General features: G+C 63.9%; 49 protein-coding genes, 1 tRNA gene and 2 pseudogenes (1 of these 52 cut by a window edge). 26 read left to right on the top strand and 26 right to left on the bottom strand.

The annotated features are described in order from the left end of the window. The 3 genes in view from QN413_RS03850 to QN413_RS03840 are tightly spaced (at most 1 nt apart) and all read left to right on the top strand, a layout consistent with a single transcriptional unit that may run on beyond the window. Window positions 1-781: the 3' portion of an ABC transporter substrate-binding protein gene (locus QN413_RS03850; RefSeq protein WP_323495334.1), read on the top strand. 149 nt of this gene lie to the left of the window's left edge; 781 of the gene's 930 nt are visible here — the last part of the coding sequence; the start codon falls outside the window, past its left edge; its stop codon occupies window positions 779-781. Window position 782: 1 nt separating this feature from the next. Then, a complete protein-coding gene (locus QN413_RS03845) occupies window positions 783-2,420 on the top strand; it encodes an amino acid ABC transporter permease/ATP-binding protein (protein WP_323495333.1) in 1,638 nt (545 codons plus the stop codon). Then, window positions 2,417-3,658: an acetamidase/formamidase family protein gene (locus QN413_RS03840; RefSeq protein WP_323495332.1), complete on the top strand. Its 1,242-nt coding sequence runs from the start codon at window positions 2,417-2,419 to the stop codon at window positions 3,656-3,658. Before QN413_RS03845 ends, QN413_RS03840 begins: the two co-directional genes overlap by 4 nt. On the opposite strand, the gene QN413_RS03835 is transcribed toward QN413_RS03840, so the two are convergent. Further along, a complete protein-coding gene (locus QN413_RS03835) occupies window positions 3,645-6,083 on the bottom strand; it encodes an acetamidase/formamidase family protein (RefSeq protein ID WP_323495331.1) in 2,439 nt (812 codons plus the stop codon). The genes QN413_RS03840 and QN413_RS03835 overlap by 14 nt on opposite strands. 118 nt (window positions 6,084-6,201) lie before the next feature. Here QN413_RS03835 and QN413_RS03830 point away from each other — a divergent pair, with 118 nt between their 5' ends. The 8 genes from QN413_RS03830 to QN413_RS03795 all read left to right on the top strand — a co-directional run bounded on the left by QN413_RS03830 (window position 6,202) and on the right by QN413_RS03795 (window position 17,666). Further along, on the top strand, window positions 6,202-6,624 hold the full coding sequence (locus QN413_RS03830; RefSeq protein WP_323495330.1) for a RidA family protein: 423 nt from the start codon (window positions 6,202-6,204) through the stop codon (window positions 6,622-6,624). Window positions 6,625-6,809: 185 nt separating this feature from the next. Beyond that, window positions 6,810-8,429 carry an acyl-CoA carboxylase subunit beta gene (locus tag QN413_RS03825; protein ID WP_323495329.1) on the top strand — a complete coding sequence of 540 codons (1,620 nt, stop codon included), beginning with the start codon at window positions 6,810-6,812 and terminating at the stop codon, window positions 8,427-8,429. A gap of 19 nt (window positions 8,430-8,448) precedes the next feature. After that, window positions 8,449-9,609, top strand: a complete 1,161-nt coding sequence (locus QN413_RS03820) for an acyl-CoA dehydrogenase family protein (RefSeq protein ID WP_323495328.1) — start codon at window positions 8,449-8,451, stop codon at window positions 9,607-9,609. A 45-nt stretch (window positions 9,610-9,654) separates the two neighbouring features. Then, window positions 9,655-11,670: an acetyl-CoA carboxylase biotin carboxylase subunit gene (locus QN413_RS03815; RefSeq protein WP_323495546.1), complete on the top strand. Its 2,016-nt coding sequence runs from the start codon at window positions 9,655-9,657 to the stop codon at window positions 11,668-11,670. A 74-nt stretch (window positions 11,671-11,744) separates the two neighbouring features. Then, window positions 11,745-12,548, top strand: coding sequence for an enoyl-CoA hydratase/isomerase family protein (locus QN413_RS03810; RefSeq protein WP_323495327.1), 804 nt, complete (start codon window positions 11,745-11,747; stop codon window positions 12,546-12,548). Beyond that, window positions 12,533-14,146: a long-chain fatty acid--CoA ligase gene (locus QN413_RS03805; protein ID WP_323495326.1), complete on the top strand. Its 1,614-nt coding sequence runs from the start codon at window positions 12,533-12,535 to the stop codon at window positions 14,144-14,146. Before QN413_RS03810 ends, QN413_RS03805 begins: the two co-directional genes overlap by 16 nt. 77 nt (window positions 14,147-14,223) lie before the next feature. Further along, a complete protein-coding gene (locus tag QN413_RS03800) occupies window positions 14,224-16,407 on the top strand; it encodes a 3-hydroxyacyl-CoA dehydrogenase NAD-binding domain-containing protein (RefSeq protein ID WP_323495325.1) in 2,184 nt (727 codons plus the stop codon). Window positions 16,408-16,439: 32 nt separating this feature from the next. Continuing rightward, window positions 16,440-17,666, top strand: coding sequence for a serine hydrolase domain-containing protein (locus tag QN413_RS03795; RefSeq protein WP_323495324.1), 1,227 nt, complete (start codon window positions 16,440-16,442; stop codon window positions 17,664-17,666). A gap of 12 nt (window positions 17,667-17,678) precedes the next feature. Here QN413_RS03795 and QN413_RS03790 read toward each other — a convergent pair whose 3' ends face one another. Beyond that, window positions 17,679-18,413 (bottom strand): GntR family transcriptional regulator, encoded by a 735-nt coding sequence (locus tag QN413_RS03790; RefSeq protein ID WP_323495323.1) that lies wholly within the window; start codon window positions 18,411-18,413, stop codon window positions 17,679-17,681. 322 nt (window positions 18,414-18,735) lie between these two features. Between QN413_RS03790 and chrA the strand changes: the two genes are divergently transcribed. The 4 genes from chrA (at window position 18,736) to QN413_RS03770 (ending at window position 23,451) form a co-directional block, all read left to right on the top strand. Continuing rightward, the gene (gene chrA, locus QN413_RS03785; protein ID WP_323495322.1) at window positions 18,736-20,085 is read left to right on the top strand and encodes a chromate efflux transporter; all 1,350 of its coding nucleotides are present in this window, start codon (window positions 18,736-18,738) and stop codon (window positions 20,083-20,085) included. Between the two features lie 125 nt (window positions 20,086-20,210). Next, window positions 20,211-21,266, top strand: a complete 1,056-nt coding sequence (locus QN413_RS03780) for a phosphotransferase (protein WP_323495321.1) — start codon at window positions 20,211-20,213, stop codon at window positions 21,264-21,266. A 72-nt stretch (window positions 21,267-21,338) separates the two neighbouring features. Then, window positions 21,339-22,541 (top strand): acyl-CoA dehydrogenase family protein, encoded by a 1,203-nt coding sequence (locus tag QN413_RS03775; protein ID WP_323495320.1) that lies wholly within the window; start codon window positions 21,339-21,341, stop codon window positions 22,539-22,541. Window positions 22,542-22,596: 55 nt separating this feature from the next. Beyond that, window positions 22,597-23,451, top strand: a complete 855-nt coding sequence (locus tag QN413_RS03770; protein ID WP_323495319.1) for an AraC family transcriptional regulator — start codon at window positions 22,597-22,599, stop codon at window positions 23,449-23,451. 26 nt (window positions 23,452-23,477) lie between these two features. Here QN413_RS03770 and QN413_RS03765 read toward each other — a convergent pair whose 3' ends face one another. Next, on the bottom strand, window positions 23,478-23,846 hold the full coding sequence (locus QN413_RS03765; protein ID WP_323495318.1) for a DUF4148 domain-containing protein: 369 nt from the start codon (window positions 23,844-23,846) through the stop codon (window positions 23,478-23,480). 193 nt (window positions 23,847-24,039) lie between these two features. On the opposite strand from QN413_RS03765, the pseudogene QN413_RS27305 reads away from it, so the two are divergent. Next, window positions 24,040-24,138 (top strand): annotated as a pseudogene (locus tag QN413_RS27305) (phenylacetic acid degradation protein); the annotation flags it as partial. Window positions 24,139-24,147: 9 nt separating this feature from the next. Here QN413_RS27305 and QN413_RS03760 read toward each other — a convergent pair. From QN413_RS03760 to QN413_RS03710, 11 genes are all read right to left on the bottom strand, one after another. After that, window positions 24,148-24,549 (bottom strand): HdeA/HdeB family chaperone, encoded by a 402-nt coding sequence (locus QN413_RS03760; RefSeq protein ID WP_323495317.1) that lies wholly within the window; start codon window positions 24,547-24,549, stop codon window positions 24,148-24,150. Between the two features lie 290 nt (window positions 24,550-24,839). After that, window positions 24,840-25,763 carry a ChbG/HpnK family deacetylase gene (locus tag QN413_RS03755; protein ID WP_323495316.1) on the bottom strand — a complete coding sequence of 308 codons (924 nt, stop codon included), beginning with the start codon at window positions 25,761-25,763 and terminating at the stop codon, window positions 24,840-24,842. After that, entirely contained in the window at window positions 25,760-27,382 is a 1,623-nt protein-coding gene (locus QN413_RS03750; protein WP_323495545.1) for a glycosyltransferase family 39 protein, read from the bottom strand. Before QN413_RS03750 ends, QN413_RS03755 begins: the two co-directional genes overlap by 4 nt. Continuing rightward, window positions 27,382-28,446, bottom strand: a complete 1,065-nt coding sequence (locus tag QN413_RS03745; protein WP_323495315.1) for a glycosyltransferase family 2 protein — start codon at window positions 28,444-28,446, stop codon at window positions 27,382-27,384. Before QN413_RS03745 ends, QN413_RS03750 begins: the two co-directional genes overlap by 1 nt. Continuing rightward, complete coding sequence (locus QN413_RS03740; RefSeq protein ID WP_323495314.1) at window positions 28,443-29,036, bottom strand: phosphatase PAP2 family protein; 594 nt, start codon at window positions 29,034-29,036, stop codon at window positions 28,443-28,445. Before QN413_RS03740 ends, QN413_RS03745 begins: the two co-directional genes overlap by 4 nt. An 83-nt stretch (window positions 29,037-29,119) precedes the next feature. After that, window positions 29,120-29,569: a hypothetical protein gene (locus QN413_RS03735; protein WP_323495313.1), complete on the bottom strand. Its 450-nt coding sequence runs from the start codon at window positions 29,567-29,569 to the stop codon at window positions 29,120-29,122. Between the two features lie 137 nt (window positions 29,570-29,706). After that, entirely contained in the window at window positions 29,707-30,408 is a 702-nt protein-coding gene (locus tag QN413_RS03730; protein WP_323495312.1) for a VIT family protein, read from the bottom strand. Continuing rightward, a complete protein-coding gene (locus QN413_RS03725) occupies window positions 30,405-30,974 on the bottom strand; it encodes a cytochrome b (RefSeq protein ID WP_323495311.1) in 570 nt (189 codons plus the stop codon). The genes QN413_RS03730 and QN413_RS03725 overlap by 4 nt, the downstream gene beginning before the upstream one ends. Beyond that, window positions 30,971-31,264 carry a hypothetical protein gene (locus QN413_RS03720; protein WP_323495310.1) on the bottom strand — a complete coding sequence of 98 codons (294 nt, stop codon included), beginning with the start codon at window positions 31,262-31,264 and terminating at the stop codon, window positions 30,971-30,973. The genes QN413_RS03725 and QN413_RS03720 overlap by 4 nt, the downstream gene beginning before the upstream one ends. A 61-nt stretch (window positions 31,265-31,325) precedes the next feature. Continuing rightward, the gene (locus tag QN413_RS03715) at window positions 31,326-32,126 is read right to left on the bottom strand and encodes an ABC transporter permease (RefSeq protein ID WP_323495309.1); all 801 of its coding nucleotides are present in this window, start codon (window positions 32,124-32,126) and stop codon (window positions 31,326-31,328) included. Further along, window positions 32,123-32,740: an ABC transporter ATP-binding protein gene (locus tag QN413_RS03710; protein ID WP_323495308.1), complete on the bottom strand. Its 618-nt coding sequence runs from the start codon at window positions 32,738-32,740 to the stop codon at window positions 32,123-32,125. Before QN413_RS03710 ends, QN413_RS03715 begins: the two co-directional genes overlap by 4 nt. A gap of 104 nt (window positions 32,741-32,844) precedes the next feature. Here QN413_RS03710 and QN413_RS03705 point away from each other — a divergent pair, with 104 nt between their 5' ends. Next, window positions 32,845-33,120, top strand: coding sequence for a phosphopantetheine-binding protein (locus QN413_RS03705; RefSeq protein WP_409053358.1), 276 nt, complete (start codon window positions 32,845-32,847; stop codon window positions 33,118-33,120). A gap of 43 nt (window positions 33,121-33,163) precedes the next feature. On the opposite strand, the gene QN413_RS03700 is transcribed toward QN413_RS03705, so the two are convergent. Next, window positions 33,164-33,931 carry a hypothetical protein gene (locus tag QN413_RS03700; protein WP_323495307.1) on the bottom strand — a complete coding sequence of 256 codons (768 nt, stop codon included), beginning with the start codon at window positions 33,929-33,931 and terminating at the stop codon, window positions 33,164-33,166. A gap of 437 nt (window positions 33,932-34,368) precedes the next feature. Here QN413_RS03700 and QN413_RS03695 point away from each other — a divergent pair, with 437 nt between their 5' ends. Genes QN413_RS03695 through QN413_RS03685 form a run of 3 tightly spaced genes read left to right on the top strand, consistent with a single transcriptional unit; the run spans window position 34,369 to window position 36,682 of the window. Continuing rightward, on the top strand, window positions 34,369-34,659 hold the full coding sequence (locus QN413_RS03695) for a hypothetical protein (protein ID WP_323495306.1): 291 nt from the start codon (window positions 34,369-34,371) through the stop codon (window positions 34,657-34,659). Between the two features lie 24 nt (window positions 34,660-34,683). After that, window positions 34,684-35,340 carry a response regulator gene (locus QN413_RS03690; protein WP_323495305.1) on the top strand — a complete coding sequence of 219 codons (657 nt, stop codon included), beginning with the start codon at window positions 34,684-34,686 and terminating at the stop codon, window positions 35,338-35,340. Between the two features lie 4 nt (window positions 35,341-35,344). After that, window positions 35,345-36,682, top strand: a complete 1,338-nt coding sequence (locus QN413_RS03685; protein WP_323495304.1) for an ATP-binding protein — start codon at window positions 35,345-35,347, stop codon at window positions 36,680-36,682. A gap of 15 nt (window positions 36,683-36,697) precedes the next feature. Here QN413_RS03685 and QN413_RS03680 read toward each other — a convergent pair whose 3' ends face one another. Beyond that, window positions 36,698-37,540, bottom strand: coding sequence for a hypothetical protein (locus QN413_RS03680; RefSeq protein WP_323495303.1), 843 nt, complete (start codon window positions 37,538-37,540; stop codon window positions 36,698-36,700). Window positions 37,541-37,792: 252 nt separating this feature from the next. Between QN413_RS03680 and QN413_RS03675 the strand changes: the two genes are divergently transcribed. From QN413_RS03675 to lplT, 5 genes are all read left to right on the top strand, one after another. Continuing rightward, the gene (locus tag QN413_RS03675) at window positions 37,793-38,710 is read left to right on the top strand and encodes an iron-containing redox enzyme family protein (RefSeq protein WP_323495302.1); all 918 of its coding nucleotides are present in this window, start codon (window positions 37,793-37,795) and stop codon (window positions 38,708-38,710) included. Window positions 38,711-38,730: 20 nt separating this feature from the next. Further along, complete coding sequence (locus QN413_RS03670; RefSeq protein WP_323495301.1) at window positions 38,731-39,672, top strand: class I SAM-dependent methyltransferase; 942 nt, start codon at window positions 38,731-38,733, stop codon at window positions 39,670-39,672. 278 nt (window positions 39,673-39,950) lie between these two features. Next, the gene (locus tag QN413_RS03665; protein WP_323495300.1) at window positions 39,951-40,778 is read left to right on the top strand and encodes a hypothetical protein; all 828 of its coding nucleotides are present in this window, start codon (window positions 39,951-39,953) and stop codon (window positions 40,776-40,778) included. Between the two features lie 7 nt (window positions 40,779-40,785). Further along, complete coding sequence (locus tag QN413_RS03660; protein ID WP_323495299.1) at window positions 40,786-41,562, top strand: GNAT family N-acetyltransferase; 777 nt, start codon at window positions 40,786-40,788, stop codon at window positions 41,560-41,562. Continuing rightward, window positions 41,559-42,728, top strand: a complete 1,170-nt coding sequence (lplT, locus tag QN413_RS03655) for a lysophospholipid transporter LplT (RefSeq protein ID WP_323495298.1) — start codon at window positions 41,559-41,561, stop codon at window positions 42,726-42,728. The genes QN413_RS03660 and lplT overlap by 4 nt, the downstream gene beginning before the upstream one ends. Window positions 42,729-42,943: 215 nt before the next feature. Here lplT and QN413_RS03650 read toward each other — a convergent pair. Beyond that, window positions 42,944-43,045: pseudogene (locus tag QN413_RS03650) on the bottom strand (transposase); the annotation flags it as partial. 624 nt (window positions 43,046-43,669) lie between these two features. Here QN413_RS03650 and QN413_RS03645 point away from each other — a divergent pair. Then, window positions 43,670-45,295, top strand: coding sequence for a molybdopterin-dependent oxidoreductase (locus QN413_RS03645; RefSeq protein ID WP_323495297.1), 1,626 nt, complete (start codon window positions 43,670-43,672; stop codon window positions 45,293-45,295). 294 nt (window positions 45,296-45,589) lie between these two features. On the opposite strand, the gene QN413_RS03640 is transcribed toward QN413_RS03645, so the two are convergent. The 9 genes from QN413_RS03640 to QN413_RS03600 form a co-directional block, all read right to left on the bottom strand. Further along, window positions 45,590-45,665, bottom strand: a tRNA-Thr gene (locus QN413_RS03640). An 11-nt stretch (window positions 45,666-45,676) separates the two neighbouring features. Then, window positions 45,677-46,693, bottom strand: coding sequence for a class 1 fructose-bisphosphatase (locus QN413_RS03635; protein WP_323495295.1), 1,017 nt, complete (start codon window positions 46,691-46,693; stop codon window positions 45,677-45,679). A gap of 33 nt (window positions 46,694-46,726) precedes the next feature. After that, window positions 46,727-49,429, bottom strand: coding sequence for an aminopeptidase N (gene pepN, locus QN413_RS03630; RefSeq protein ID WP_323495294.1), 2,703 nt, complete (start codon window positions 49,427-49,429; stop codon window positions 46,727-46,729). After that, window positions 49,416-50,111, bottom strand: coding sequence for an HAD family phosphatase (locus QN413_RS03625; protein ID WP_323495293.1), 696 nt, complete (start codon window positions 50,109-50,111; stop codon window positions 49,416-49,418). Before QN413_RS03625 ends, pepN begins: the two co-directional genes overlap by 14 nt. After that, window positions 50,111-51,215 (bottom strand): peptide chain release factor 2 gene (gene prfB, locus QN413_RS03620; protein WP_323495292.1). Its coding sequence is split into 2 segments (ribosomal slippage): window positions 50,111-51,133 and window positions 51,135-51,215, totalling 1,104 coding nucleotides; the frame shifts between segments, so codons are not numbered across the junction. The genes QN413_RS03625 and prfB overlap by 1 nt, the downstream gene beginning before the upstream one ends. Before the next feature lie 47 nt (window positions 51,216-51,262). Beyond that, complete coding sequence (locus QN413_RS03615; RefSeq protein ID WP_323495291.1) at window positions 51,263-52,495, bottom strand: hybrid sensor histidine kinase/response regulator; 1,233 nt, start codon at window positions 52,493-52,495, stop codon at window positions 51,263-51,265. Beyond that, entirely contained in the window at window positions 52,485-53,078 is a 594-nt protein-coding gene (locus tag QN413_RS03610; RefSeq protein ID WP_323495290.1) for a chemotaxis protein CheB, read from the bottom strand. Before QN413_RS03610 ends, QN413_RS03615 begins: the two co-directional genes overlap by 11 nt. Next, entirely contained in the window at window positions 53,075-53,941 is an 867-nt protein-coding gene (locus tag QN413_RS03605; RefSeq protein ID WP_323495289.1) for a protein-glutamate O-methyltransferase CheR, read from the bottom strand. Before QN413_RS03605 ends, QN413_RS03610 begins: the two co-directional genes overlap by 4 nt. After that, complete coding sequence (locus QN413_RS03600) at window positions 53,938-57,477, bottom strand: response regulator (protein ID WP_323495288.1); 3,540 nt, start codon at window positions 57,475-57,477, stop codon at window positions 53,938-53,940. The genes QN413_RS03605 and QN413_RS03600 overlap by 4 nt, the downstream gene beginning before the upstream one ends. Window positions 57,478-57,493: the final 16 nt, after the last annotated feature.

Raw genomic sequence — 57,493 nt, 5'->3', positions numbered from 1 at the left:
CGAATGCAGCGCGCTGCAAGCCAAGTACCCGCAGTTCAAGGGCAAGACACTGGTCAACGCGATCAATCCGCACACCCCTGGCTACGAGACCATAGACCCGAACAATCCGGACAAGTACATCGGCTTCGACATCGACCTGGGCGAGACGCTCGGCGCCTGCCTGGGCTTCAAGGTGACTTACAAGGCGGTGACGTTTGCGGCGCTGCTGACCACGCTGGAATCCGGCCAGGCCGACATCGTCATCTCCGACATCTACGCCACTGAAGAACGCGCCAAGGCGGCCGACTTCATCACCTACTCGAAGGTCTTCGACGGCGTGCTGGTGGCCAAGGGCAACCCGAAGAAGATCACCGGCATCAACGCCTCGATGTGCGGTGCGATTGCCGCCGAGAACACCGGCTACGTCGAAGTGCCGCTGATCCAGGCGCTGGCCCCCGCGTGCAAGGCGGCGGGCAAGCCCGAGCCGGAAATCCAGCTCTACGACAACAACCAGAACTGCATCCAGGCCATCCTGGCCGGCCGTGCCGACACCTACGTCAACGATGTCAACACGGTCGACAGCGCCGTCAAGGCCTATCCGGACAAGTTGGAAAAGGCGCTTGCGGTGTCGATTCCCTACTCGGTCGGCATTGCAGTGCCCAAGGGCAAGACGGACTTCCGTGATGCGGTGATGGCCGCGCTGGTGACCTTGCAGAAGGCCGGCATCCACACCGAGTTGCTGAAGAAGCACGGCATGCCCGTCGAAAACCTCGAGGCTCCGCGTCTGCTCGTGGCGAAGTGACATGGAGTTGTTCCTCCACTACCTCACCTTGCCCTACCTGATCCAGGGCATCGTTTTCACACTCGGGGCCACCGGCATCGGGCTGGCGGGCGGGGTGGTGGTGGGACTGCTGCTGGCGGCGATGCAACTCAGCCGCTTCAAGCCGCTGGCCGCGTTCGCGCGTGGCTATGCGGTGATCTTTCGCGGCACGCCGCTCATCCTGCAGTTCGTGTTCGTCTACGACGCGCTGCCGCATGTCGGCGTCAAGCTACCCGGACTGCTGGCCGCCGGGGTGGCGCTGGCGTTCAACGAGGCCACCTTCATCGCCGAGATGTTCCGCTCCGGCGTGCTCGGTGTGGACCGCGGCCAGGTGCTTGCCGGCCAGGCACTGGGGATGACGCCGCGCGTGCTGATGCGCCGCATCATCGCGCCGCAGGCCTTGCGCTCGATGATCCCCGCGATGGGCAACGAGGCGGTCAGTACGCTGAAGAACTCCTCGCTCGCCTCGATCATCGCGGTGCCCGAGTTGACGCTCCGCAGCACGCAGCTGGCGTCTTCGACCTTCGATTTCTTCTCGATCTTTTTTGCGTCCGGCCTGCTGTACCTCGGGTTGACCGGAGCGATCAGCCTGGTGCAGTTGGCGCTCGAATCGCGCTTCAATCTTGACCGCCCGGCGAGGTCGACGGGACTGGCGCGCTGGCTGCCACGGCGCCGCGTGGCACTACCGATAGCAAGCCAGTCGACCCTGGAGGACACCGGTGCGGCGTCGTTGGCTGAGCCCGAGAGCGAAATGCTCCCCACGCTGGTGGTGTCGACCACCGATCGTGCCGCCCGCGCCGCACGGCTGGCCGATGCGCCGGTCGCGTTGCGCATCAACGGCGTGTCCAAGGCGTACGGCCCGCAGGATGTGCTGAACGACCTGAGCCTCGACGTGCAGGCTGGCGAAGTGGTCGCGCTGCTGGGCCCGAGCGGCTCTGGCAAGAGCACGCTGCTGCGCTGCATCAACCACCTCGAAAGCTGGGACGCGGGCCAGATCCACGTCGACGGGCACCGCCTCGGCTACCGGCCCGACGGCCAACTCATGACCCCCAGCGACCTGGCCCGCGAACGTGCTCGCCTGGGCGTGGGCATGCTGTTTCAGCAGTTCAACCTGTTCGCACACCTGACGGCCCGTGAAAACGTGGCCGGCCCGCTGCGCTGGGTGCACGGCTGGACGGCCGAGGCCGCTGACCGACGTGCACTGGAACTGCTGAATCGGGTCGGCCTGGCGCACCGCGTCGAAGCGCTGCCGCGTCACCTGTCCGGCGGGCAGCAACAGCGCGTCGCCATCGCTCGGGCACTGGCACCGGGCCCGAGCGTGCTGCTGCTGGACGAACCGACCTCGGCGCTCGACCCCGAACTCGTCAACGAGGTGCTGGACGTGATCCGCCGCCTGGCCGTCGAGGAAGGGCTGACGATGATCATCTCGACCCATCAACTGCGCTTTGCCGCCGAGGTGGCCGACCGCGTGGTCTTCCTCGCCGGGGGCCGCGTCGTCGAAAGCGGCCCGGCGCTGGACGTTCTGCAGAACCCGCGCGCCCCGGCGCTCGCCCGTTTCCTTCGCGTGATGGCCGCCGACGTGCTGCCGTCCACCCCTTCGCCTGCCAACGACCCCACATGAAGCACCACACCCTGAGCGTCTCCCCCCAGACCGTCCACTGGGGCTATTTCAGCAAGGCCGTCGCGCCCTCGCTCGTTGTGAAGTCGGGGGACAGGGTCACCATCGAGACGCTGACCCACCATGCCAACGACGACTACGAGCGCATGGTCGCGGGCGACCCCGGCGCCGAATCGGTGTTCGCCTGGACGCGCGAGCACAAGGCCGTGTCCCGGCGCGGTGCCGGCCCGGTCACGGGGCCGTTCAAGCTCGGCGAGGGCGAAGGGCTGGGCGTGCACCTGCTGACGGGACCGGTGGTCATCGAGGGCGCCGAACCCGGCGACGTGCTGGAGGTGCGCATCCTCGACGTGCGCCCGCGGCCCAGCTGCAACCATTGCTACGCCGGCCGCTGTTTCGGCTCGAACGCGGCCGCGTCCTGGGGCTTCCATTACCGCGACCTGATCGAGGAGCCCAAGCCCCGCGAGGTCGTGACGATCTTCGAGCTGGACACCTCGGGCGAGCCCTTCGCCCGCGCGGTCTACAACTACGTGTGGACACCGCAAACCGATCCCGACGGCGTGGTGCACACCAACATCGACTATCCCGGCGTGCGCGTCGACCACACGCTGGTGCGCAAGCGCGAGAACATCCTGCGCAACGTCAAGGTGCCGGCTCGCCTGCACTTCGGCACGATGGGCCTGGCGCCGTCGGAGTCCGACTTCGTCAGCTCGATTCCGCCCAGCTACACCGGCGGCAACATCGACGACTGGCGCATCGGCAAGGGCGCGACCATGTACTACCCGGTGGCGGTTCCCGGCGCCTTCTTCTCGGTCGGCGATCCGCATGCGGCGCAGGGCGACAGCGAACTCGGCGGCACCGCCATCGAGACCTCGCTGACCGGCGACTTCGAGTTCATCCTGCACAAGAGCAACGAGTTGGGCGGTACGATCCTAGAGGGCCTGGACCACCCGCTGCTGGAGACCGACGAGCAGTGGTCGGTCTACGGCTTCACCTACCCGAACTACCTGGAGGCCCTGGGCCCCGACGCACAGACGCTGGTGGCCGGTCACTCGTCGCTGGACCCGGCCATGCGCGACGCCTTTCGCAAGTTGCGCCGCTTCCTGATGACGGTGCACCGGCTCAGCGAGGACGAGGCGATTGCCCTGTTGTCGGTCGCGGCGAACTTCGGCGTCACGCAGGTCGTGGATGCCAACTGGGGCATCCACGGGTCGATTCAGAAGAGCATCTTCAAGGACTGCTGAGCGGGCTGTTGACGGAGGGCGCAGCCTGCGCCCGCACGCGACCCGCGAACATCGATTTGCGGATCACCGCGTGCACGCCCCAGTTGCCGTCGACCACTTGCGTGACCCCGAAGTCGACCGCCACCGACATCAGCGAGATCGCCTCGTCCTCGGTCAGCCCCATCGCGGTCATCAGGAAGCGCCGGGTCTTGCGGAAAGCATCACGCATGGCCGGGTCGAGCGACGACTTTTCGTAGATCGCACTGCGTGCCTTGTCGCCGAACTCCTTCAAATAATCCGGGTGGCTGAAGCCGTGGATCACCCACTCGTCGGCCGTCTCGACCAGCGGATAGTCGATGTCGGCAAAGGGCTCGTCGCGCAGGTTCGCGGCCTTGTGCAGCACGATCTGGAAGACGCCCGTCAACGAGCATTCGATGGCCGTGCCGCATAACTCGCTGTCGCCCTGCGAGGCGTGCGGGTCACCCACCGATAGCAAGGCGCCGTCGACTCCCACCCGCAGGTACAAGGTTGCGCCCTTGGCGATGCGCCAGTTGTCCAGGTTGCCGCCGAAGCACGAGGGCGGGATCGAGTCGACCAGACCAGTCTCGGCAGGCGCCACGGCGATCACGCCGAAGTGCGGGCGCACGGGGATCGTCACGCCTTGCAGCACGCCGTGGTTTTCGACGATCGAGGCCCGGTCGATAGGGATGCCAGGGTAGTCGATGGTCGGGTGCAGCACGCCGTTCGGATCGCGCTGGGGGGTCCAGCGAAAGTTGTAGACCGCGTGAGCGCAGGGCTGGTCCTGACTGCAATCGACTTCGTAGATCGTCACCACCTCGCGCTGCTTCGGCTCCTCGATCAGGTCGTCGTAGTGAAAGCCCCACCATGCTGCGGCGTTGCTGCCGAAGGCGCGGCCCTCGTACCTGGCACTGGCCGCGAGGCGCGGCGCGAGATCGAGGATGCGCACCTCCAGCACGTCGCCCGGCTGCGCGTCCTTCACGAAAATGGGGCCGGTGCAGATGTGCACGCCAAAGCCCTCGCCACTGCCGCGACCGTAGATCGACGCGTCCGTCGGGCCCGCGCCGCGCCGATCCACGGCCTTGTGCTCGGCGGTCCAGTGGAAGACGCTTTCGGCCCCTGAATCGCCCTTGATCATGCGTTCGTGGTCGTCGTAGGCGTGCTGGGTCAGCGTCTCGATGGTGACGATGTCGCCGGACTCGATGCGCAGCACCGGCGGGATCGAGCGGCTGAAGTAGCCCCAGTGGATGGTCTGCGCGTTGGCCGGAAGGTGATGGTGGCGACCGGCGCCGATGCCGGTACTGATGACCGTGCTGATGGCATTGGTGGACGTCCCGTCGACGCAGGATGAGTCGACCGCGCGTCTCGCAGCAACCGTGTCGATGCCCGCACTGGATGCAACCGGGTCCGCCGCCGGCGTCTCGAAGTAGCCCGATGGCCAGCCGCGCTTGATGCGCTTGCGCAGCGACTGCTGGCTCACCTCGTTGGCCTGCTGTCGGTACTGTCGTGGCGACATGCCGTAGCGGTCGCGGAACGAATGGCTGAAATGCGCCGGATCGTTGAAGCCCCAGCGAAAGCAGATGTCCGAGATCGACAGGTGTCCGTACTGGCGATTGGCGAGGTCGGCGCGGCAGCGTTCGAGGCGGCTCTGGCGCAGGTAGGCGGTGAAGGTCTGGCCGAGGCCTTCGAACAGCTTTTGCACCAGCCGCTCGGACAGGTGCTCGTGGGCCGCCACACCGGCCACCGTGAGTGATGGATCGCTCAGGTTCGCATCGACGTACTGGCACAGCCGGCGCACCGTGGCAGCGCGCGTGCTGCTGATGGCGGACGAGGCCGGCAAGGCAAGGTCTCGCCGTGCCGCCATGCTGGTCGCGATGAATTCGGAAAGAGCGGACTCGACGGGCGCGATGTCGTCGTCATCCAGCGTGTCGAAGGCGTCGGCCAGCGCGGTCAGCGTGCCCGCGAACATGCGGCCCAGGCCCGCGCTGCCGCGAAGGTGCCCGAGCGCGAAAGCATGGTCACCGGGCAGCCGAGTTTTAAGGCTGGCGCCGGGCATCGACACCATGAACTGACGGAAGTTGGACCGAAAGTCCAGGTCGGCCTGCGCATGCGCCGGCCCGAAGACGATGTCACCCGGTGCCAGTTCGATGGTCTGCTGACCATGATGCAGCGCGGCATCGCCGCCCATGTGGAGCGCGAGCCAGACCGCATCGGCTCCCGCGCCCAAGCGTTGAATCGTCTGCGGTGAAGAAGTGATCCGCGCCATTTCGACACCGCGCGCCGTGCGCCGCGCGGTCAGCGTGCCGTAGAGCGGCGCCGCTGCAGGTGCCATTTCAGGCCGGAGGCTGTGCAACTGCAAAGCCTCGCGCCATGCATGAGGCCGCTGGTGCACCGGGTAAGAGTCGGTCGTGAATTTTTCCAAGCGCATGGCGGCGGTTTCCTGGTTGCCTGTCCATGTCGCGCAAGACACGTGCCACATGCCATTCCCCCGACTGGCACGCAACTGGCTTGCCACGCGGTCTGTCCAACTCACACCACTTTTTGCGATGACTCCGATCTTCCACATGATTGCCGGTGCGCCCGACCCGGTCGCACCCTTCAGCCACGCCGTCGAAGCCGATGGCTGGGTGTTCGTCACGGGGCAGATGCCCTTTGTCGACACCTCGCTCGATTCACCCTATCCCGACGGCATCGAGGCGCAAACACGCCAGGTGCTGGAGAACCTGCAGACCGTGCTGGCCGGTTGCGGCCTCGGCCTGGAGCACGCGGTGTCGGTGCGCATCTACCTCACCCACTTCGATGCCGACTACGCAGCCATGAACGCCGTCTACGCCGACCACTTCGCGAGTGGGCGGCGACCTGCCCGAACCTGTATCGGCGTGACGGGTCTGGCCAAGGGCGCGCGCGTCGAGATCGATCTCGTGGCGCGACGCCCAAGTGAGCCGGTCAAGGCGGGTCTCCCCGCGTAACCGGCCCTGAGCCACCGGCAGAACCAACCGCAGTCGCTGCCGCGCTGACCCAGGGAGCACGCGGTCTGGAGGCTCGTGCTTTGTCGAAAGACACCCCTACGCAGCCAGTTCGCGCAAGACCCGCCGCCCGCCATTGCCTAAGCTGCCGCATCAGCATCCTGCCGAACACCGGCCAGGCACTACACATGGCAATCATCGAGACCACCGTTTCTCCCGGCAGCGAAGCCTTCGAGGCCAACCGCAGCGGCATGCTGGCACTGCTGGAGCGCGTGCGCGGCTACGAGCGGCGCAGCATCGCCACCTCGGAAAAATCACGCGAGCGCTTTGAAAAGCGCGGCCAGTTGCTGCCGCGCGAGCGGCTGTCGCTGCTGCTCGACCCCGGCACGTCGTTCCTTGAAATCGGCTCGCTCGCGGGTCTCGGACTCGACAACGAAGACCTCGAAAAGAGCGTGCCGGGTGGTGGTGTGATCGGTGGCATCGGCTGGGTCTCGGGCGTGCGCGTGATGATCAACGCATCCGACTCCGGCATCGAGGCCGGCGCCCTGCAGCCGATGGGCATTCCCAAGCAGTTGCGCCTGCAGGAGCTCGCACTGGAAAACAAGCTGCCCTACGTGCAACTGGTGGAGAGCGCCGGTGCCAACCTCATGACCTACAAGGTGGAGGAGTTCATCACCGGCGGCAACCTGTTCCGCAACATCGCCCGCATCTCGGCGGCCGGCCTGCCGGTGGTGACGGTCACGCACGGCTCTTCGACGGCCGGTGGCGCCTACCAGACCGGCCTGTCGGATTACATCGTGATGGTGCGTGGCCGTTCGCGGGCCTTCCTGGCCGGCCCGCCGTTGCTGAAGGCCGCCACCGGCGAGGTCGCGACCGAAGAAGAACTCGGCGGCGCGCTGATGCACACGTCGATCTCCGGCCTCGGCGACTACCTGGCCGAAGACGACCGCGACGCCATCCGCATCGCCCGCGAGATCCTCGCCAACATCGACTGGAATCGCGACGCCGCCGCCGCCCCGGCGCGCGCCTTCAAGCCACCGCGCTACGACGCCGAATCCCTGCTCGGCATCATGCCGATGGACCATAAGCGACCGGTCGACATGAAGCAGGTCATCGCGCACATGGCCGACGATTCGGAGTTCCTGGAGTTCGGTGAAAACTACGGCGGCGCCACGGTCGTCGGCCACATCAAGATCGAAGGCATGCCGGTCGGCGTGGTCACCAACAACGGGCCGATCGACCCGGCTGGCGCCACCAAGGCCACGCACTTCATCCAGGCCTGCTGCCAGTCGAAGACGCCGCTCCTGTACCTGAACAACACGACCGGCTTCATGGTCGGCAAGGATTACGAGGAGGCCGGCATCATCAAGCACGGCTCCAAGATGATCCAGGCCGTGACCAACGCCACGGTGCCGCAGATCACCCTCTATTGCGGCGCCTCTTTCGGTGCCGGAAACTACGGCATGTGCGGCCGCGGCTTTCATCCACGCTTCTGTTTCTCGTGGCCCAACGCCAAGACCGCGGTGATGGGCGGTGAGCAGGCGGCGAAGACGATGGTCATCGTGACCGAGGCCGCGATGAAGCGCAAAGGCGAGGTCGACCAGGCCAAGCTCGATGCGATGGAAAAACGCATCGTCGAGCACTTCGACAGCCAGATGAGCGTGTTCACTACCAGCGCACGGCTGCTCGACGATGGCGTGATCGACCCGCGCGACACACGCGAAGTCTTGGCAAAAGTGCTGTCGATCTGCCGCGACGCCGAGGCACGTGAACCGCAGAAGATGCAGTTCTCGGTGGCACGTCCCTGAGAACACAACGGAGCCTTCCATGCAACTCACCCCTGAACACGACACCCTGCGCGACACGCTCAAGCGCTTCATCGACAAGGAGGTCAATCCTTACGTCGACGACTGGGAAAAAGCGGAGATCTTCCCGGCGCACCAGGTCTTCAAGCGGCTCGGCGAACTGGGTTTTCTGGGCCTGACCAAGCCCGTCGAAAACGGCGGCTCGGGTCTCGACTATTCGTATGGCGCGGTCATGGCCGAGACGCTCGCGCACATGAACTGCGGCGGCATCCCAATGGCCATCGGCGTGCAGACCGACATGGCGACGCCGGCCCTCGCGCACCGCGGCAGCAAGGAGCTACGCGACGAATTCCTCGCGCCGGCCATCAGTGGCGACTACGTGGCCTGCCTTGGCGTGTCGGAGGTCGGCAGCGGTTCCGACGTGGCCTCGGTCAAGACCACAGCCCGCAAGGTCGATGGCGACTACGTCATCAATGGCGGCAAGATGTGGACGACCAATGGCACGCAAGCCGACTTCTGCTGCGTGTTGGCCAACACCTCTGAAGGTTCGTCGCATCGCAACAAGTCGCTCATCGTGGTGCCGATGAAAACGAAAGGCGTGCAGGTTGCGCGCAAGCTCGAGAAGATGGGCATGCACTCGTCCGACACGGCGCAGATTCACTTCGACGATGTGCGCGTGCCGCAGCGCTATCGCATCGGCGAAGAGGGCATGGGGTTCATCTACCAGATGGAGCAGTTCCAGATCGAACGGCTGTGGGGCGCACTCAACAGCGCCGGCATGGCGCAGCGCGCTATCGACACCACCATTGCCTACACGCGCGACCGACAGGCCTTCGGCCGCTCCATCCTCGACAACCAGTGGGTGCACTACAAACTCGCCGAGTTGCAGACCGAGGTCGCGTGCCTGAAGGCCCTGTCCTGGCAAGGCGTCGAGGAGGTGGTGGCCGGTACCGATGCCACGCGCACCGCCACCATGGCCAAGCTCAAAGCGGGCCGCGTGATTCGCGAAGTAGCCGATGGTTGCCTGCAGTTCTGGGGCGGCATGGGCTACATGGACGAGAGCCCGATTTCGCGCATCTTCCGCGACGGCCGGCTGACCTCCATTGGCGGTGGTGCCGACGAAGTGATGCTTCAGATCCTCGCCAAATTCATGGGCACTTTTCCGCTCCCGAACGCCGCATAAATCGTCAGACGAACGCCCATGACCGCAACGAATTTCACGACCGCAATGTCTGCCTCATCGTCCTCCGTACAGTCGTTGACACCGTTCCGAAAACTACTCATCGCCAACCGCGGCGAGATCGCGCTGCGCATCATCCGCAGCGCCCACGCGCTCGGCTATCGGACGGTGGCGGTGTACTCGACGGCCGATGCCGATGCGCGCCACGTGCGCGAGGCCGACCAGGCAGTGTGCATCGGCGAGCCGTTGCCGGCCCTGTCCTATCTGCGCATCCCGGCCATCGTCGAGGCGGCGCGATTGAGTGGCGCCGATGCGGTGCATCCCGGCTATGGCTTCCTCGCCGAGAACGACCACTTCGCGCAGGCGTGCAAGGACGCGGGGTTGGTCTTCATCGGGCCTTCGGCCGAGGCCATCGTGTCGATGGGCAACAAGGCCGGCGCCAAGACCTTGATGATGGCGGCGGGCGTGCCGTGCATTCCGGGCTATCAGGGCGAAGACCAGAGCGAAGAGCGACTTGCCAAAGAGGCCGCGCGCATCGGCTTCCCGGTGATGATCAAGGCGACCGCCGGCGGTGGCGGTCGCGGCATGCGACTCGTGCCATCGGCCAAGGAATTCGGCGAGCTGCTGCGCAGCGCACGGTCCGAAGCGCAGAGCGCGTTCAGCGATCCGGAAGTGATTTTGGAGCGCGCCATCGTCGAACCGCGCCACATCGAGATTCAGGTGTTCGCCGACCGCTACGGCAATGCGATCCATCTGGGCGAGCGCGATTGTTCGGTGCAGCGCCGCCATCAAAAGCTGATCGAGGAGGCACCGTCTCCGGCAGTGAATGCCGACCTGCGGGCCCGCATGGGCGCCACAGCCGTGGCCGCTGTCAAGGCGATCCGCTACGAGGGCGCGGGCACCCTCGAATTTTTGCTCGACAGCGAGGGCAATTTCTATTTCATGGAAATGAACACGCGGCTGCAGGTCGAGCACCCGGTGACCGAAGCCATCACCGGGCTCGATCTGGTGGCAATGCAATTGCGCGTGGCAGCGGGGGAGCCATTGCCCATCACGCAGGAGCAAGTCACCTTCACCGGCCACGCGATCGAGGTGCGCCTGTGCGCCGAAGACGCAGACCAAGGCTTCATGCCGCAGAGCGGCACCATGGCGCTGTGGCACATGCCGACGCAGTTGCGCGTCGAGCATGCCATGCGCTCGGGCGCCGAAATCCCGCCTTACTACGACTCGATGATCGCCAAGCTCATCAGCCACGGCGACAACCGCGAGGCCGCGCGCCGCAAGCTGATGGCCGGGCTCGAAGACGCGGTCGCCTTGGGCGTGACGACCAACCAGGCTTTTTTGCAGCGGTGCCTCGGCCACGAGGTGTTTGCGGTCGGCGGCGCCACCACCGCCTTCATCACGCAGAACCAGGACGCGCTGCTGGCGCCGGATGTCGAACTGCAAGGGCGCGCGGCCGCCATCGCCGCCGTGTTGTTGTACGAGATGGCCGGCGACCGGCGTACCCGCGCCCCGGGCCGGCGCATGACGCACAGCCTGCCGATCTCGCTGCGCTTCGAGATTGGCGGCAAGCTGTCGACCGCGGGCGTCGTGCTCATTGGCCAGCGGCACTTCGACGTGACCATCGGCGCGCAGACCTTCGTCATCGAACTGAAAGAGGTCGCCGACAACGAAGCGCATTTCCTCTGCGATGGCCTGTTCGAAAGCGCGGCCTTCCATCGCGACGGCACGCTCTTGCTGCTGCACTACCGCGGCGTGCCCGTCCGCATCGAAGACAAGACGCGCGCAGCCTCCGCCAAGCAGGGCGATGCGGCGGGCGACGGCAAGTTGCGTGCATCGATGAACGGCCGGGTGGTCGCGGTGATGACGGCGGTGGGTGACATGGTCGAGGCCGGTCAGCCGATGGTCACGCTCGAGGCCATGAAGATGGAGCACATCCATGCCGCACCCATGACCGGCAAGGTGATCGCATTGCATGTGAAGACCGGCGACCAGGTGGCGGCGAGCCGCGTGGTGGTGGAGATCGAAGCAGTGGTGAAAGAACCTGCAGCCACGCCGGCCTGAAGATGCGAGGCCGCCAAGCCGCCAAGCCGCCAAGCCGCCAAGCGACGAACGAGATCGAAGGAGACAGACAAGCGATGACCGATACGACACTTGGAATCCAGCCCGCCGAACTGGCCGTACTGACCGAAAAGCGCGGCCACGCGATGTGGGTCACGATCAACCGGCCCGACAAGCGAAACGCCATCAACAAGGACGTGGTTGCGGGCATCCGCGACGGCTGGCGGCAGGCGCATGCCGACAAGGACGTGCGCGTCGTCGTGCTCACCGCAGCGGGCGAAAAGGCGTTTTGTGCCGGCGGCGATTTGCAGCCCGGCGAAGGCTTCTCGTTCGACCTGTCGCAGCCGAACATCGACTACGCCGACATGCTGCGCGAAGTGCAGAACTCGACCCTGCCCAGCATCGCGCGCATCAACGGCGTTTGCATGGCCGGCGGCATCGGCCTGCTGTGCATGACCGACATGGCGATTGCCGCCGACCATGTTCAGTTCGGCTTGCCCGAAGTCAAGATCGGCCTGTTCCCGATGCAGGTGCTGAGCCTGCTGCAAGCCATCGTGCCGCGCCGCACGGTGCGCGAGTGGTGTCTTGCCGGCGAGCCCTTCAGTGCCGCCGAGGCGAAGGAAGCAGGGCTGCTCAACCATGTCGTGCCCACGGCCGAGCTCGATGCCAAGACGCAGTGGTTGATCGACCGGCTCGTCAGCAAATCGCCGACCGCTTTGCGCCGCGGCAAGTACGCCATGCGCGCGTTGTCGTCGATGTCCTTCGACGAAGGCATCGCGTTCACCGAAAGCCAGATCGCGCTGCTCGCCATGACCGAAGACGCGAAAGAAGGCCTGGCCTCGTTCAACGAAAAGAGAAGGCCGGTATGGACCGGACGCTGACCACCGCGACCACCGCAAAGACCGCCGATGCGGCCACCGCCGGCAGCGCTCACGCGGTCGGCCTGGCCGAATGGCTCACCCGCCGTGCCGCGCGCGCACCGCACAAGCCCGCGCTGACCTGCAACGGCATTACTTGGAATTACGGCGAGCTGATCGATCGCATCGAGCGCATGTCGGCGGTTCTGGCGGCCGGTGGCGTGACGCCCGGCGCACGAGTCGGCTACCTCGGCCTCAACGATCCGATGTTCGTCGTCGTGCTGTTCGCGACCGCGCGCATCGGCGCGATCTGCGTACCGCTCAACTTCAGGCTCAGCGGTCAAGAACTCGCTTTCATCATCGGCGACGCCGGCGTCCACACGCTGGTCGTCGGTGAAGAGCACATCGCGGTGATCGACGCGGTGCGCAGCGACCTCGCTTGTCATCGCTTCATCCATCGCGGTGGAGGTGTACCGGGGTGGGAGTCTGCCGATGCGCTGATGGCGGAGGCTCGTGCCGAGCGGTCGTTGCCCGTGGCCGTTCCGGTGCGGGCCGACGACGTCGCCGTGATCATGTACACCTCCGGCACCACCGGCCACCCCAAGGGCGCGATGCTCACGCACGGGAACTTCTGGGCCAACAACCTCAACGAGATGTTCCTGTGGGACATGGTGTCGACCGACGTCACGCTCAACTTCGCGCCCATGTTCCACGTCGGCGGTTTGCTGTGCGGCAGCATGGCGACGCTTTTGGCGGGCGGCCACCTGGTGCTGCAACGCGCCTTCGACGCAGAGGCGGTGCTGCATGCGGTTGCGGCGCACCGCATCACGGTGAGCTTCGCGGTGCCGGCGATGCTGCTCTTCATCAGCCAGCACGCGGCTTTCGAGGCGGCGGACCTCTCGTCGCTGCGATTGATCGCGGTCGGTGGTGCGCCGATGCCCGAGCCGTTGTTGCGTTTGTACGGCGCTCGCAACATCCCGGTGCACCAGGGCTATGGCATGACCGAGACCGCATCGATGATCACCTTCCTGCATCCCGACAGATCTTCAGACAAGCTCGGCTCCAGCGGCACGCCGCCGCTCATGACCGAGATCAAGCTGATCGATGCGTCGGGTGAGCCGGTGACTGCCCCCGGCGCCACCGGCGAGATCTGCGTGCGCGGCGCCAACGTCATGCCCGGCTACTGGAACCGGCCCGAGGCCACCGAGGCGAGCTTCACGCCCGATGGCTGGTTTCGCAGTGGCGACATCGGCTACCGCGACGCCGAAGGCTTTCTCTACGTCTGCGATCGCATCAAGGACATGGTCATCAGCGGCGGCGAGAACATCTATCCGGCCGAAGTCGAGAGCGTGCTGTACGACCACCCGGACATCGCCGAGGTCGCCGTCATCGGTGCCCCCGACGCGCGCTGGGGTGAGCGCGTGGTGGCGGTGGTGGCACCGCGCCCTGGCAAGTCGATCACGCTGGAAGGGCTGCACGCCTTTGCCGAAGGCAAGCTCGCGCGCTACAAGCTGCCGAAAGAGTTGCGCATCGTCGACGCGTTGCCGCGCAACTCGACCGGCAAGGTGCTGAAGGCCACGCTTCGCGTGCACAACGTCGCAACTGCGACCGGGAGTCCATGAACATGGACGCAAGCACCGCGAAATCGCGTTTGCTAACCTCTTCAAGCGCTTTTCCGGCGCGCTCTAGGTGATTTCCAATGATTGAAAACGTGAACTCGATGGCCGATTCCGGCACGCTGGTGTACCTGGTCCGCCACGGCGACATCGCCGTGCTGCGCATCGCCAACCCGCCCGTCAACGCGCTGTCGTCCGAAGTGGTCGCCGGCCTGGCCGCTGCCGTCGACGCGTTCGAGGCCGACCGTTCCTATGCCGCGCTGCTGGTGCATTGCGAAGGCCGCACCTTCGTCGCAGGCGGCGACATCACGTCCTTCGACGACCCTGACTTTTCGGCGGCGCTCTACAACGGCACGCTCGGCCGCATCGAGGCGCTCGACCGTCCGGTCGCTGCCGTGCTGCACGGCACCGTGCTGGGCGGTGGCCTGGAACTCGCGCTGGCATGCCACTACCGCGTGGCTGTTCCTGCGACGAAGCTCGGCCTGCCCGAAGTCAAGCTCGGCATCCTCCCCGGCTCGCTCGGCACGCAGCGCCTGCCGCGCGCCGCCGGCATCGAACTGGCGCTCGACCTCATCTCCAGCGGCCGCAGCATCGACACGGCCACGGCGCTGAAGGCCGGCATCGTCGACGAGGTGCATGAAGGCAAGCCGCTGGACGTCGGGCTCGCGTACGCGCAAGCGCTGGTCGCCCGGGACGCCGCGCCGCGTCGGCTCAGTGCGGAGGTCGCATCCACCGCCGACCTGCCCGCCGACTTCTTCGACAAGGCACTGGCCGACGCCGTCAGCCGCAAGGCGTTCTATCCCTCGGCCCGCAACATCGTGCTCGCGGTGCAGGCATCGATGCTGCCCTTCGCCGAGGGCGAGGCGGTCGAGGCGCGGCTCTTCGAAGAACTGCGCGTCTCGCCCGAATCGCAGGCGATGCGCCACCTGTTTTTCGCAGAGCGTCAGGCTGCCAAGATTCCGGGGCTGGCCAAGGATGTGGCACTGCGGCCCATCGCGTCGGTCGGCATCCTCGGCGCCGGCACCATGGGCGGCGGCATTGCGATGAACTTCGCCAACGCCGGCATCCCGACGGTGCTGCTCGAAACGTCGCAGGCCGCGCTGGATCGTGGGCTCGGCCTGGTGCGCGCCAACTACGAAGCCAGTGCCGCCAAGGGCCGGCTCACCACCGCACAGGTCGAACAGCGCATGGCACTGTTGAGCGGCTCGCTCGACGACGCGGCGCTGGCCGACTGCGACCTCGTCATCGAAGCGGTGTTCGAGAACATGGACCTGAAGAAGCAGGTGTGCGCGCGCCTGGGCAAGGTCTGCAAGCCCGGCGCCATCATCGCGACCAACACCTCCACACTCGATGTCGACGTGCTGGCCGAAGCCACGGGTCGCCCGGCCGACGTGGTCGGCATGCACTTCTTCAGCCCGGCCAACGTGATGCGCCTGCTCGAAGTCGTGCGCGGCGCCAAGACCGCGCCCGACGTGCTCGCGACCGTCATGCAAGTCGCCCGCAAGATCGGCAAGGTGGCAGCGGTGTCGGGCGTGTGCTACGGCTTCATCGGCAACCGCATGGCCGAGGTCTACATGCGCGAGGCCGAGTTCCTGATGATGGAAGGCGCCACCCCGGCGGAGATCGACAGTGCGGTCGAAGCGCTCGGCATGGCGATGGGCCCGTGCCGCATGCTCGACATGGCCGGCATCGACGTCGGCGCCAAGACGGTCATCGAATACGGCAAGGCCGGTGGCCTGCCGCCCGACGACAGCTACCGCGCGGTGGTGCGCAAGATGTTCGAGCTCGGCCGCTTCGGCCAGAAGACGGGCTTGGGCTACTACCGCTACGACGGCCGCAAGCCCGTGACCGACCCGGAGACCGCGCGCATCGCCAAAGAGCAGGCAGAAGCGCATGGCATCGCGCAGCGCGCCGACATCGGCCGGCAGGAGATCGTCGAGCGCCTGCTGTACCCGCTCATCAACGAGGGCGCAAAGATTCTGGAAGAGGGCATCGCGTATCGACCGGGCGACATCGACATCGTGTGGACCGCCGGCTTCGGTTTTCCGGACCACCAGGGCGGCCCGATGTGGATGGCCGACCGGATCGGGCTCACGGCCATTGCCGAGCGGCTGGCGTATTACGCCCAGGTGCGAGGCAACCCGTTCGGCTACTGGACGGTATCGCCATTGCTGGCGCGTCTTGCGAACAGCGGCCAGCGCGTCTCCGACTGGCAAGGCGCTGCGGCATTTGCGGAGAAACGTGCGGCGGTCTGGCAGGGGCGTTAGCATTTCAGCGATACGACCTGAAAGCCGCTGACATGACAAACACCGCATCGCCTGAATCGCTGGGCATGTGCTCGAAACGCCTGGCCCGCATCGACAAGTTCCTGGCCGACCAGTATGTGACGCCCGGCAAGATGCCGTGTGCCTTGCTGCAGATCGCACGCGGGGGACAGCTGGTGCACCAGTCGGTGCTGGGGCATGCCTCGCTCGAAAGCGGCACGCCGCTGCGTGAAGACAGCATCGTGCGCATCTATTCGATGACCAAACCGGTCACCAGCGTCGCCTTCATGATGTTGGTCGAGGCGGGCTTGGTGGCGCTCGACGATCCGGTGCATCGTTTCATTCCGGCGTGGCGTGAGTTGGGCGTTTACCAGTCGGGACTGCCGGGCAATTTCCAGACGAAACCGACTGCTGCGCCGATGCGGATGGTCGATCTGCTGCGGCACACGTCCGGGCTGACTTACGGCTTTCAGATGCGCACCAGCGTCGACGCTGCCTACCGCCGAGGCAGGGTCGAGCCCTTCGAACAGGCTGAAGGACTGGATGGATTCATCGACCAGTTGTCTCAGCTGCCGCTGGAATTTTCTCCGGGCTCGGCGTGGAACTATTCAGTCGCCACCGATGTGCTGGGCTACCTGATCGGCAAGATTTCCGGCGTCCCGTTCGACGAGTTTTTGCGTCGGCGCATCTTCGAGCCACTCGGGATGGTGGACACGGCTTTTCATGTCGGCGAAGACAAGGCCGCGCGTCTCGCCCAGTGCTATGTGAAGTCCGCTGCAGGTGCGTTGGCGCCAGCACCCGGCCGCACATTTCGCGAGCCTCCCGCAGCGCCGTCGGGCGGCGGTGGACTGGTCTCGACGGCCAGCGACTACATGCGCTTCTGCGAGATGCTGCGCCAGGGCGGTGCCTTGGGCGATGTGCGCCTGCTGGGTCCGAAGACGCTGAAACTGATGCGCTCCAACCATCTGCCCGGTGGCCGCGAACTGGCCGATATGGCGGTCTCGATGTTCTCCGAAGCGACCTATGCCGGCGTGGGATTCGGACTGGGCTTTGCGATGACCACCGACGTGGCAAAGACCGGGCTGGCCGGCTCGGTCGGTGAGTACTGGTGGGGTGGATTGGCTTCGACGGCTTTCTGGATCGATCCAGTGGAGGACCTCTGCGTCGTGTTCCTCACGCAACTGATTCCGTCCAGCCTGTATCCGATCCGGCGCGAATTGCGCACCATGATCAATGCCGCCGTCATCGACTCCAGGGCTTGAGACGAAGACGACTTACGCCAACGAGAATGCGGTCATGCGCGGCAGGGTGCGCTCGCCGGTTTTCTGCAAGTGTTTGCGGGTGCGCGCCTCCGCCTTGGCCTGGTCGCCTTCGAGAATCGCCTCGGTGATGGCGCGGTACTCGGCCACCATCGAACGCAGGTCGGCGGTGGTGAGGGACTGATAGAACTGCGCCCGAAAAAGATGGGCGCGTGCCTGTGGCAGCACTCGGTTCAACTCGCCGCTGTTGGCAATGTCGAACATGACCTTGTAGTAGTTGGCGCGCTCGTCGAGCACGCGGTCGAGCGCCTCGGGCGTGTTGGCCTTGATGAGCTTTTGCGCCGCCGCCTCGAAGCGCTTGGCGTTGTTGCCGATCTGGATGTTGGCGGCGGCCAGGCGCGCTGCCAGGCCAGTGAGCACTTCGAGCACACCCAGCAGGCTGGCTGCATCTTCGTGGTCTAGCGAGCGGATCACGGCCCCGCGGTGCGGCGTGAGGTCGACCACGCCGCTCGACGCCAGGATGCGCAAGGCCTCGCGCACCGTGCTGCGGCTTACGCCGAGATCGCGCGTGAGGTCAGCCTCGACCAGTCGCTGCCCGACGGTAAAGCGGCGCATCAGGATGCCTTTGCTGATGGCGTCGGCTACGCGGTCGGGCGTGCTGCGCGGATGCTGCGCAGCGATCGGCGCTGGTGCTTTGACGGCCTTCCCTGCGCCCGCACGGGTCACACGGGCTGTTGGGGTATTTTTCATTCGGGCTCGGGCAGTACAAAAAATGGGGCCGGACCGGCAGCGACAGACTCTAAAAGAGTACGTCTGTCGCGTCGGCTCTGCTAGGGAAACCAAAGCGACTAGCGAATTAATTGTCTGGCAATATTTGCAGACACTTGTGCCAGGCGGAATCAGGTTCAACCCTGCCGGGTGTACGGCTCAGTCCGGCCGTCACGGGTCGGTCCTCCGTGTTTCCCTGAGGGCATCAAGGCAGGGTCGCAGCGTGTCGGCACAAGACTGAGCATCGGGTGCTGCCTAGGCTCTAGGGACGTTGCAACACGCCGCCCTCCAAAATGCGGTCCATATGACCGATGAAACCCCAGCCCCATCGCCAGCCCGGCCTCCGCTGACTTTCCGCGAGGCCTTCGCTTACTGGCTGAAGCTCGGCTTCATCAGTTTTGGCGGACCGGCGGGGCAGATCGCACTGATGCACCAGGAACTGGTCGAGCGGCGCCGCTGGATCTCGGAGGGGCGCTTTTTGCATGCGCTCAACTACTGCATGCTGCTGCCCGGGCCGGAAGCGCAGCAACTGGCCACCTACATCGGCTGGCTGATGCATCGCACGTGGGGTGGCGTCATCGCAGGCGGACTTTTCGTGCTGCCTTCGTTGTTCGTGCTGATCGGGCTGTCGTGGGTCTACATGGCCTTTGGTCATGTGCCGGCCATCGCCGGGGTGCTCTATGGCATTAAGCCCGCGGTGACCGCCATCGTCGTCTTCGCGGCGTACCGCATCGGCTCGCGTACGCTGAAGAACGCGTGGCTGTACGGCATCGCGCTCGCAGCGTTCGTCGCCATCTTCGCGTTCAACATGCCGTTCCCGCTGATCGTGCTGGCGGCTGCCGTGATTGGCTATGTCGGTGGGCGGAGGGCGCCGGGCAAGTTTTCGAGCGGCGGTGGCCACGGGCAAGGCGCGGTTTCATCGGCACCGGCATGGATCGACGACGACACACCGGTGCCGTCGCACGCCATCTTCAGCTGGTCGCGCATTCGACGGGTCACTGCGGTATCGATCGGCCTGTGGGTTGCCGCCATCGGCGCGCTGACCGTGGCCTACGGATGGCATGCGGTGCTGACACAGATGGCGTGGTTCTTCACCAAGGCCGCGCTGCTCACCTTCGGCGGTGCGTACGCCGTTCTTCCCTATGTTTACCAGGGCGCGGTCGAGACGCAGCACTGGTTGACGGCGTCGCAGATGATCGACGGGCTGGCGCTGGGCGAAACCACGCCGGGTCCACTGATCATGGTCGTGGCATTCGTCGGATTCGTCGGTGGCTGGAGCAAGGAGATCTTTGGTGCGGGCTCGCCGTTTCTGGCCGGTGCAGCCGCCGCGACGCTGGTCACGTTCTTTACTTTTTTGCCGTCGTTCTTTTTCATCTTCGTCGGCGCGCCCTTCATCGAATCGACGCACGGAAAGATCAAGTTCACTGCGCCGCTCGTGGCGATCACCGCTGCCGTGGTGGGCGTCATCGTGAACCTGGCGGTGTTCTTCGCGGTCCATGTGCTGTGGCCGCTGGGAGTGGCGGGGCGCTTCGAATGGGCGGCGGCAGTGATCGGCGTGCTGGCGGCGATCGCGCTGTTCCGTTTCAAGGTTGGCGTCATCAAGGTCATCGCGGCCGCCGGGCTGCTCGGCATGGGGTGGCAATTGATGCGCTGAGGCCCGCGTTTTACGCCGGTCAGCCCGTTCGGTAGATGCCACGCATATCTGTCAGGTGTCGGACAAACCCTAGTTGATTGTCGGACAATCTCTTCGTACCATTTTGGTATGCAAGGTCGTGCGTAATGAATGGTTTTGGTGACTTCGATGTCGCACGGCTCGAGGGCTGGATGCGCGAGCGCATCGACGGCTTTCGCCCGCCGCTGACGCTCAGTCGATTCAAAGGCGGGCAGTCCAATCCCACCTATCTGGTGCTCGACGCGACGGGCAACCGGTATGTTCTGCGTAAGAAGCCCAAGGGCGCGTTGTTGCCCTCGGCCCATGCGGTCGACCGCGAATTCCGTGTGATCGATGCGCTGCGCGGCAGCGATGTGCCGGTCGCCCGCGCACGCGGGTATTGCGACGATGCCAATGTCATCGGCACGCCGTTCTATGTCATGGACTTCGTCGATGGCCGCATCCTTTGGGACCCAGCGCTGCCGGGCCTGGCCAATGTCGAGCGCACCGCGATCTACGACGACATGAACCGCGTGGTCGCCGCCTTGCACCGCGTCGACTACAAGGCAGTCGGCCTCGCGGACTATGGTCGCGCCGGCAACTTTTTCGATCGCCAGATCGGCCGCTGGACAAGGCAATACCAGGCCGCCGCGGCCGACGATCCGATCCCGGCGATGGAGCGGCTCATCGAGTGGTTGCCGGCACATGTTCCACCCGGTGCGCAAGACGAGACGTGCATCTTTCATGGCGACCTGCGCATCGACAACATGATCTTTCACACGACCGAGCCGCGTGTGCTGGCGGTGCTCGATTGGGAGCTGTCGACGCTCGGCCATCCGCTTGCGGACTTCGCGTACCACGCACTGCCGTGGCGCCTCACGGCAGCTGAGTTTCGTGGCATGGCCGGAACCGACTATGCAGCGCTTGGCATCCCTGATGAAGCCACCTACCTGATGACGTACTGCAAGCGTGTCGGACGCGAGCCGATCGACCCGGCGCATTGGGAGTTCTACCTGACGTACAGCATGTTCCGGCTCGCCGCCATTCTTCATGGCATCTCGAAGCGTGCGCGCGATGGCACGGCCTCCAGCGCCGAAGCCATTGAAACGGGAGCGCGGGCACGGCCGATAGCGGAGGCGGCCTGGCGACAGGTCGAAGCGCACTTTTCGCGCGGCGAGCGCTAGCGGCACGCCATAGAAAACGCATCAGGTTCTTCAGTCAACGTTGTTGTTTGCAACACCCTCCGAAAGGTTCTCGTGTTCGAGTTTTCCCCCAAGGTCCAGGATCTCCAGAAGCGCCTTTCGGCCTTCATGGAAGAGCACATCTATCCCAACGAGAAGCGCTATTACAAAGAGGCTGAAGAGTTGGGCCCGTGGAAAGTCGCGCCGGTGCTCGAGGAGCTGAAACCCAAGGCGCGCGATGCCGGACTCTGGAACCTTTTTCTGCCCGAGTCCTCGCACGGCGCGGGCCTGACCAACTTCGAATACGCGCCGCTCTGCGAGATCATGGGCCGCTCGCATCTGGCGCCCGAAGTCTTCAACTGTTCGGCGCCCGACACCGGCAACATGGAAGTGCTGGCGCGCTACGGCACGCCCGAGCATCAGGAGCGCTGGCTCAAGCCCTTGCTGGCTGGCGAGATCCGCTCGTGCTTTGCAATGACCGAACCCGACGTTGCATCGAGCGATGCGACCAACATCGAGTCGAGCATCGTGCGCGACGGTGACGACTACGTCATCAACGGCCACAAGTGGTACACGACCAACGCGACCGACCCGCGTTGCAAGATCGCCATCTTCATGGGCAAGTCCGACCCGGACAATGCCGATCGCCATAAGCAGCAATCGATGATCCTCGTGCCGCTCGACACCCCCGGCGTGACGGTGGTACGTGCCATTGCCGTCTTCGGTTTCTACGGCGTGCCCGACCGTGCTTCCGAGGTCACTTTCGACAATGTGCGGGTGCCGGCGTCCAACATGTTGCTGGGCGAAGGTCGCGGTTTCGAGATCGCTCAGGGCCGTCTCGGGCCCGGCCGCATTCACCACTGCATGCGCCTCGTCGGCCTGGCCGAGCGCATGCTCGAGAAGATGTGCAGGCGCAGCCTGTCGCGCGTGACGTTTGGCAAACCGATCGCGCAGCAGGGCGTGACCATCGAGCGCATCGCGCAGTCGCGCATCCTCATCGAGCAGGCGCGACTGCTCACGCTCAACGCGGCGCACCGCATGGACACCGTGGGCAACAAGGTCGCCAAGGCCGACATCGCGATGATCAAGGTGGCGGCGCCGCAGATGGCCTGCCAGGTCATCGACTGGACCATTCAGGCCTTTGGCGGAGGCGGCACCAACAACGACGAAGGCATCGCGTCGGCCTATGCCACGGCGCGGCTGCTGCGGCTGGCCGACGGGCCCGATGAAGTGCACCGCAACCAGATCGGCAAACTCGAATTGGCGAAGTACCGTTAATCTTCGACCGTGCGGAAGCGCGGAAATCGATCAGATCAAAACGAAGGAGACAAACATGCAACAGATTCGAATCGACGCCCCGACGTCCCTGCGGACTTCGGCGTCTTCATCGTCTGCGTCGGAGCGCGTGATGTGGCTCAATGCCGACCGCGTGCTCTACGTGGGGCTGCACGGCGAACCGTCGTTGCGCACACTCGGTGCGATCTCCATCTATGTATCGCTCAAATGTCCGCACAAGATCTGCATCGATGGTGAGACGTGGCGAGAGACTGAGTTTTCTGTGGTGCCGGCCGGTATGCCGCATCGCATCGCATCGGGTGAACGCATGATCTGCAATGTGCTGATCGAATCGGAGACAGTGGATCTCCAAAGCTTGCCTGACTACATTCGCAACGGTCGCGGTGCGGTCGATGCGCCAGCGGCCCTTCGAGCCATGCGCGATGCGCTGGAACGCTTCAAGCGCTGCGCGCTTCGGCAGTACGAGCGAACTGAAGATTTCGATCGCAACTTCTTTGGATGTGCCTTGCCGACGCGCCCGATCGATCGCCGCATTCGTGCGGTGCTGGACCGCATCAAGCAAGACCCGAACAGCCACACCTCGGCCGAAGACTGCGCGGTGGCGTCGCACTTATCGGTGTCGCGCTTTCTGCATCTGTTCAAGTCAGAAGTGGGGTCGCCGTTTCGGAGTTTTAGAACCTGGCAGCGTGCGCGCAGTGTTCTTTACTACGTGACGCAAAGCGCGAACCTGGCCAACATCGCACTCGATGTCGGCTACCCGGACTCGACGCATTTCAGTCACTCGATCCGGCAGGTCTACGGGCTCACGCCCAAGTCGATTTTTGCCGGCTGCCGCAAGCTCGCGCTGTACGGCAGCGGTGCGGCAGCAACACCGCGCTACGGGTTCCCCTGAACCTGTGGCGCGGCTGCTCGACGGGCTTACTTGGCAATAGCAGGCGTGCTTTGCTGCGCTTGCACCGCCGGTGCAGGGCGCGCCATCGTCGAGAGCAAGCGGCTGTTGTACTTGGATCCACCGCTCACGTTTTGATCGGGTGCATGGGCGGTTGCGACAGCGCTTTCGTACACCGCGTCGGGGTTGGCGACCGGCTTGAAGGCTTCTGCACCGCGTGAGCCACGCGCCACGTTCTGGTTGGGCGCAGCCGCGGTGCTGACAGCTTCTGCATCGACGTCGGCGCGGTTCTTCGACGAAACATGGGTGTGCACACCGTTGTAGCCTTCAGCCTGTGCGCCGGTGATGGCGAGCAGGGAGAGTGCGGCTGCGGCGGTGATGATCTGGAGCTTGTTCATACGGTCCTCGGAAGATGTTGTTTGACTGGGTTTGCTTCGACAGCCCTTGCTGACTGCAGGTCTGTGCGATGAAGTGTCCGGGCGTTCATGCGAATTGAACTCGACCGATCAGAGACACGGTGTTTCTGTGCGGGCAACAATCGATGCGGGTTTCGATGGCATTGCCGTTGCGCTTTGAACCGCGAGCGTCTTTCAGTACGCCGGTTTTCTGCATGCAGGCCTCATCGGCGCATTGCTCGATACCGCCTGCGGTTTTGCCGCAGCGACGACGACGTCGGGCCGCGCGCCAGCAGTCGTTAGGTCAGGGCCTGCGACGCTGACTGGTGCTCGGTGCAGGCAATTGCATCGGACTGGTTGCGAGCAGATCTTTGTAGAGCGCTTCGGTAGCGTTGAGCATCGTGCCGAGCGGATGGGCACGGCAGTATCTTTCGATCGACTGCGCCATCGACTCCGGCGGCGGCAGCGCGGCACTCGTCATGATGAAGTCGAGTCTCGCCATGTTGGCGCCCGACAGGTAGCCTTGCACCCAATAGATCCACGGATCTTCCTTGCGCGCAGCTCGCGCTTGCAGGTACTCGTTGCAGCCTTTGACGGCAAAGCCCTGCACGTTCATTTGCTGGGCTTGCGCGCTGTTGGCACACACTGCCAGCATCGCCGTCAGCAGGATGGTCGACAACGCCGTTGCAGCCTTCGTCTTCAGCATGCGTCTCCTTGAAGTTCAATTTCAGTATCGATTATTCGCCATCATTGCCTTGGCGGAGTCGACTCGCGTGCTGCCAGTGCGAGCTGCAGCCGGTGCATGCATCGTCGCCACGACCCAGCGTGCGTCGTAGACGTCGGTGAGCAAGAGTCCCGACTGTTCCGGCGAGCCGCTCGCGGGTGATGCCGACAGCGGTTGGCGCGGGAAGCTCGATCATGCAGGCCCATGACAGAGTGAACTTCACCGTAGCGGATGCAAGGCTCAGGCCATGGTCGGCCGCACGATCGGCTGCGTCACCATCGGAGTTCTTCTGGCGCGCCGCGCAGGGAGTCTGTCAAGTCGACCGGCATTTCCGAGCTCGCCGGGTGGCGGCCGAATGCGCGCGACAGGGGTGCCACGACGATGCCGGTCGTTGCGTGCAGCGCATCGAGGTCGAGCGCCCGGAGTGTCGTGTGCTCGCGCCGGCGCGATTCATCGTGGGGCGTGGACTGGCCTTGCAACCCATGCGGTGCGTCGCCGAGCGAAGGGTGGCACATCAGCACGTCGCCGCTGCGGCATTGCCGCAGCCATTGCGCAAAGGCGTGCTGGTAGTCGCCCTCTTTGGCGGGAAAGGGGTACACGCCGAGCAAGCACCGACTCATCGGAACGCCGTGCTGTTCCGCGAGACGCTGCAGCGCGCCACCGCCCAGCGCATGGATCACTCTCGCCTTGGCGTCGGTCTTGCCGCGCAGCAGCCAGCTTGGCTCGGCAGGCGCCGTGTTGCGCAACCACGGCGGTGCCGCCCGGTACCGGCCCATCAGTTCTGCAATGAGCAGATCGCGCACGCCGGGCAACTGGTGCACGTGACGATGGCCGTCAACGAAGGCGGGCGCCCGACCCATCCGGTCTTCGAAGCTGTTCAACTGAAAACGGATTTCGTCGCGCAACCGCTTGCCGCGCAGCAGACCCAGATAGGCCATGGCGATGAGCGACACCAGGCTGCCATCGCGGCCGCCCGGCGCCGATGGAAAGTCCAGGTCGAGGTGCAGCCCGATGTCGACATGGTCGGCGTCCAGACGCCGCAAATTGCGAGATCCGGTGTGCCAGAAATTGCGCCGAACCATGCAACCGATGGCGGAGATCTTGCCAAGTTCGGCCAGTTCGAGTGCCGCCGCATCGATGCCCTCGCTCAGGCCGAAGTCGTCGGCACAGATGCACAAGAAGCGTTCGTCGCTCATGACGCATCTCCAGTCGATGGGCGTGCTGGCTTGCCGAATTCGACGCAGCCCGCACTTGGACGCTGCGGGCCATCGAAGCGCCAGATGGCTGCCTCCTGGTTGTGCGCAACCGGAACAAAGCGCTGGTCGAGGAGCCAGGGCGAGGTGAGAAACGAAGCCGACGAGCCGACGATCCAGGTGCGCTTCGGCATGCAGAGCACGCGCGGGAGATCTTCTCGATTTACCAGCGTGGTGGCCGCCCTGGCGGGCTCGAATCGGCCCGCGTCGCTCAACTCGTTGCGCCAGTTGTCATGCAGCGGCAAGGCAGGGTCTTGCCAGTCGCTCACGACCATGACCGTGTGCTTCAGCTTCCAGTAGAACGGGATCTCGTAGTAGTAGGCATCGAGCATCACGACCTGATCGTCTGCAGCGATGCGCTCCTCGGCGGGCAGATACAGCCGCGCACCGGGCGGCGTTCCCAGCCGGTCTGCAACGATCACCGAAGCAACGCAGATGACGGCGGCAATGCCGGTCGTCCATTGCAGTTTAGGGCTCGTCATCCACCGCGTCGGTGTCGTGGCACGCAAGGCTCGCGCGATGAACCATGCGAGTGGTGGAAGGGCTGGGAGCACATAGCCGATGAGCTTGGATTTCGGCAACGAAAAGAACACCACGATCACGATGAACCAGACGAGCATCAGCCAGTCGACATCGGAAAATGCGGCGCTTGCAGTGGTAGCGATCGGAGTGTGGCCGCTATGCCGACGCGCAACGGCTTGCCAACCCATCCAGCCAATCCATGGCAAGGTCAGCCCGACGATCACCGGCCCATAGAACCAGAAAGGGTGCGCGTTGTTGAACCCCGCTGCCGCGAAGCGCCTGAAGTGTTGCGTCACGACGAAGTAGTCGTAGAAGCCTGGGTAGCGCACCTGCATGGCAACAAACCACGGCGCTGCGATCAACAGAAAAATGCACCAGCCAGGCCACCACGCGAGCATTCCTGCGGCGCGAAACCGGCGGGTCACGATGCACCATGTCACGAAGATAGCGCCGGGAAGCACGAACCCGATCAGCCCTTTCGCCAGTACGCCCAGCGCTGCCATCGCAAAGGCCAGGGCGAGTGCGCCGCGCCAGGCGCCACCGCGCTCTTTTGCGAGTGCAGCGTGCGCCGCTGCGAGCACCGTCGCGGCGATGCAGCCGGCCACCAGCATGTCGAGGTTGGCGAACTGCGCACCGACGTAGAAGAACGGCAACGTCAACAGCACGACCGTGGCGACCGATGCGCTCACGCCGTCGGCCCAGCGCCGCGCGAAAATGAGCAGCGCGCTGGCGGCCAGCGTGGCGCCCAGTACCGATGGCAAGCGCGCCGGCCACTCCGACACGCCGAAGACCGACATCGACGCCGCGCTGATCCAGTAGAACAACGGCGGTTTATGGAAGAACGGAAGGCCGTCGAGCCGTGGCACCAGCCAGTGGCCCGTTCTCAGCATCTCGAGCGCGACGCCGGCGTAGCGGCCTTCGTCCGGCGCGGTGAAGCGCCGCAAGCCCGCGGTGGCCGCAAGCCATAGGAAGATGATCGCGATGGAGAGGAGGGTGCGGTGCCAGGAGGACTGTCGGAGTGAGTTCTGGATCGACCGCATCACTTCTTGTCGCCTTCCAGCCCGGTGCCTGTGACGCTCCTGACGATGTAGAGCGGCCGCCCTTTCACTTCTTCGAAAACCCGGGCCACGTACTCGCCGACGATACCGGTCGAAATCATCTGCACGCCGATGAAGAACATCAGGCTCACCACGATGGTTGACCAGCCCGAGACGGCGTCCCCGACCACGAAGTGATCGATGATGAGGAACACGCCGTAAGCGAATGCAGGCACAGCCATCAGCAGCCCGAAAATGCTGACCAGCCGCAGTGGCCAGGTGGTGAAAGACGTCAGTCCATCGACTGCCAGATGTACCAAGCGCAGCATGTTGAAGGTGCTGACGCCTTGCGCCCGAGGCGCCGGCGTGTAGGGCAACGGCACCGCCTTGAAGCCGACCCATGCATACAAGCCCTTCATGAACCGGCTGCGCTCGGGCAGGCTCAGCAGCGCATCCACCACCTTGCGGTCCATCAACCGGAAATCGCCGGCATCCTCCGGCAGTTCGAAGCGACCAGACGAGTTGACCAGCTTGTAGAAGAGCTGGCTGCCCCAGCGCTTCAGAGCGGCCTCGTCGGTGCGTGCTTCTCGCACGGCGTAGACGACATCGGCGCCGGCCGACCACTTCTCGATCATCGAGCCGATGAGCGACGGCGAATGCTGCAGATCACCATCGAGCAGGATGACGGCGTCGCCACGCGCTGCTTGGAGGCCTGCGGTCAACGCTGCCTCCTTGCCGAAGTTGCGTGACAGCGAGACACAGCAAAAGCCTTCGAGCTCGCACCATGCGGCAACCACCGAAGCGGTGTTGTCGGTGCTGCCATCGTCGACAACGATGATCTCCCAGCGCAGACGCGTGGCCCACAGGATCTCTTCGAGGCGGGGCAACAGCACGCGCAGATTGGCCGCCTCGTTGAAGCAAGGGATCACGCATGACACGCTGCGTGCTTCGGATGCGTCGATGTGTTGGGGAGCCGGCGTTACGTCGGTCTTCGACGCGGCCGCGTCGATGGCGTCGATGGTGACGTCGCGGACCAGTCTTGGCCCGGCGTGAATCGGCGGCCTCATGAAGCCCTCCACTCGGCATCGTTGGCGAGCTCGCCGGGACGCGATCGTCGTGCAACAAGACGGGCCGCCATCAACGCCGCCAGGCGCACCTCCAGCAACGCGAGCACGCCGGTGAGCGAAGCCGCCAGTGCCATGCCTGCAGCGATGTCGATCGGCGAGTGAACCCCGACATAGATGCGCGCCCATCCGGTCAGTGCTGCCAGAACCAGCACCACCGCACCGACAGGACGCAACGCGGCGCGCAACATGAAAGCGAAGCCGATGAAGAACATCACGGTCGCGTGCGTGCTCGGCAGCGCGGCGCTCGGGCCATGCACGATGTAGGCGGGCACGAGTCCGGCCACGAACGGGCGAGGCATGTCGAGCCAGGCCGCGATCAGATGCGAGAGCAGGGATGCCAGTGCCGCACCGACGACCACTGCTGCAAGGTAAGGCCGCTCGGCGCGCGCATGCCAGCCGGCCCACAGCACGGCCGCGGCGCACAGCGCACTGCCCCACAACGCGAAGACACTTCCCGCAAGGAGTGCCCATGAATTGGGATCGTCACCTGCGGCGATCCATTGCAACAACGCCGTGTTGGTGGCATTCATCATCTCGAAACCTTTCGACCGAAAACAAGGAATCTGTCTGCACACGCGCGCGGACAGGAGTCGACGTCAGGCGACGTCGCTTGTCAGGTCGTCACAGGTGGGGCGGTGTGCGGCGGCTGGGTCCGCCAGAGCACAGTGGGCGGCGGCGCGCCGCTGGTGTAGGGCACGCGCTCGACAATCGTGCGCTCGATGGGGACGAGCAACCGGACCAGCGCGACTGCAAGCGGCAGCAGCAAGAGCACCAGAGCCATCAACACATCGAGTCCATGCGCAAAGGCATTGGGCACATCGATGTGCGCGGCGGCCGGCACATACAGCGTGGTCTCCAGCTCTTTGCTGTGATCGTCCCGATCGTCCGGCGAAAACAGCGCCATCGCTTCGACGTTGCGCACGCGAAAACCCGGCTCGTCTTCCCAGCCGTCTTGCCGGAAATGCGTGAAGAGAAAGGGCTGCAGAACGGTCAGTACGACACCCGCCAGGCACCACCACACGAAGTGTGTTGCAACAAGGCGACGAAGAAGAACGGTAAGCACGAAGAGATTCTATGAGGCACTTCCAATTAGTACCTGAACGTGCTAGTCAGCTTGGGAAATAAATTTGCAGAGATTGCTGGTGCCGGCTCGGGCCGTCTGCGCGCCTTCAGCTGCGGCAGTTGCGCAAGATGAGCCGGTCATGCCGCGACCCCGAAGAGTGAGCCAATACCGAAGGTAATCGCCATCGCCAAACCCGCCCAGAAGGTTACGCGCCATGCCGCAGTCAGCACCGGCGCCCCGCCGGCCCGCGCCGACACCACGCCCAGCAGCGCAGAGAACGCCAGCGACGCCAGGACCACCAGCGCGATCAACAGCGCAGGCGACGCGAGCCAGGCGACCAGCAGCGGCAGCGCCGCACCGATCGAAAAGCTCGCCGCCGACGCGAGAGCAGCCTGGACCGGCCGGGCGCTCAGAGTGGTCGAGATGCCCAACTCGTCGCGCGCGTGAGCGCCGAGCGCATCGTGTGCCATCAGCTGGCGCGCGACCTCTGCAGCGAGTGGCCTGTCGAGTCCGCGCCCGACATAGATTGCAGCGAGTTCGCGGTGTTCGGCGCTCGAATCTGCATCGATCTCGGCCATTTCCTTTCGCAGGTCGGCGGCTTCGGTGTCGGCCTGCGAGTGCACCGAAACGTATTCGCCGGCGGCCATCGACATGGCGCCCGCGACCAGGCCGGCGAGCCCGGCTACCAACACGCTGTGAGGCGTTCCGTGCGCTGCGGCAACGCCGAGGATCAGGCTCGATGTAGAGACGATGCCGTCATTGGCGCCGAGCACGGCGGCACGCAGCCAGCCTATGCTCTCGCTCCGATGCCGTTCGTGGTGTCGAGTGAATGCCTTCATGCGCCCACCTTGTCTTCGGAGCGCAAAAACGGAAGCATCCGCCGCAACGTGCCGTCGCGTCGCAGGTAGTGATGAAACAGTGCCGCGGCGACGTGCAGACCGATCAGGTAGTAACCGACAACGCCCAGCGTCTCGTGGATTTTTTCGATCTGGTGCGCCAGCGTCTTGTCGGGTCCGATGAGCGGAGGAAGGGTCGCGCCGAAGAACGGGATCGTCTGGCCCGATGCGCTGAGCGTGAGCCAGCCGAGCACGGGCATGGCGAGCAGCAATGCATACAGCGCGAGATGCGTCACGGTCGCCACGGCGTTCTGCCAGCGAGGAATTCCCGGCAACGCTTGGGGCACAGGGCCAGACAAACGGTTTGCGACTCGCAGCACGGCGACGGCGAGTACCGAGAGCCCAAGCATGTAGTGCCACATCAGCAGCGCTTGGCGCGGGTCGCTGTTTTCGGGGAAGAAGTCGGTGAGATTGATGCAGGCGTAGACCGCGATCAACTGGAGCACGATCAGCCAGTGCAAAGCGATCGATAGTGAGCCGTAGCGTCGGGTGGAGTTTCTGAGGGTCATGAAATTCGAAGCCTGAAAAGAGGTGTGGAAAGGCGCGCGCGGGGGCGCGCCGCTGGTATGCGGAACGCGCTCGCAAGAGATGCGTCCGGCGGAAACAGCCACCGCAGTAACGCGATGGCGAGGGGCAGCAGCAGCGACACCAGCGCCATGCGAAAGCCTGGTTCGTCTTCCCAGCCGTCCTGACAGAAGTGCGTGAAGAGGAAGGGCTGCAGCGCCGACAGAAGCACGCCGGCAAAGCACCACCAGAAGAAGTGGGTTGCGACGAGTCGACGAAGTCGGGCGGTGATCACCGGCGGATTCTAGAAGCGGGGTGGTACCGCGCGAGCGTGATGCCTGTTGATCCAATCGATGTCACCGCTTCATTTCCAGACGATCGGTGCGAAGCCGCTGTCGACTGTCGGTGACTGCGCGCGCCGCCAGGTACACGGCGCCGGCCGACGCCAGTCCCCCCGCGCCGGTTAGAAGAAAGAGCAGCAATATCTGGTACTTCACAGCCTCGATCGGGTCCATGCCGGCGAGCAGTTGGCCGGTCATGATTCCGGGCAGCGTGATGATGCCAGCGGCCGACATCTGGTTGATGATCGGAATCATGCCGCGCCGGATGGACGATCGTGTCAGTTCGCCCAGCGCCTCGCGCATGGTGGTCCCTAACGCCAGCTGCGCTTCGATGGCTTGCCGGCGATTCACGACGCCTTCGAAAAAGCTGTCGAGCCCGAGCGTTGCCGAATTCAGAACGCTGCCCAGCACGATGCCCATCAACGGAATGGCATAGCGCGGGTCGTACCAAGGCTCCGGCCGGATGGCGGTCATCAACGCCATCACAACTGTTGCCACGCTAGAGATGCCGACGACAGCAAGGCCGATGCGGTAGTTGCCATGTTGCTGCAGACGGCGCTCTGGCCGTACCGCCACTTCACGCGCTGCGGCACCGATCATCAGGAGCACCACGACGACAGTGACGGTCGGCGACTGCAGGCGAAAGACGACTCGCAAGAGCAGCCCCACCAGAAGCAGCTGGACGACCATTCGCGCGGCCGCCCACAGCACCTGTCGATGCAGGCGCAGCCGCAGAACCATCGAAGCAACTGCATTCGCCAGCACCAACACGGCGGCGAGCGCCACGTCGGTCAACTCAAGGTGGACCGTGGTCATGACGCGCGCAGCTGCCGGTCGACGACCGCATAGTGGCGTTGCGCCACGCGATGGGCCTGGTCCCGTGAGTGCGTGACCCACAGCACCGACAAGCCCTGGTCCACATACTTCTGCAGTAACGATTCCATTGCCATCGTCGAAGTCGCATCCAGTGACGCTGTGGGTTCATCGAGCAACAGCACTTTGGGCTCGCGCGCGAGCGACCTGAGCAGCGCAATGCGCTGACGTTCGCCGGTCGACAACCGGTCGACATCGGCATCGAGCGTTGCGTTCGGAAGCCCAAGCAGGGGCTGCAGCAAACGCATCGCGTCGAGCATGGGCCTTGGAAAATGCGCAGCCACCTTCGCTGCCCACCAGACCGGCTCGGCGGTTTGGTACACCACCTGGCTGCGCCACTGCGGCGCAGTCCACGTGTCGCGTTCACGGCCGTTCAACCGAACCTCGCCGACGCCCGGGTCCAGATCGGCAACCAGGCGCAAGAAGAGAGTTTTGCCCGCGCCTGAAGGGCCCATGAGCGACACACATTCGCCGCGGTCGATGTGCAGATCGAAAGGGCCGCCATGGGCCGAGCGCAAGCCGCGCACGCTCAGCTGCGGTAAAGGCAAGTCAGTCATGCCGTCTCAACTTCAGTGAACCTTAAGCAAAGCAGAGCGAACATTCCGATTCGCTGAGATCGCAGTTGCCCAAAAGCTGCGCTGGCTCGCCATAGGAAACCGATTTGACTTCGACAACCCTCGTCCGTATCGCATCCATTCTCGAAAAAGATTTCCATGCCGACCCGCTGCTTGTACTGCCGTCGACTGCGCTTGCTGAACTCGGCCTGGATTCGCTGGCACTCATGGAATTTGTCTTCGCGGTGGAAGACGAGTTCGAACTTCGCATTCCAGAGGATCGCCTCGATCCACGTGAGGCGGGCATCACGTTGCAGCGTTTGTGCGAAGTGATCGACGGGTTGGTGGCCGCACGACCAGAGCCTGCGACAAAATCCAAATGACCGACTGACGGTAAGTTCGCCGGACTTTGCATGAGCTTCTTGCTCACCGCGTGATGCGCTCCGCACGTTGCGGCAGCAGGACAACGCAAACAAGGATGAAGGCAGCCAGTGCGGCGGTCGCGGTATAGCGGCTCATTTCGAGGCCGCCTGCCGCATGGGGCTTGTCCAGCAGGTCGCCCACGGTGGCGCCCAGTGGGCGCGTCAGGATGAACGCCACCCAAAACAAGGCCGTGCGCGAAATACGCGTCCAGAAGTAGGCCGCTCCTACGAGCGCCAGCCCCACCGCGAACACGATGGCGCCGCCTTCGTAGCCGAGGCCCAGTCCGGCATTCGGATCGGCCGCCCAGTCACCGAGCGCGGTGCCCAGCGTCTGTGAAAACATGATGGTTGCCCAGTAGAACACCTCGGCTTTGCGCGTCGTGATGGCTGAGACGGAAACCGATCCGAGCGCCCGATGCCACAGCGCCAAGGTGCCGATCACCAGCAACAAGAGAATCGTGGACCCACCGAGGTACCCGATTCCCAGCGATCGATCGAGCAGGTCGGCGAGGGTGGTTCCTGCGGTCGTGGTGGCCACGATCACGCTCCAGAACAGGAACGGATGAAACCGCGTTGTCCTGATCTGGGCGGCCACCGCGACAACGAAGATGGTCGCGAAAATGGCCGTCCCGACGAGGTAGCCGAGGTGCATCGACATCGTCACGGCGTCGCCAGCCGTTTCCCCGAGGGTCGTCGCGGCGATCTTCACCACCCAGAACCAGAAGGTGACCTCGGCAACTTTTCCGAGTTCGATGTGGGGAGGCTGGTTCATGGATGGTTCTTTGCGAGCGGTCGGCCCAAGGCTGGGCGGAGCACCCAGCTTCGTCGACCTGTGCTTATGGAATGCTTAAGGCAACCCATTCCGGCTTAAGGCGTCCTTAATGATTCTTGCGGGACGATCGTCGCCATGCTTCTTCAAAGATCGGGATGACGCTGGACAACCTGGCTGTCTTCGAGTTGATGTCCGCGGGCTCGCACGCCTCGGCGGTCACGCTCGCCTTGGCTTCTGTACTCGCGCGTCTTGCGGACTGGAGCTTGCCTCTCGCCGCAGTGATTGCGTGGAGGCGAGGGGACAGACGGTTGCGCGTTGACTTGCTGTGTGTGCTGCTTTCAGCAGCAATAGCCTACGCAGTGGTTCTCGTCATCCGCACGAGCGTTTGTGTGCCCGGGTTGGCGAGCGCCAGCTGGACCGCCTTCTCAGGATGCTGGATGGGCCCGGGATCTCCCAACGCACAGGTCGTGCTCTGGTGGAGCGTCGCGCTGGCCTTGGTGCCGTTCGGCCGGCTCGCCTGGCTGAGTTTCCCGCTGTTGACGGTCGGGCTCGGCGCGGGCTGGAGCCTGGTGTACCTAGGGCAGGTCTTCCCGCTCGACGTGCTGAGCGCGTTTCCGGCTGCCGCGGCCGGAGCGCTCGTCACGTGGGCTCTGCGCGCTCTGGTCAGGCCGGCCTGTCATCGTCTGGTCCGTCGCTCCCTTGCATTGACTGCCTGGCGCCACGCCTGAAGGTCGATCCCCGATACTGCGACCATGCGACTGCTCGTTGTTGAAGACGACCCGATGATTGGACGAGCGATACGTCAGGGACTCGTCGCGGCCGGCTATGCAGTCGACTGGGCGGAGGACGGGCGGATCGCGGAGCTCGCGCTGGCCAACGGTGTGTACGACCTGGTGGTACTCGACCTGGGTCTGCCGGCACGCGATGGCATGACGGTGCTCGAAGAACTCCGTCGCTCGGGCAACCATGTTCCGGTCATCATCGTGACGGCCAGGGACGCCGTGGACCAGCGCATTGCCGGACTCAATGCGGGCGCTGACGACTACCTGTTGAAGCCTTTCGATCTGGATGAATTAATTGCTCGTGTGCGCGCCCTGTTGCGACGACGCTCCGGCGTCGGTTCATCGCTTTTGACGGCAGGCGCCTTGAGTCTGGACACCGTGCGCAAGTCCGTCACGAAGGAGGGCGCCCCGGTGTCGTTGTCGGTGCGGGAGTTCGCTTTGCTCGAGGTCTTGATGCAGCAGCCCGGAGCGGTGCTCTCACGCGAGAAACTCGAGGAATCCATCTACGGATGGGACGACGATATCGGCAGCAACGCGATCGAGGTGCACCTGCACAACCTTCGGAAGAAGCTGGGAGCACAAGCCATCGTGAACGTGCGTGGCGTTGGCTACAGGTTGGCGGAGTAGCCCGGTGAGATCACTGCGTGGCGACCTGATGAAGTGGCTGCTCGGGGCATTGGGCTTCGGCTCTCTCGTGCTCGTGATGGTCGCGTACGTCGTGACGCTCGGCGAAATGAACGAGGTGCTGGACGAAAACCTGAGAGAGGTCGCCGAGGCGGTGGCGCAGTACCACGCGAGCGCGCAGGTGACGGCCAAGCCGCTGCCCGCGATGCCAGGCGGCCAAAGCGACGATGACGGCGACCTGGTGAGCCTGGTCTGGCAACGTGACGGCACACCCGTTTTTTCTTCCAATCCGCGCTTCGCTTTGCGTTTCACGGATGTGCCGGGGCCGGGCCGTTTCGAGGTCGCTGGCCAGGAATGGCGGACCTACACCGTCGTGCTGACCGACACCGTGGTGCAGGCGGCGCAGCGTACGACCGCGCGTCACCAGATGGCCGTTGAATCGGCGTCGAAACTTTTCATTCCATTGGTTGCGCTGATCATCTTGCTCGCCGGACTCATCGTTGTAGCGCTGCGGCGTGGCATGCGTCCATTGGACGAAGCCACCGGCCAGATCGCGCGTCGCAGCGCGCTCAGTCTGGAGCCGATCGCCAGCGAAAACATGCCACGCGAGATGCAGCCGTTGGTCGCCGCGTTCAACGAACTGATGCAGCGGCTGTCCAATGCCTTTTCGATGCAGCGGCGCTTCGTGGCGGATGCTGCACACGAACTTCGCTCGCCCGTCACAGCGCTGCGGCTGCAGCTCACCTTGCTGGACCGCGCGGCCGATGCTGCGGGGCGCGTCGCCGCGTCCGCTGACCTCCGGCTGGGCATTGAACGCTCCGAGCGTCTGGTCGAGCAACTGCTGCAGCTTTCACGCGCACAACCCGATGTGGACCTGCACCATGTCGAGCGTCTGAGTCTCGGCGATCTGGTGCGCTCCGTCGTCGCGGAATTCCATCGTGAGGCCGTGGCACGCGGCATCGACCTCGGCGCGTCGACGACCGAAGGCATCTCAGTGGATGGCGACGCCATGCAGCTGAGAGTGTTGCTCAACAATCTGGTGCGAAACGCCTTGCGGTACTCACCCGACGGCAGCCGTGTCGATGTCGTCGCCGCCATCGAAGAGGGGAGACCGGTGCTGCGGGTGATCGACAACGGTCCTGGTATTTCGGCGACTGACCGAGACCACGTCTTCGAGCGCTTCCGTCGCGGCAGTGCATCGCATGTGCGCAAAGGCGATCCCGCTGGCAGCGGCCTGGGCCTGGCCATCGTGCATGCCATCGCGCTACGCCATGGCGCCATCGTGAGTCTGCACTCCAGCCTGGAGGTGTCGCCGGGCCTCGAGGTCCGGGTCACGTTCGGTTAGCCGGTTGTCGTGCCCTCAATGTTGCGCGTCGTTCGCCTTGAGTTCGAGGTAGGTCGCTCGATCGATCTCGTGCAGCTGCCGCGGATACTTCTCAGTGTCTGAGAACCATGAATTGCGCGCGCTTTCGGGGTCCTTGGTCGCATTGACATGGGCGTCCAACGCCAGAAAGTAGCGCATTGCATTGCGCTCGACGAGCCCGTGGGTTCCGCCGACGTACTCGGGCGTTCCTTCGGGAGTCTGGCCGATGACGGTGAAGCCGACCTTCGATCTCCCGAACGTCGCGAGGTATGCCTGCATGGCGGTATGTGCCAAGAAGTTCTCCTCATACGAATACGAGAAATGCAGAAAGCTGTGTGATGCATCGGCGGGCACGGCCTCCACCACGATGCGATAGTTGCTCGTCCCCAAAGGCCCGGAGTTTGCCGCGAGCCGCACCTCCAGATGCTGCGCCGTTTTGTCGATGAGGTTGAATACGAACGGGAGCTGAAATGCGTTTTCGACAGGCTGGTCGTACTTGCGGACAACGCTCAGAGTGATCTCCGCGCCCGAGGGACCACTCGCCACAGTGCACTTGCGATTGTTGATGTGCAACAGCATGGTTTCGCACCATTGAGTAGGCGTCCCCAGCAACGTCACAAGCGCTCCCATGGGCTGATCGACGATGGCATAGACGTCGCCTTTAAGCCCGTCAGATGTCTCGCTGGACTTGAGCAGCATCGGCCGCTTCAAGGACGAGCCAGCCAATTCGGCCCGCATCAAACCCAGCAAGGTCGAAAGACGCGCCCCATCGGAGGCACGAACAGGCAGAGCCAAGGCGCAGACCGCGCACGCGACGATGGCACCGCGCAAGCGTCGCATCGGTCTGCGGTCTGAAACGGGGCCAGTTCGACACAGGAACGCAAAGACTCGCATTGAAAGCAAAAAAAGGGACAGACGTGAGGGCACTGCAGTGTCGGAAGCTTCGGCTTAAGGAACACTTAATCTGCCCACCGTATCTCATCTCTGCTCTGCTTCCAAAACGAGCAGCCGGACAGATACAGAGCATCCTGTCCCACGACGACAAGGGAGGTTAGGGAGCACGCTCAGTTTTGACATTTAGAGGAAAAAAGAATGGCTGTTAAACCCGATCGCATGTCGAGTGAGCGACTCCATCGTCATTTGGCAGCGTTCAATGCGAACCGTTTAGCGCCAGGCCTGCCGTCATCGGACTGGGAAGACGAGCTCCAACGGGAATATTCGAATCGCGTGACGGAAGGGCGCGATCTGGAAAAACTGCGCCTTGCGGTCGCACCGATTGCTTTCGAAGCCGCAGGTGACAGCGACCACTTTGTTCGTTGGTTCGAGAACCTTGCCGTCATCGGCCCTGGGCAAGGACATCCGCTTTTTGCCTGGCTTGCGGAGCAGGCCGACTTTGCGCAAATGCGGTGGTTCCTCACGCAGGAAGCGGCTGGCGAGGCGGGCTTCGAAGACCTGCTTGCCTACGCACAGGTGAAGCTGCCGCCTCGAGCGAAGCTGGAGTGCGCCCGCAACTTCTGGGATGAGATGGGCCACGGCAAGCAAGGCGCCATGCACAGCCAAATGCTGGACAACATGGTGAACGAACTCGGTCTTCAACCCGCCGTTGCCACGACCGTTTGGGAATCCCTTGCGCTGGCCAACACGATGGTCGGTCTTGCGACCACGCGCCGCTATGCGTATCACGCGCTCGGCGCGCTCGGGGTCATCGAACTGACTGCGCCAGCTCGCGTGAAGCAGGTGGCAGCTGGCATGCGGCGTCTCGGATTGAGCGGCCACACCCGCGCCTATTTCGATTTGCATGCAGCGCTGGACATCTCGCACGCAAAGGCGTGGATTCGCGAAGTCATCCGTCCGTTAGTTGAGGCCAACCCGGCGTGCGCGCAGGCGCTGGCTGAGGGTGCATTGATGCGGCTTCGGTGCGGCGAGCGTTGCTTCGAGCGCTATTTTGAAGACTTGCGTTGTGACAAGCAGGCCGGCCATGCGCCTGCGGTTGGGCTTGCCCTGTGCTGAGCACCATAAGCGCAGCCGCTGTGCTGCGTCTGGTTGCGGACAGAGGCTACCGTTTTACCGCGGTCACACCACTCACCCATCAACGCGTGAAAGATAAGCGCGGCGCGGATCCCGGCCAGACCCTGCGTGACGTCTTCGGTTGGAACACGCCCTTCTCGGCGCGAGCCCTGCCTCCAGCGCTTTTCAGCGAGATGGCCCGCGCAGGCCTGCTGCAGCAGGTGGGTTCGCTCTGGCGCAGTACCCTCCGAATCGCCAGCATCGACGACGATTTGTTTCTGCACTCGGCTTACCCTACTGTCGGGGCTGATGCTGTGTTCTTTGGGCCCGACACCTACCGGTTTGCCCGTTTCATGAAACAGGCGCTGGGTCAGCGTGTTGCGAACATGCGCCGCGGCACGCTCGTGCGCGTATTGGATATTGGTTGTGGCAGCGGTGCCGGGGGCATTGTGGTGTCGCGTGCACTGGCGGCAGCGGGGATGACATCGACGTTGACCATGAACGACATCAATCCGGCCGCATTGGCTCTCACCGCCGCAAATGCAGAGGTTGCCGGCGTCGCGGTGACGCTGGCGCTCGGCGATGCGCTGTCGGCGGTTGAAGGTAATTTCGACCTGATCGTGTGCAACCCGCCGTACCTGGACGACGAAGGACAGCGAAGCTACCGTCATGGCGGCGCAAACCTTGGTCGCGCGCTCGGGCTGCGCATCGCGGCAGCTGCGCTGCAGCGGTTGGCGCCTGGCGGGCAGTTGCTCTTCTACACCGGGGTGGCCATGGTCGACGGTGAGGACCCCTTCCTGGCTGAGATGGTTCCATTGCTGACGGCCGCCCGCTGCGATTGGCGTTACGAAGAAATCGACCCCGACGTATTTGGCGAAGAAATCGAACGGCCAATTTATGCGCACATCGACCGCGTTGCGGCCGTCGGCCTGGTCGCCACGTGCCCGTTCGAGCAGGCCAATTGACGCGCGTGATTGCCACTGAGCATGCGCCGATGAATGGCGGAGATGCGCGCGTCGCTGGGACATCGGAGTGCAGTTTGCTCGAGCGCATGCCCAAATGGCTTATCTGCGTGCCTATCGTTGCGCAGTGGCTCTGGCTGTCGTTTCGGTACGGCAGCGCTACGCTGCCCTCGGCCGCCAATCCGAACATCACCGCAGGCGGTCTGGTCGGCGAAGGCAAGCTCGAGTACTTCAAAGGCATGGGGCCGCTAGCGAGCTCCGTCATCGCCCCGCACTGCGCGGTGTTCAACGACGGTGCGCTCTCGGAGTCGTCGTTGGCGATCGCAATGAAGAGTGCCGGCTTGTTCTTTCCGATCGTGGTCAAGCCGGATCTTGGGCTGTGTGGTTATGGCGTTCAGCTGCTTGAAGACATGACTGCGCTCAGGACCTATCTTTCGCGATTTCCCATCGGAGAAACCGCCGTGCTTCAGCGCTACTTGCCGCAAAAGGGCGAGGCAGGCATTTTTTATGCGCGCGATCCCCTCAGTGACCGCGGCCGCGTGATCGGCTTGGCACTGCGTTATTTTCCTCGTGTGACTGGGGATGGGTACAGCACTGTGGCAGAGCTGATCGCGGCGGATCCACGTGCACAACGGGTCAGATCTTCGCCGCGACATGTATGTCCCGTGCCGCTGACGGCGGTGCCATGCGCTGGGGAAGAGGTGCGTCTGGCGACCATCGGCTCGACTCGTGTCGGTGGACTGTATCGCGACGGTGCAGCGCACATTACGCAGCAACTCACGAAAGCCATCGATGCGGTGGCCCGCGACATGCCCGAATTTCACTTCGGACGCTTCGACGTGCGATTCGACAACTTGGAGGAACTCTCTGCCGGGCGTGGTTTTACTGTCATGGAGATCAACGGCGCAGGATCAGAAGCGATCGAGGCATGGGACCCCGGCACGGATGTGCTGCAAGGGTTTCGCATGATATTTGCCAAGCAGCGACTTTTGTTTGCGATTGGTGCTGCGCAGCGCAATGCCGGAACACGGCCGATCGGCCTGTTGGAACTTGCAAGACTCAACCGGCGCCAGATCCGACTGATCAGGCTCTATCCGCCTTCTAATTGAGTGCCGAGTGCCCACCCACGCCACCTTGATCACACAGTGGGCCGACTCCGAAGCCGAAGTTCGGGAGGCTCAGCGCCTGCGGTATCTGGTGTTTGCACAGGAAATGGGCGCGCGCCTCACACCACCGGAAGGCACCCCGTCCGGGGTCGACGCGGATCGATTCGATCCTTACTGCGACCACCTGCTGGTGCGTGCAGTTGGTTCCGACCATGCCGCAGGGCTGCTCATCGGAACGTACCGCGTGCTGACGCCAATGGCCGCTGAACGCGCCGGCGGTTTCTACACTGACACCGAGTTCGACCTCGCACCGTTGCACGCGCTGCGCAGTCGTGCAGTGGAACTCGGCCGCTCGTGTGTGCATCCGGCCTGGCGTTCGGGAGCGGTGATCATGGCCTTGTGGACTGCGCTGGGACACTACATGGTCAGGCGCGGACTGGACACCATGATCGGTTGCGCCAGCATTGGCCTCGATGATCACGGCGCGACGGCCAGCCGGCTGTGGCGCCGTCTGTGTCATACCCATCTGGTCGAGCAGCAGTGGCGAGTCCAGCCGCGCGTTCCCTTGCCGCTTGCCGCTGCAAACGACGGCGATCGCAGCGACGCGCCCTGCGATGCGCCGCCACTGATCAAAGGGTATCTGAGATGCGGGGCCCGTCTGCTCGGCCCTCCCGCATTCGACGTGAAGTTCAATACCGCGGACCTGCCGCTGATCCTGCGAATGGACGACGTGACGTCGAGGTATCGCCGGCACTTTTTCGACATGACGACAAGTGCGGTCTTGTGAAAAAGCGGGTGCTGCTGCCAGTGTTGCTGGCGCAATTTTTCAGCTCACTCGCGGACAACGCACTGCTGACAGTTGCCATTGCGCTACTCATCTCGCGAGGTGCACCGGACTGGATGACACCCGCGCTCCGCGTAGCTTTCTATGCTTCTTATGTGTTGCTGGCGGCTTTTGCCGGCGCAGTGTCGGATGCCGCCCCAAAAGGCCAGGTCATGCTGATCACCAATCTGGTCAAACTCGTTGGCTGCGGACTTTTGGCTTGGGGCGTACAGCCGCTGCTTTGCTATGCGCTGGTGGGCCTTGGGGCGGCCGGCTATGGACCGGCCAAATACGGCATCCTGCCTGAATTGTTGTTGCCTGAAGATCTGGTTGCGGCGAATGGCTGGATCGAGGCGACTACGGTCGTATCGATCGTGGCCGGTCTGGCACTGGGCGGTGTGCTGGTCGAGACGCAAAGCGCGTTACCGGTCATTGCTGCAATTTTCCTGGCCTCCGCCATCGTCACGGTCTTGATTCCGCGAAGCCACGCCCGAAATCGCGCAGCGCTGGCGAATCCACGCCAACTGATTTTGTGTTTTGTGGATGCACTTGCCCTGCTGTGGCACGACCGGCAAGCACGCGCCTCGCTGGCCGTCACCAGCCTGTTCTGGGCGGCGGCGGCAGTACTTCAATTCATGGTGTTGCGCTGGGCTGGCGAACGACTAGGACTGCCCCTTTCACGAGCCGCGTTGTTGCAACTCGCCGTAGCGATCGGAATGGTGGCTGGAGCCATTGGAGCGGTACGTTTCGTAACTCTGAAGCGAGCGTTGCGCACACTGCCACTCGGCTTGCTGCTCGGGGCACTTGTCACCCTCATGGCATTCGCGACAGACGTCACTGTCGCTTTCGCATTGCTGTTGCTGATCGGAGCGTTGGCCGGGTTGCTGCTGGTGCCAATGAATGCCGTGCTGCAGAGCCGCGGCTTGCTGCTAATGCAACCCGGCCAATCGATCGCAGCCCAACATTTCTATGAGAGCCTGGCGTCGTTGTTGATGCTCGGGCTCTACGGGCTGCTGGTTGCGATGCAACTGCCTCTCATCGGCATATTGGTGGGCTTCGGCGCATTGTTAATCATGGCGTCGACTTGCCTGATTTTCGCCGGCGCCGATTCCAGCCGCGCTATCTGCTAACGACATGCCTGTGCTCGCCTGTAGTGCAAGCTCACATGCCTGCTGGCCCCAATGGTTTTCGCTGACGAGTTTCCCATCCGCAGATCGAGCTCTCCGCTCTTGATCCCTATCGGAGTGTCGCCGTCAAGGGCCGAACGCTCTGTCCCATCACACGCGTGTTCGCTTGCTCTCCTTCAAACTGCTTGTTCCGTTGTCTTCGTTCTGTTGTGGTCGTCCGTGCTCAGGTAAGCATCGCCGCGCTTGCTGGTGCCCAGCTGCGCTACCCGTCCACCGGTGCCGGTCTGGCGAGGGACCAATCCGACCCACGCTGCAAACTCCCCGAGCGCGATGGCTTCGCCTGGGTAGAGCTGCGCAAGGTGCCAATTTTTTGCGCGCGGAGACACGTAGGCGGAACAGGCCATCTGTATGGACTGTGTGTATGCACGCTGACCGATCGGTGCCCTGCCGCACAGACAGGAGCACCGGGAAGTCGCAGTCTGCTTGCTTGCCGTTCTGCCCCTCTCTAACCGACGCCTTCATGTTTCAACGAAGTGCTCTCGTTGCCGAGGTCGCCGAGGCTTACCGTTTCGCGCTTTATAGCCTCAGGCGTTGCCTTTGCGAGGGAAATGCCGCCGCCCGATCAACTCTGGCAGCCGCGCCGCATGCAACATGGCTACCGAGACGTTGGGTCGGGGAGGCCTTCCGGAGGCGCGACCAGAGCAAGTTTCGGCAATGCCAGCCTCCGGCAGGCGACCACGGATCGTTCGGCACTACTCGCACTGGTGCGGTCGCAGCCTACGCGTTGAAGTGAATACCTCGGTGTACGCAGCCAATCAAATGAAGGAGCTGGCATGAGCGGCGCGCCCCGGATCCCGCACACACACGATCCCTTGGCCGCGAAGCTGAGCGCCGCCGATGATCGCGTCCTGCTTACGAAATGGTTGCCGCCACAGGCAGGCGTAGTGCCGAAGGTTCGATTCGGCCGGCATTGGGTGAATGCGCTTTGGGCTTTGCCGCTGGTCTTCGTACTGATCGTCATTGGCGTGGCCGCGTCTCAAGCATTGCGACACGTCCCGGTGGTGCAGGAATTTTTAGTGCGCTATCCGGGCATTTCGACCTCCGCATTGCCGGTTACGACGGGCTTCCCAGCCTTGTTGCGGTTGCTGCATTTCCTCAACCTGTTTTTCATGGCTTTCATCATCCGTGCCGGCGTGCAAATTCTTGCCGACCACCCGCGGCTGTACTGGAAGCGCGACTGCACACCCGGGACCGAATGGTTTCGCTTCCAGGCCGCAGTGCCGACCGGTCGAATCTGGACCGCGAAGGACGACTCGGTCACCTTGCCTTCCTGGCTTGGCATACCCGGGATCCGTCACTCGATAGGCCTCGCGCGCTGGTGGCACTTTTCAGTGACGCTGCTCTGGATGATCAACGGAATCCTTTACTACGTTTTTCTGTTCACCACTGGCCAGTGGCTGCGCATCGTGCCGACGACATGGAGCGTTTTTCCGAACGCCGTCTCGACGGCGCTGCAATATCTCTCACTTACGTTTCCCGTCGATGAGAGTTGGACTCGGTACAACGGCTTGCAGCAGCTCGCTTATTTCATGACCGTATTCGTAGCTGCACCCACGTCTATCGTTACCGGCTTGATGCAAAGCCCGGCGATCTCGAACCGGCTCGGCTGGTTCGGCCGCGCACTGAACCGGCAGAAGGCTCGCTCAATCCATTTCATCGCGCTCTGGTGGTTTCTGCTCTTTATCCTCGCCCATGTCACTCTCGTCTTCATCACCGATGCTCGCGTCAACCTGAACATGATGTGGGCCGGTGTGCGTGATAACTCGTGGAGCGGCTTTGCCATCTTTGTCCCCGCCATCTCGCTGGTTGCTGTCGCCTGGTGGTGGGCCTCGCCGTTTACCTTGCGCCATGCACGGCTCGTGCAAAGGATCGGCGAATTCATGAGCCGGCCGTTCGGTGTTGCCACCCAGTCGTGGGACGCGAAGAGCCAGCTCACCGAGCAAGACATTTCGCCGCACTTCTGGCCCAACGGAACGATGCCAAACTCGACCGAGTTCGATGCGCTGGTCGCGACTGAATTCGCCGATTTCCGGCTGCGGATCGGCGGCCTGGTCGAAAACCCTGTCGAGCTGTCTTTCGCCGAGCTGAAGGCGATGCCCAAGCAAGAGCAGATCACGACCCACTTCTGCATCCAGGGCTGGTCGGGCGTAGCCAAGTGGGGTGGCGTGCCGGTGCGCGACATCCTCGATCTCGTCAAGCCGACACCCGAGGCCCGCTACGTCGTTCTCTACTCGTTGGCCGACGGTGGCGACGGCGGCCGTTACTACGACACACACAGCTTGGCGAACATGCGCCACGAGCTGACGATCCTCGCCTACGAAATGAACGGCGCCCCGGTCAGCGTGCTGCATGGCGCACCGCTTCGGCTGCGCTGCGAAAACGAGGTCGGCTTCAAGATGGTCAAGTGGATTGCGGCCATCGAGCTCGTGCACGATTTCGCCGATCTCGGCGCGGGCCAAGGCGGCTACAACGAAGACCACGAATTCTTTGGCTACCGCGTGCCGATCTGATTGGGTCTGACGCCGCATCCGTAGCGTCAATTTCTGGTGGCCCAGAGCGGATATCGTCTTGCTTCGCAGCCAACGCAACGCGTGCCAGCTCTGGTAGTCGATGAGCATCAAGCGGCTATGCGTGCCCGATGGTGCTGAAAATCTTGATGCAAGACGCCAGGAATAAGCTCGGCCATTGACCAAAGAAAAAGCCTCCTTGCGGAGGCTTTAAGAAAACGAAAAAACGCTCTCTTGTGAATTTGCTAGCACCCGTTTAAAGGTTAGCGATCACTATCGCGGTTTCCCGCGTATTTGTGGTGCCGGAGAGATGAATCGAACACCCGACCTTCTCATTACGAATGAGCTGCTCTACCGACTGAGCTACACCGGCTTAGCCTTTGATTATAGCGGGTCGTGGTAGCGGGTCAGGCGCTCGACTTCGTTTTTCGAACCCAGGGCCACAGCTACGCGCTCGTGCAGTTTGGTGGGCTGCAATTCGAGAATTCGCTCGCGGCCATTGGTGGCGGCACCGCCGGCCTGCTCGACCAGCCAGCTCATCGGGTTGGCCTCGTACATGAGACGCAGCTTGCCGGGCTTGCCAGGTTCGCGCTTGTCCCACGGGTACATGAAGACGCCGCCGCGCATCAGGATGCGGTGCACGTCGGTCACCATGCTGGCGATCCACCGCATGTTGAAGTCTTTTTCGCGTGGGCCTTCGGTGCCGGCCAGCATCTCGTCGATGTAGCGCTTGACCGGGGTATCCCAGTGGCGCATGTTGCTCATGTTGATCGAGAACTCCTGGGTGTCTTCAGGGATGCGCAGGTTCTCTTGCGTGAGCACGAACGAGCCTTGCTCGCGGTCGAGCGTGAACATCGCGACGCCATCGCCAACCGTCAACACCAGCGTGGTCTGCGGGCCGTAGATGCAGTAGCCCGCAGCCACCTGGTTCTCGCCCGGCTGCAAGAAGTCGGACTCCTGCACGCCGTGCTCGCCTTCGGGCTTTTTCAGCACGCTGAAGATGGTGCCGATGCTGACGTTGACGTCGATGTTGCTGGAGCCGTCGAGCGGGTCGAACAGCAGCAGGTATTCGCCTTGCGGATAGCGATTGGGCACCACATAGATGCTGTCCATTTCTTCGCTGGCCATGGCCGCCAGATGGCCGCCCCATTCGTTGGCCTCGATCAGCACTTCGTTGGCGATGATGTCCAGCTTCTTCTGGATCTCGCCCTGCACGTTCTCGCTTTCGGCCGAGCCCATGATGCTGTTTTCGCCTCCGAGCTGCCCCTTGTTGACGGCCATGCTGATGCTCTTGCAGGCGCGCGCCACGACTTCGAGCAGCAGCCGCAGTTGCGCTGGAATCTTTCCGTCGACGCGCTGCTGTTCGACCAGATAGCGGGTGAGTGAAATGTTCTGTGCCATGAATGCTTCTTTAGAACTTGGTACGTCAGTGCGTTACACGGCCAAGGCGCGCGTGACGACCTCGTGCGTGTCTTTGCTGAGGTCGGGTTTGGCCGCGACACGGGCGATGGCCTCGCGTGCTGCGCTTCGGTACGGCTCGGCCAGCTTGCTCCAGCGGTCGAGGCCGCGTGCCAGGCGCGCCGCTACCTGCGGGTTGATGGCGTCGAGCTCGATCACACGGTCGCTCCAGAACACATAGCCGGCCGCATCGGGCCGGTGGAATGCGCCGGGGTTGCCGCTGCAATAGCTGAAGATCACGCTGCGCGCGCGGTTCGGGTTCTTGATGGAGAAGTCCGGGTGCTTCATCAATTGCTTGACCAGCGGCAGGATGTCGCCATTGCGGTCGGGCGCGCCGGCCTGGAGCGAGAACCACTTGTCGATGACCAGCGCCTCGTCCTTGAAGATCGCATGAAAACGCGCCAGCGCCTGAGCCGCCAGCGCATGGCCCGACGACACCAGTGCGTTGAGTGCATTGAAGCGATCGGTCATGTTGCCGGCGTCCTTGAAGCGCTGCAGCGTTTTACCCGGCCACACGGTGTCGTTGGACTCGCGCGCAGCGATGCAGAGGTACGTCAACGCCATGCCCGCCAACGCGCGTCGGCCCGACGATGTCGGATCGGGGCTGTAGGCGCCGGTGTCCTGGTTCTCTTCGTAGACGCGCTGCCAGTCGGAGAAGAGGGCGGTCGCCAATTGCACCCGCATGGCTTCGCGCACGGCATGCACCCGCTGCGGATCGACCACTTCCAGCTGCTCTGAGATGTAGGTTTCCGATGGAAGCGCGAGCACCAGTTCCTTGAAAGCAGCGTCGAGATTCGGGTCGCGCAGCACGCCGCGCATCGCGTCGACATACGCTTCGTTCAGAGCCGGACCGGTGGCGTTGGCATCGCCGGTGATTGCCTGGATGGCCGAGCGCAAACCGAGGCGCTGGCCGGCTTCCCAGCGATTGAACGGATCGACGTCGTTAGCCAGCAAGGTGAGCAACTGCGTGTCGCTGTAGTCGAAGTCCAGAATCACCGGCGCGCTGAAGCCGCGCAGGATCGACGGCACAGGTTCGGCGTCGAGGTTGATGAAAGTGATCTGCTCGCGTTCCTGCGTCAGCACCAGCGCGCGCGTGCCGTGCGCCGCGTCGCTTTCGCCTTCGAGTTGCAACGGCAGCTCATGCCCGTCGGCGCTCAGCAAGCCGAGGTTGACCGGAATCACGAACGCCTCTTTGATGGGCTGGCCCGGCGTCGGCGCGCAGCTCTGCGCGAAGCTCAATGTGTAGCTGCGCTGGGCCGCGTCGTAGTTGCCTTGTGCCGCGAGGCGCGGCGTACCAGCCTGCGCGTACCAGCGCTTGAACTGCGGCAGCAGGCTTGCAAGGTCGGAATCAGGGTTGGCATCGGCAATCGCGTGCGCAAAATCGTCGCAGGTCACGGCCTGGCCGTCGAAGCGCTCGAAGTAGAGCGTGATGCCGCGTTCGAAGCCTTTGCGGCCCACCAGCGTCTGCATCATGCGAACGACTTCGGCGCCTTTTTCGTAGATGGTGACGGTGTAGAAATTGCTGATCTCGATGTAGCTGTCGGGCCGCACCGGGTGCGCCATCGGGCCGGCATCTTCGGGGAACTGCGCGGTGCGCAATACGCGCACGTCTTCGATGCGCTTGACCGCGCGGGCCGATGCGTCGGCGCACAGGTCCTGGCTGAATTCCTGGTCGCGGAAGACGGTAAGGCCTTCTTTCAGCGACAGCTGGAACCAGTCGCGGCAGGTCACGCGGTCGCCCGACCAGTTATGAAAGTACTCGTGGCCGACCACGCTTTCTATGTTGCTGTAGTCGGCGTCTGTAGCCGTCGCCTGATTGGCCAGAACGTACTTCGTGTTGAAGATGTTCAGGCCCTTGTTTTCCATCGCGCCCATGTTGAAGTCGCTTGTCGCAACGATCATGAAGCGGTCGAGGTCGAGCGGCAGGCCGAAGCGCGCTTCGTCCCACAGAACGGAGTTGACCAGCGAGTTCATCGCGTGCTCGGTCTTGTCGAGATCGCCGGCACGCACATAGACCTGCAGCAGATGCTCCTTGCCGTTGCGCGCGGTGATGCGCTGCTCGCGTGCCACCAGCTTGCCGGCGACCAGCGCGAACAGATAAGCCGGCTTCTTGAACGGGTCGACCCACTTGGCGAAGTGGCGTCCCTCGTTGCCCGGCCCTTCCAGATCGCCGTGCTCGACCAGGTTGCCGTTCGACAGCAGCACCGGGTAAGCGTACTTGCTGGCGCGCAGCGTGACGGTGTAGCTGGCCATCACGTCGGGTCGATCGAGGAAGTACGTGATGCGGCGAAAGCCCTCGGCCTCGCACTGCGTGAAGAAGGTGTCCTCGCTCACGAACAGGCCCATCAGCTTGGTGTTCTTGATGGGGCAGCAGGTCGTGAAGATCTCGAGCTCGAAAGCATCGGGCAGGGCGTCGATGACCAGCTGGTCGCCTTCGATGCGGAACGACGCGCCGTGGTTGTCGACCAGCACGCGTGCCAGGTTCAGCTCGTCGCCATCGAGGCGCAGTGGCTGCACCGGCACCGCGGGATTGCGGCGCATGCGCATGCGGTTGAGCACGCGGGTTTTGTTCGGGTCGAGGTCGAAGGTCAGCTCGACCGTGTCGATCCAGTAGGCGGGCGCGACATAGTCTTCGCGGCGAATGGCGACCGGTTGGCCTTGTGCGTCACGCAACAGCATCGAGAGTCTCCAGAAAATTTGAATGGGCGAGTTCGTCGTAGTCGTGCACGGCGGCGATGACGTGCGGGCCGGCGAGCTCTGCGGGCGTGTGCGTGCTGCAGACGGCGACGGCGCGCATGCCGCCACGCCGTGCGGCTTCAATGCCGAAAGGCGCATCTTCGAAAACGATGCAGCGCGCAGGCGCCACGCCGATGCGGCGCGCAGCTTCTAGAAAGATCTCGGGGGTCGGCTTGCCGGCAAAGCCTTCGTCGCCACCGACGATGGCCAACGGCAGCGGGTCCATCCTGAGCCGCGACATCGCGAACTCGATGTTGTGTTTGTCGCCGGCTGTGCCGACGGCGATCTTCAGCCCGCGTGCCACAGCGGCCTTGGCGAAAGCGCCGAAGCCTCCCACCTCACGGAACTCCGCCGCGAAGAGCTCGCGGTAGATCAGCTCTTTCTCGTGCGTGATTTCCGCGCTCTCAACCTCGGTCACCTCGCGCTGCATCAGCTCGCGCGCGCATTCGACGGCTGTGCGGCCGGTGGTGCGGCGCATCAGGTCCGGCACGTCGATCGTCATGTTGCGGCGGCGCGCGTACTCGACCCATGCCTTGGCATGCCAGGGCATCGAGTCGATCATGGTGCCGTCCATGTCGAAAATGAGCGCTTCGACGGGGCCTGTCCAGAGCGTATCGGCCGCCATCAGACGCCTTGCTTCAACGACGCTTCGATGAAGACATCGAGATCGCCGTCGAGCACCTTCTGCGTGGCCGACACTTCGACGTTGGTGCGCAGGTCCTTGATACGGCTGTTGTCCAGCACGTAGCTGCGAATCTGGTGACCCCAGCCCACGTCGGTCTTTGTGTCTTCCAGTTTTTGCTGCGCTTCCTGCTGCTTCCTCAACTCGAAGTCGTACAGCCGTGAACGCAGGCGTTTCCACGCTACGTCGCGGTTGCTGTGCTGGCTGCGGCCGTCCTGGCACTGCACCACGATACCGGTCGGGATATGCGTGAGCCGCACCGCCGAATCGGTCTTGTTGATGTGCTGCCCGCCCGCGCCGCTGGCCCGGAAGGTGTCGACCCGCACGTCCGACGGGTTGATGTCGATCTCGATCGAATCGTCGACTTCGGGGTACACGAAGATGCTGGCGAAGCTGGTGTGGCGGCCGCCCGACGAGTCGAAAGGCGACTTGCGCACGAGGCGGTGCACCCCGGTTTCGGTGCGCAGCAAACCGAAGGCGTAGTCGCCCTCGACCTTGATGGTCGCGCCCTTGATTCCGGCGGTGTCGCCCGGTGTTTCGTCTTCGATCTGCGTCTTGAAACCCTTGCGCTCGGCATATTTCAAATACTGGCGCAGCAGCATGCTGGCCCAGTCGCAGGCTTCGGTGCCGCCGGCGCCGGCCTGGATGTCGACAAAGCAATTGAGCGGGTCTGCCGGGTTGTTGAACATCCGGCGGAATTCGAGCTGCTTGATGTCGGCTTCGAGCTTGCCGGCGTCATCGGAGATGGCTTGCAGGCCATCCATGTCGCCGTCTTCCTTCGACATGTCGAAAAGCTCGGTGTTGTCGGACAGCCCGCTGGTGAGCTTGTCGAGCGTGACGACCACGTCGTCGAGCGCCTTTTTCTCGCGGCCAAGCTCCTGCGCTTTCTTGGGGTCGTTCCAGACCTTGGGATCTTCGAGCGATGCGTTGACCGTCCTCAGTCGTTCGGCTTTGGCATCGTAGTCAAAGATACCTCCGTAAATCGACCGTGCGCACGCTCAGGTCGGCAAGGCTGGCGCTGATTTGGTTGATTTGCTCTGCATCCATGGGGTGTCCTGACGGTGTTCGGGGAAACCGGGTATTTTCTCACGGCTTCATGAAATGGCGACGGCCACCTCCAGAGGCAGAGTGACCCGAAAGACCGCACCGGCGCCGGGTTGGCTTTCGACGCTGATTTCGCCACCGTGGGCCCGCACGATCTGACGTGTGATGTAGAGCCCCAGGCCGAGACCAGCGGCGTGCTTTTTGCTGTCGGCGGTGCGTTCGAATTGTTCGAAGATGCGCTCCTGATCCGCCGTTGCAATGCCCATGCCGCCGTCACGCACCGTCATGAAAGCCTGCGGCGCTGCACCCGCGAAACCGGCGCTGGCGGCAGCGACACCGACCTCCACCCGCACCGGCTTGCCGCCGCCGTAGCGCAGCGCGTTGGTCAGGAGGTTGGTCAGCACCTGTTCGACGCGGAACTCGTCCCACATGCCTTGCACCGGCCCGGCGGCGTGCAGCGTGATGGTCGAGCCCACGGCCTCGGCCTGCTGCCCCAGGCTATCGACCACGCGCGCGGCCATCGCCGCCAGATCGAAGGGCTTGGGCTGGATCGACAGGGCACCGCTGCGCAGCCGCGTGACGTCGAGCATGTCGTCGATCAACCGCACCATGTTCTGGATCTGCCGCTGGTCGCGCTCGATCATGGCCGGCAGCTTGGCGGGCTCGAAGGGCGCCAGATTGCCTTTGGTGAGATGCAGCTTGCGCACCTGTGTTTCGAGATAGAGCGTGTTGAGCGGCGTGCGCAGTTCGTGCGACACCATCGACATGAAGTCGTCGCGCATGCGTACCGCGCGCTGCAGTTCGCACTGGGCCGTCTGTAGCTGCTGCACCAGTTGCTCCGTCTGATGATGGGCCGCTGCCAGCGCGTCCATCTCGTGCTTCAGTGCCTTGCGGTGACGGTGCAGGTCGACGAAGACGTTGACCTTGCTGATGACCACGTGACCATCGAGCGGCTTCTGCAAGAAGTCGACCGCGCCACTTTCGTAGCCCTTGAAGGCGTAGTTGAGTTCGCTGCCCGCGGCGCTGACGAAGATGATCGGGATGTGCCGCGTGCGCTCCGTGCCACGCATCATCTCGGCCAGCTCGAAACCGTTCATGCCGGGCATCTGCACGTCGAGAATGGCGAGCGCGAACTCGTGCTCGAGCATCAGCGCCAGCGCCGCGTCGGCAGAGGTCGCCTGGTACACGGTGCGCAGAGGCCCGCGAACGAGCGCGTCGAGCGCCATCAGGTTTTCCGGAAGGTCGTCGACGATCAGCAGTTTGCTTTCGACGTCAGTGAGCATGAGGCGAATCCAAGGGGTCCAGTCGAAGAAGTAGCGAGCTCAATCCGAGCAAAGGCAGCACGGCATCCGGCGTGTGGCGGGCCAGCGCGGCCAGCGGCATGGTCGGCACATGCGCTTCAAGCGGATCTTGCACCGCCGTGAAACCGCCGAGAGAATGAATGTGCGCCATGCCGCGCGCGCCGTCTTCGTTGGCGCCGGTGAGCAGCAGCCCGGCCAGGGCACTTTGGTAGGCGTCGGCCGCCGAACTCATCAGCACATCGATCGACGGGCGGGAGAAAAGTACCGGCGGTTCGCAGCTCAAGGAAAAACAGCGATCCCGCTCGATCGACAGGTGGTAGCCCGGCGGCGCGAAGTGCAGCGTTCCGGGGGCGAGCGGGCGCTTGTCTTCGGCCTCGCAGACCGGAATCGAAAGGCGCGGCGCAAAGACTTCGGCCAGACGGCTTTCGCGTCCTTCGGGCAAGTGCAACACCGTGACGATCGGCAGCCGCCATGTCTGCGGCAGACCGACAAGCAGGTTGAGCAGCGCGTCGATGCCACCCGCCGAGGCGCCAATCACCACGGCATCGATCCGTCGTGTCGTCACGAGGCTTTCCGGAACAGGCGCTCGGCCCTAACCAGCGGATCGAAGCGCGTCGCATAGCCGGAGAAATCGATGCTCTCCTTCGAGCCCAGGCCGAGAAAGCCGCGATGGCACAGCGATTCGTGGAAGAGACCGAGCGCGCGGTCTTGCAATTGGCGGTTGAAGTAGATCAACACGTTGCGGCACGACACCAGCTGGGTCTCTGCAAACACGCTGTCGGTGGCCAGGCTGTGGTCGGCAAAGATGACGTTGGCGCACAGCGACGGGTCGAACCTGGCGGCATCGTAGGCGGCGACGTAGTAGTCGGAGAACGCTCGCGTGCCGCCGGCGCGTTGGTAGTTGACCGTGTACTTTTGCAGCGTGTCGAGCGCGAAGATGCCCTGCCGCGCCTTGTCGAGAGAGGCGGAGTTGATGTCGGTCGCATAGATCCGGCTGCGGTCGAGCAGGCCCTCTTCACGCAGCAGGATGGCGAGCGAATACACCTCTTCGCCGGTGCTGCACCCGGCGACCCACACCTTGATGGAAGGGTAGGTGTGCAGCACCGGAACCACCTGCCGCCGCAGTGCCAGAAAGTAGCTCGGGTCGCGAAACATTTCGCTGACCGGAATGGTGAGGTACTGCAGCAGCCGCGTGAAGATCGCCGGCTCTCGCAGCACCTGGTCCTGCAGCGCGGAAACCGAGGACAAGCCCAACTGCGTCAGCGCGTAGGTCACGCGACGCTTCTGCGAGGCGCCGGTGTAGTCACGGAAGTCGTAGCTGTACTTGAGGTAGATCGCCTCCATCAGCAGGCGAAGGTCGATCTCGTCGTTGCCGGGCGGCACGAGCGCGGGAGGAGGGTGGGCGGAAGCCGGGGGCAGCGAGGTCATAGCCGTTCCATCTTGGGCATCCACACGCGCAACAGCGAGAAGAGCCGATCGAGGTCGACGGGCTTTGCAAGGTAGTCGTTGGCACCTGCAGCCAGGCATTGTTCCTGGTCGTCTTTCATCGCCTTGGCCGTGACGGCGATCACCGGCAGATTGTCGAAACGCTTGTCTTGGCGAATCCGCCGCGTGGCCTCGAGGCCGTCCATCTCCGGCATCATCACGTCCATCAGCACAAGGTCGATGTCGGGCACGCTGTCGAGCTTGGCGAGCGCTTCGAGGCCGTTGCGTCCGATCTCCACGATGGCGCCGCGTTGCTCCAGTGCGCTGGTCAGGGCGAAGATGTTTCGCACGTCGTCATCGACCAGCAGGATGCGGCGGCCTTCGAAAACGCGGTCGCGGCCGCGGGCGGTCTTGAGCATCGTTTGCCTTTCGCTCGACAGCTCCGATTCCACCTTGTGCAAAAACAGCGTGACTTCGTCGAGCAACCGCTCCGGCGAGCGCGCACCCTTGATGATGATGGAGCGCGAGTAGCGCAGCAGCTCGGCTTCTTCGTCGCGCGTGAGGTTGCGCCCGGTGTAGACGATGACCGGCGGAAACGACGAGATCTCCTCGGTCGCCATGCGCTTGAGCAACTCGCTGCCTTGCATATCGGGCAAGCGAAGGTCGGTGATCATGCAGTCGAACACGCGGTTGCGCAGCAGCTTCATCGCCTCTTCGCCGGACGCGACCGCAGTGATCGCCACGTCGTCGTCGCCAATGAGCTTGATTACGCTTTCGCGCTGCAGTGCGTCGTCTTCCACCAGCAGCACCTGCTTGACCTTTTGCGACAGCTTGTCTTCAATCTTCTTGAACACTTGCTTGAGCTGGTCGCGCGAAGTGGGCTTCAACGCGTAGCCGATTGCGCCCATGTGCAGCGCGGCTTCCGACTGGTCTTGCGCCGACACCACATGGACCGGGATGTGCCGCGTCTGCGGATCGTCCTTGAGGTGCTGCAACACGTTGAGGCCGCTGCTGTCGGGCAGCCGCATGTCGAGCAGGATGGCGTCGGGCACGAACTGAGTCGCGAGGGCGAAGCCATCGGCTGCGCCGTGCGCCACCAGGCAGCTGTAGCCGAGCTCGTGCGCGAGGTCGTAGAGGATGTGCGCGAACTGCGGCTCGTCTTCGATGACGAGCACGCGGCGCGCCTGGTCACGCGGCAAGGCGCGATCGTCGGCGAAGGTGGGCAGTACGGGGCGGGGCGGCGCAGCGGGGCCAGGAGTGAGCGGCGTCGACATCGCCCGCGCCGTGGACTTGGCTGCCCGCGTACGTGAGGGCGAAGGTGAAGGTGAAGGTGCGGAGGCAAGCACCTGCCCGGCGCCCGAATGCGCGCTACGCACCGGCAATTCCGCCGGCTCCGACGGCAATGCGGCGGGCAACCTCAGCGTGAACGTACTTCCATGACCCGGCTCGCTCTCCACTTCGAGCGTGCCACCCAGCAGATGCGTCAGGTCACGCGAAATCGACAGGCCCAAGCCGGTGCCGCCATAGCGCCTGCTGGTGGTGCCGTCTGCCTGGCGAAAAGCTTCGAAGACCACCTCCTGCTGATCGGCCTGGATGCCGATGCCCGAGTCGCTCACGGAGAACGCCACGCCACCCTCGGGTGCAGCCGAAACACCCAGCACCACCTCGCCGCGTTCGGTGAACTTGAGCGCGTTCGACAACAGGTTCTTGAGGATCTGCTCGAGCCGCTGGCGGTCGGTGTTGAGGCTCGTCGGCGCGCCCGGCTGCAGGTCGAGCCGGAAGCCCAGACTTTTCTGCTTGGCGAGCGGCGTGAAGGTCATCGCGAGGCTGTCGGTCAGGCGTGACACCGGCACGTCTTCGGCCACCAGTTCCATCTTGCCGGCCTCGACCTTGGCGATGTCCAGGATGTCGTTGATCAACAGCAGCAGGTCGTTGCCCGAGGCGTAGATCGATTCGGCGAACTTGACCTGCTCGGCACTGAGGTTGCCCATCGGGTTGTCGCCCAGCAGCTTGGCGAGGATGAGAGCGCTGTTGAGCGGCGTGCGCAGCTCGTGCGACATGTTTGCCAGAAATTCCGACTTGTAGCGACTGGCGCGCTGCAGTTCTTCGGCCCGTTCGTTCAGGTCGCGTTGCACGCGGCGCAGAGCCAGATTGCGCTGGTCGAGTGCCTCGGTTCGCTCCGACAACTGGCTGTTGGTTTGCTCCAGCTCGGCCTGCTGGTTTTCAAGCGTTGCCTGCGATTGGCGTAACACGCGCGATTGCTCTTCCAGCTCTTCGTTGGCGGTGCGCAACTCTTCCTGCTGGACTTGCAGCTCCTCGTTGAGTTGCTGCGTTTCGGCCAGTACGTCTTGCAGCTGCTCGCGATAGCGCGCGGCGGCCACGGCGCTGCCAAGCGTGCCCGACACCGAGTCGAGCAGCGCAGATGCACGCGCGTCGGGCTTGGTCATCAGGCCAAGTTCGAGCACACCGTTGACGAACCCATCGTTGGCAATCGGCAGCAACAGCGCGGCGCGCGGCGACATGGCGCCCAGGCCGGTATTCACCTTCAGGTAGTCGGCCGTCACTGGTTCGACCAGCATCGTGCGGCGCTCGATGGCAACCTGTCCGAGCAGGCTTTCGGTCGACGAGAAGGTCTGCGAGCTGGCCTCGGCCTCGGCCGAAAAACCGTAGCTCGAGGCACGGCGAAGCCTGCCGTTCGGCTCGCGCACATAGAGCGCACCGACAGTGCTGCCGAGCTGTCGCGCGAAGAACGCGAGCGCCTTGCGACCGAGCTCCTGCGCGCTGAGCTGGCCGACAATTTCGGCCGCCAATTCTGTCTGCGAACTGCGCAGCCAGGCCTGCTGTTGCAGCACCTCGGCGTGCGCGGTTTGTTCGTCGAGCGCGGCGCCGTAGTTGGTTGACAGCTCGGTGAGTTGCCGGCGTCCGAAGTACGCCAGATAGCCGGTGAGGATCAGGCTGAACAGCACATAGGCCACCACCACTGCAATGCTGGTGTTGTGCGCTTCGTTGTTGCGCTGAAAACGCAAAGCCTGTTCGGTGGAAATGAAGGCGCCGTACTCGGCTCGCATGGCATCGCTCAGTGATTTGCCACGGCCGGCCGTCACGGCCGTGCGGTAGTCCTGACCGGCGCGCCGCAACGCGATCAGCTCGGATGCGTAGGCATCCCAGCTCTTTTGTGTGGCCGCGATGCGGTCGACGCGCGACACCTGCTGCGCGTTGTCGGACACCAGCAGCCGCAATGCGGCCAACTCGGGGCCGATGCGTGCTTGGGCGGCGTCGTAGGGTTGGAGAAAACTTGGCTCTCCGGTGATGAGGAAGCCCCGCATGCCCGATTCGAGATCGACGGTGAGGCGCTGCGCCTCTGTCGCGCTCCGGGTGACCTGGTCGGTGTGTTCGACCCAACCGATCACCGACAAAAGATAGAGGATCAAGGCCACGAACGTGACCGCGCCTGCCAGCCCGGCGACAAGGGGCAGCTTGACGTTGCGACTCAGCGCGCGCTGAAAGGATTGCTGATCGATCGCGCGGGAGCTTTTCATGGGAGATGGGTGGGAG

This window comes from Variovorax sp. LG9.2, from assembly GCF_035018885.1.
GTDB lineage: Bacteria > Pseudomonadota > Gammaproteobacteria > Burkholderiales > Burkholderiaceae_C > Variovorax.
This window is presented reverse-complemented; position numbering and strand designations above follow the sequence as displayed.

Excerpts from the sequence above, each read along its gene's own strand:
- QN413_RS03845 (WP_323495333.1), top strand. The coding sequence starts at position 783 with ATGGAGTTGTTCCTCCACTACCTCACCTTGCCCTACCTGATCCAGGGC.
- QN413_RS03840 (WP_323495332.1), top strand. The coding sequence starts at position 2,417 with ATGAAGCACCACACCCTGAGCGTCTCCCCCCAGACCGTCCACTGGGGC.
- QN413_RS03835 (WP_323495331.1), bottom strand. The coding sequence starts at position 6,083 with ATGCGCTTGGAAAAATTCACGACCGACTCTTACCCGGTGCACCAGCGG.
- QN413_RS03830 (WP_323495330.1), top strand. The coding sequence starts at position 6,202 with ATGACTCCGATCTTCCACATGATTGCCGGTGCGCCCGACCCGGTCGCA.
- QN413_RS03825 (WP_323495329.1), top strand. The coding sequence starts at position 6,810 with ATGGCAATCATCGAGACCACCGTTTCTCCCGGCAGCGAAGCCTTCGAG.
- QN413_RS03820 (WP_323495328.1), top strand. The coding sequence starts at position 8,449 with ATGCAACTCACCCCTGAACACGACACCCTGCGCGACACGCTCAAGCGC.
- QN413_RS03815 (WP_323495546.1), top strand. The coding sequence starts at position 9,655 with ATGTCTGCCTCATCGTCCTCCGTACAGTCGTTGACACCGTTCCGAAAA.
- QN413_RS03810 (WP_323495327.1), top strand. The coding sequence starts at position 11,745 with ATGACCGATACGACACTTGGAATCCAGCCCGCCGAACTGGCCGTACTG.
- QN413_RS03805 (WP_323495326.1), top strand. The coding sequence starts at position 12,533 with ATGGACCGGACGCTGACCACCGCGACCACCGCAAAGACCGCCGATGCG.
- QN413_RS03800 (WP_323495325.1), top strand. The coding sequence starts at position 14,224 with ATGATTGAAAACGTGAACTCGATGGCCGATTCCGGCACGCTGGTGTAC.
- QN413_RS03795 (WP_323495324.1), top strand. The coding sequence starts at position 16,440 with ATGACAAACACCGCATCGCCTGAATCGCTGGGCATGTGCTCGAAACGC.
- QN413_RS03790 (WP_323495323.1), bottom strand. The coding sequence starts at position 18,413 with ATGAAAAATACCCCAACAGCCCGTGTGACCCGTGCGGGCGCAGGGAAG.
- chrA (WP_323495322.1), top strand. The coding sequence starts at position 18,736 with ATGACCGATGAAACCCCAGCCCCATCGCCAGCCCGGCCTCCGCTGACT.
- QN413_RS03780 (WP_323495321.1), top strand. The coding sequence starts at position 20,211 with ATGAATGGTTTTGGTGACTTCGATGTCGCACGGCTCGAGGGCTGGATG.
- QN413_RS03770 (WP_323495319.1), top strand. The coding sequence starts at position 22,597 with ATGCAACAGATTCGAATCGACGCCCCGACGTCCCTGCGGACTTCGGCG.
- QN413_RS03765 (WP_323495318.1), bottom strand. The coding sequence starts at position 23,846 with ATGAACAAGCTCCAGATCATCACCGCCGCAGCCGCACTCTCCCTGCTC.
- QN413_RS03760 (WP_323495317.1), bottom strand. The coding sequence starts at position 24,549 with ATGCTGAAGACGAAGGCTGCAACGGCGTTGTCGACCATCCTGCTGACG.
- QN413_RS03755 (WP_323495316.1), bottom strand. The coding sequence starts at position 25,763 with ATGAGCGACGAACGCTTCTTGTGCATCTGTGCCGACGACTTCGGCCTG.
- QN413_RS03750 (WP_323495545.1), bottom strand. The coding sequence starts at position 27,382 with ATGCGGTCGATCCAGAACTCACTCCGACAGTCCTCCTGGCACCGCACC.
- QN413_RS03745 (WP_323495315.1), bottom strand. The coding sequence starts at position 28,446 with ATGAGGCCGCCGATTCACGCCGGGCCAAGACTGGTCCGCGACGTCACC.
- QN413_RS03740 (WP_323495314.1), bottom strand. The coding sequence starts at position 29,036 with ATGAATGCCACCAACACGGCGTTGTTGCAATGGATCGCCGCAGGTGAC.
- QN413_RS03730 (WP_323495312.1), bottom strand. The coding sequence starts at position 30,408 with ATGAAGGCATTCACTCGACACCACGAACGGCATCGGAGCGAGAGCATA.
- QN413_RS03725 (WP_323495311.1), bottom strand. The coding sequence starts at position 30,974 with ATGACCCTCAGAAACTCCACCCGACGCTACGGCTCACTATCGATCGCT.
- QN413_RS03715 (WP_323495309.1), bottom strand. The coding sequence starts at position 32,126 with ATGACCACGGTCCACCTTGAGTTGACCGACGTGGCGCTCGCCGCCGTG.
- QN413_RS03710 (WP_323495308.1), bottom strand. The coding sequence starts at position 32,740 with ATGACTGACTTGCCTTTACCGCAGCTGAGCGTGCGCGGCTTGCGCTCG.
- QN413_RS03700 (WP_323495307.1), bottom strand. The coding sequence starts at position 33,931 with ATGAACCAGCCTCCCCACATCGAACTCGGAAAAGTTGCCGAGGTCACC.
- QN413_RS03695 (WP_323495306.1), top strand. The coding sequence starts at position 34,369 with ATGGGCCCGGGATCTCCCAACGCACAGGTCGTGCTCTGGTGGAGCGTC.
- QN413_RS03690 (WP_323495305.1), top strand. The coding sequence starts at position 34,684 with ATGCGACTGCTCGTTGTTGAAGACGACCCGATGATTGGACGAGCGATA.
- QN413_RS03680 (WP_323495303.1), bottom strand. The coding sequence starts at position 37,540 with ATGCGACGCTTGCGCGGTGCCATCGTCGCGTGCGCGGTCTGCGCCTTG.
- QN413_RS03675 (WP_323495302.1), top strand. The coding sequence starts at position 37,793 with ATGGCTGTTAAACCCGATCGCATGTCGAGTGAGCGACTCCATCGTCAT.
- QN413_RS03635 (WP_323495295.1), bottom strand. The coding sequence starts at position 46,693 with ATGGCACAGAACATTTCACTCACCCGCTATCTGGTCGAACAGCAGCGC.
- pepN (WP_323495294.1), bottom strand. The coding sequence starts at position 49,429 with ATGCTGTTGCGTGACGCACAAGGCCAACCGGTCGCCATTCGCCGCGAA.
- QN413_RS03625 (WP_323495293.1), bottom strand. The coding sequence starts at position 50,111 with ATGGCGGCCGATACGCTCTGGACAGGCCCCGTCGAAGCGCTCATTTTC.
- QN413_RS03615 (WP_323495291.1), bottom strand. The coding sequence starts at position 52,495 with ATGCTCACTGACGTCGAAAGCAAACTGCTGATCGTCGACGACCTTCCG.
- QN413_RS03605 (WP_323495289.1), bottom strand. The coding sequence starts at position 53,941 with ATGACCTCGCTGCCCCCGGCTTCCGCCCACCCTCCTCCCGCGCTCGTG.
- QN413_RS03600 (WP_323495288.1), bottom strand. The coding sequence starts at position 57,477 with ATGAAAAGCTCCCGCGCGATCGATCAGCAATCCTTTCAGCGCGCGCTG.